Source organism: Sphingobium phenoxybenzoativorans, assembly GCF_018286635.1.
Classification (GTDB): Bacteria; Pseudomonadota; Alphaproteobacteria; order Sphingomonadales; family Sphingomonadaceae; genus Sphingobium; species Sphingobium phenoxybenzoativorans.
Genome location: NZ_CP073910.1, coordinates 55,485 through 111,828, shown reverse-complemented (window position 1 = coordinate 111,828; position 56,344 = coordinate 55,485). Strand labels below are relative to the sequence as shown.

Annotated in this window: 56 protein-coding genes, 1 tRNA gene and 1 riboswitch (2 of these 58 only partly in view); of the genes, 37 read left to right on the top strand and 20 right to left on the bottom strand. The window is 63.7% G+C overall.

Annotated features, from left to right (window positions below; translation table 11 throughout):
* The 3 genes in view from KFK14_RS00560 to KFK14_RS00550 are tightly spaced (each overlapping or abutting the next) and all read left to right on the top strand, a layout consistent with a single transcriptional unit that may run on beyond the window.
* Positions 1-135, top strand: partial view of a type III polyketide synthase gene (locus KFK14_RS00560; protein WP_425516647.1) — the 3' end only. Its footprint begins 942 nt before the window's first position; the window shows 135 of its 1,077 coding nt (coding positions 943-1,077); the start codon falls outside the window, past its left edge; its stop codon occupies positions 133-135.
* Entirely contained in the window at positions 135-830 is a 696-nt protein-coding gene (locus KFK14_RS00555; RefSeq protein WP_212610954.1) for a methyltransferase domain-containing protein, read from the top strand. The genes KFK14_RS00560 and KFK14_RS00555 overlap by 1 nt, the downstream gene beginning before the upstream one ends.
* Positions 809-1,897, top strand: coding sequence for an NAD(P)/FAD-dependent oxidoreductase (locus tag KFK14_RS00550; RefSeq protein WP_212609497.1), 1,089 nt, complete (start codon positions 809-811; stop codon positions 1,895-1,897). The genes KFK14_RS00555 and KFK14_RS00550 overlap by 22 nt, the downstream gene beginning before the upstream one ends.
* Before the next feature lie 3 nt (positions 1,898-1,900).
* Here KFK14_RS00550 and KFK14_RS00545 read toward each other — a convergent pair whose 3' ends face one another.
* Entirely contained in the window at positions 1,901-2,395 is a 495-nt protein-coding gene (locus KFK14_RS00545) for a flavin reductase family protein (protein ID WP_070155589.1), read from the bottom strand.
* Between the two features lie 215 nt (positions 2,396-2,610).
* On the opposite strand from KFK14_RS00545, the gene KFK14_RS00540 reads away from it, so the two are divergent.
* Positions 2,611-3,270 (top strand): L,D-transpeptidase family protein, encoded by a 660-nt coding sequence (locus KFK14_RS00540; RefSeq protein ID WP_212609496.1) that lies wholly within the window; start codon positions 2,611-2,613, stop codon positions 3,268-3,270.
* A gap of 159 nt (positions 3,271-3,429) precedes the next feature.
* Here the strand turns inward: KFK14_RS00540 and KFK14_RS00535 are convergent, their stop codons facing one another.
* Positions 3,430-8,079, bottom strand: a complete 4,650-nt coding sequence (locus tag KFK14_RS00535; RefSeq protein WP_212609495.1) for an NAD-glutamate dehydrogenase — start codon at positions 8,077-8,079, stop codon at positions 3,430-3,432.
* A 144-nt stretch (positions 8,080-8,223) separates the two neighbouring features.
* The gene (locus tag KFK14_RS00530) at positions 8,224-9,501 is read right to left on the bottom strand and encodes a PAS domain-containing protein (RefSeq protein WP_212609494.1); all 1,278 of its coding nucleotides are present in this window, start codon (positions 9,499-9,501) and stop codon (positions 8,224-8,226) included.
* A 226-nt stretch (positions 9,502-9,727) separates the two neighbouring features.
* Between KFK14_RS00530 and KFK14_RS00525 the strand changes: the two genes are divergently transcribed.
* Both KFK14_RS00525 and KFK14_RS00520 read left to right on the top strand, forming a co-directional pair.
* Positions 9,728-9,803, top strand: a tRNA-Thr gene (locus KFK14_RS00525).
* Between the two features lie 115 nt (positions 9,804-9,918).
* Positions 9,919-10,365, top strand: a complete 447-nt coding sequence (locus KFK14_RS00520; protein WP_246524787.1) for a hypothetical protein — start codon at positions 9,919-9,921, stop codon at positions 10,363-10,365.
* Positions 10,366-10,624: 259 nt separating this feature from the next.
* On the opposite strand, the gene KFK14_RS00515 is transcribed toward KFK14_RS00520, so the two are convergent.
* Positions 10,625-11,407 (bottom strand): citryl-CoA lyase, encoded by a 783-nt coding sequence (locus KFK14_RS00515; protein WP_212609493.1) that lies wholly within the window; start codon positions 11,405-11,407, stop codon positions 10,625-10,627.
* A gap of 85 nt (positions 11,408-11,492) precedes the next feature.
* On the opposite strand from KFK14_RS00515, the gene KFK14_RS00510 reads away from it, so the two are divergent.
* The 9 genes from KFK14_RS00510 to KFK14_RS00470 all read left to right on the top strand — a co-directional run bounded on the left by KFK14_RS00510 (position 11,493) and on the right by KFK14_RS00470 (position 21,622).
* A complete protein-coding gene (locus KFK14_RS00510; RefSeq protein ID WP_070155614.1) occupies positions 11,493-12,668 on the top strand; it encodes a CaiB/BaiF CoA transferase family protein in 1,176 nt (391 codons plus the stop codon).
* Positions 12,640-13,449 (top strand): IclR family transcriptional regulator domain-containing protein, encoded by an 810-nt coding sequence (locus tag KFK14_RS00505; protein WP_070155616.1) that lies wholly within the window; start codon positions 12,640-12,642, stop codon positions 13,447-13,449. The genes KFK14_RS00510 and KFK14_RS00505 overlap by 29 nt, the downstream gene beginning before the upstream one ends.
* Before the next feature lie 79 nt (positions 13,450-13,528).
* Complete coding sequence (locus KFK14_RS00500) at positions 13,529-15,691, top strand: TonB-dependent receptor (protein ID WP_212609492.1); 2,163 nt, start codon at positions 13,529-13,531, stop codon at positions 15,689-15,691.
* A gap of 9 nt (positions 15,692-15,700) precedes the next feature.
* Positions 15,701-16,303 carry an NAD(P)H:quinone oxidoreductase gene (gene wrbA / locus KFK14_RS00495; protein ID WP_212609491.1) on the top strand — a complete coding sequence of 201 codons (603 nt, stop codon included), beginning with the start codon at positions 15,701-15,703 and terminating at the stop codon, positions 16,301-16,303.
* Positions 16,304-16,342: 39 nt separating this feature from the next.
* Positions 16,343-16,897 (top strand): VOC family protein, encoded by a 555-nt coding sequence (locus KFK14_RS00490; RefSeq protein WP_070155622.1) that lies wholly within the window; start codon positions 16,343-16,345, stop codon positions 16,895-16,897.
* Between the two features lie 17 nt (positions 16,898-16,914).
* Positions 16,915-18,054: a cobalamin-independent methionine synthase II family protein gene (locus KFK14_RS00485; RefSeq protein ID WP_070155625.1), complete on the top strand. Its 1,140-nt coding sequence runs from the start codon at positions 16,915-16,917 to the stop codon at positions 18,052-18,054.
* A gap of 27 nt (positions 18,055-18,081) precedes the next feature.
* The gene (locus KFK14_RS00480) at positions 18,082-18,831 is read left to right on the top strand and encodes an alpha/beta fold hydrolase (protein WP_212609490.1); all 750 of its coding nucleotides are present in this window, start codon (positions 18,082-18,084) and stop codon (positions 18,829-18,831) included.
* Positions 18,832-18,955: 124 nt separating this feature from the next.
* On the top strand, positions 18,956-20,317 hold the full coding sequence (locus KFK14_RS00475) for a methyl-accepting chemotaxis protein (protein WP_070155629.1): 1,362 nt from the start codon (positions 18,956-18,958) through the stop codon (positions 20,315-20,317).
* Between the two features lie 117 nt (positions 20,318-20,434).
* Complete coding sequence (locus KFK14_RS00470) at positions 20,435-21,622, top strand: MBL fold metallo-hydrolase (RefSeq protein WP_212609489.1); 1,188 nt, start codon at positions 20,435-20,437, stop codon at positions 21,620-21,622.
* Positions 21,623-21,808: 186 nt separating this feature from the next.
* Here the strand turns inward: KFK14_RS00470 and KFK14_RS00465 are convergent, their stop codons facing one another.
* From KFK14_RS00465 to KFK14_RS00455, 3 genes are all read right to left on the bottom strand, one after another.
* A complete protein-coding gene (locus KFK14_RS00465; protein WP_070155633.1) occupies positions 21,809-22,303 on the bottom strand; it encodes a DUF3617 domain-containing protein in 495 nt (164 codons plus the stop codon).
* Positions 22,304-22,318: 15 nt separating this feature from the next.
* Positions 22,319-23,134: an arylamine N-acetyltransferase family protein gene (locus tag KFK14_RS00460; RefSeq protein WP_212609488.1), complete on the bottom strand. Its 816-nt coding sequence runs from the start codon at positions 23,132-23,134 to the stop codon at positions 22,319-22,321.
* A gap of 136 nt (positions 23,135-23,270) precedes the next feature.
* Positions 23,271-23,819, bottom strand: a complete 549-nt coding sequence (locus KFK14_RS00455; protein WP_212609487.1) for a DUF3617 domain-containing protein — start codon at positions 23,817-23,819, stop codon at positions 23,271-23,273.
* Positions 23,820-23,884: 65 nt separating this feature from the next.
* Between KFK14_RS00455 and uvrB the strand changes: the two genes are divergently transcribed.
* The 8 genes from uvrB (at position 23,885) to ftsH (ending at position 32,555) form a co-directional block, all read left to right on the top strand.
* Complete coding sequence (gene uvrB / locus KFK14_RS00450) at positions 23,885-26,068, top strand: excinuclease ABC subunit UvrB (protein ID WP_212609486.1); 2,184 nt, start codon at positions 23,885-23,887, stop codon at positions 26,066-26,068.
* A gap of 98 nt (positions 26,069-26,166) precedes the next feature.
* A complete protein-coding gene (locus KFK14_RS00445; protein ID WP_212609485.1) occupies positions 26,167-26,631 on the top strand; it encodes a hypothetical protein in 465 nt (154 codons plus the stop codon).
* On the top strand, positions 26,628-26,909 hold the full coding sequence (locus KFK14_RS00440; protein WP_212609484.1) for a type II toxin-antitoxin system RelE/ParE family toxin: 282 nt from the start codon (positions 26,628-26,630) through the stop codon (positions 26,907-26,909). The genes KFK14_RS00445 and KFK14_RS00440 overlap by 4 nt, the downstream gene beginning before the upstream one ends.
* Complete coding sequence (locus tag KFK14_RS00435) at positions 26,881-27,201, top strand: HigA family addiction module antitoxin (RefSeq protein ID WP_212609483.1); 321 nt, start codon at positions 26,881-26,883, stop codon at positions 27,199-27,201. The genes KFK14_RS00440 and KFK14_RS00435 overlap by 29 nt, the downstream gene beginning before the upstream one ends.
* A gap of 65 nt (positions 27,202-27,266) precedes the next feature.
* The gene (locus tag KFK14_RS00430) at positions 27,267-28,406 is read left to right on the top strand and encodes a nucleoside hydrolase (RefSeq protein WP_212609482.1); all 1,140 of its coding nucleotides are present in this window, start codon (positions 27,267-27,269) and stop codon (positions 28,404-28,406) included.
* Between the two features lie 191 nt (positions 28,407-28,597).
* Complete coding sequence (locus KFK14_RS00425; RefSeq protein WP_425516674.1) at positions 28,598-29,311, top strand: 2OG-Fe(II) oxygenase; 714 nt, start codon at positions 28,598-28,600, stop codon at positions 29,309-29,311.
* A gap of 187 nt (positions 29,312-29,498) precedes the next feature.
* Positions 29,499-30,332 (top strand): class I SAM-dependent methyltransferase, encoded by an 834-nt coding sequence (locus tag KFK14_RS00420; RefSeq protein WP_246524785.1) that lies wholly within the window; start codon positions 29,499-29,501, stop codon positions 30,330-30,332.
* A 276-nt stretch (positions 30,333-30,608) separates the two neighbouring features.
* Positions 30,609-32,555: an ATP-dependent zinc metalloprotease FtsH gene (gene ftsH / locus KFK14_RS00415; protein WP_070155648.1), complete on the top strand. Its 1,947-nt coding sequence runs from the start codon at positions 30,609-30,611 to the stop codon at positions 32,553-32,555.
* A gap of 351 nt (positions 32,556-32,906) precedes the next feature.
* Here the strand turns inward: ftsH and KFK14_RS00410 are convergent, their stop codons facing one another.
* Positions 32,907-33,323: a winged helix-turn-helix transcriptional regulator gene (locus tag KFK14_RS00410; protein ID WP_070155650.1), complete on the bottom strand. Its 417-nt coding sequence runs from the start codon at positions 33,321-33,323 to the stop codon at positions 32,907-32,909.
* Positions 33,324-33,429: 106 nt separating this feature from the next.
* Here KFK14_RS00410 and KFK14_RS00405 point away from each other — a divergent pair, with 106 nt between their 5' ends.
* From KFK14_RS00405 to KFK14_RS00380, 6 genes are all read left to right on the top strand, one after another.
* Positions 33,430-34,185 carry an SDR family oxidoreductase gene (locus KFK14_RS00405; protein WP_212609480.1) on the top strand — a complete coding sequence of 252 codons (756 nt, stop codon included), beginning with the start codon at positions 33,430-33,432 and terminating at the stop codon, positions 34,183-34,185.
* Positions 34,186-34,347: 162 nt separating this feature from the next.
* Positions 34,348-35,514 (top strand): pyridoxal phosphate-dependent aminotransferase, encoded by a 1,167-nt coding sequence (locus KFK14_RS00400; RefSeq protein ID WP_212609479.1) that lies wholly within the window; start codon positions 34,348-34,350, stop codon positions 35,512-35,514.
* A 186-nt stretch (positions 35,515-35,700) separates the two neighbouring features.
* Positions 35,701-36,468 (top strand): DUF7662 domain-containing protein, encoded by a 768-nt coding sequence (locus tag KFK14_RS00395; RefSeq protein ID WP_212609478.1) that lies wholly within the window; start codon positions 35,701-35,703, stop codon positions 36,466-36,468.
* Between the two features lie 106 nt (positions 36,469-36,574).
* Positions 36,575-37,315, top strand: a complete 741-nt coding sequence (locus KFK14_RS00390; protein ID WP_212609477.1) for a sterol desaturase family protein — start codon at positions 36,575-36,577, stop codon at positions 37,313-37,315.
* Positions 37,316-37,326: 11 nt separating this feature from the next.
* Entirely contained in the window at positions 37,327-37,764 is a 438-nt protein-coding gene (locus tag KFK14_RS00385; RefSeq protein WP_425516673.1) for a DUF2141 domain-containing protein, read from the top strand.
* A 96-nt stretch (positions 37,765-37,860) separates the two neighbouring features.
* Entirely contained in the window at positions 37,861-38,703 is an 843-nt protein-coding gene (locus tag KFK14_RS00380; protein ID WP_212609475.1) for a MipA/OmpV family protein, read from the top strand.
* 31 nt (positions 38,704-38,734) lie between these two features.
* On the opposite strand, the gene KFK14_RS00375 is transcribed toward KFK14_RS00380, so the two are convergent.
* Both KFK14_RS00375 and KFK14_RS00370 read right to left on the bottom strand, forming a co-directional pair.
* Entirely contained in the window at positions 38,735-38,887 is a 153-nt protein-coding gene (locus KFK14_RS00375) for a hypothetical protein (protein ID WP_212609474.1), read from the bottom strand.
* Between the two features lie 149 nt (positions 38,888-39,036).
* Complete coding sequence (locus KFK14_RS00370; protein ID WP_212609473.1) at positions 39,037-39,327, bottom strand: hypothetical protein; 291 nt, start codon at positions 39,325-39,327, stop codon at positions 39,037-39,039.
* 50 nt (positions 39,328-39,377) lie between these two features.
* A riboswitch (TPP riboswitch) is annotated at positions 39,378-39,488 on the top strand.
* A gap of 34 nt (positions 39,489-39,522) precedes the next feature.
* Between KFK14_RS00370 and thiC the strand changes: the two genes are divergently transcribed.
* The 4 genes from thiC (at position 39,523) to KFK14_RS00350 (ending at position 43,862) form a co-directional block, all read left to right on the top strand.
* Positions 39,523-41,382, top strand: a complete 1,860-nt coding sequence (gene thiC / locus KFK14_RS00365; protein WP_212609472.1) for a phosphomethylpyrimidine synthase ThiC — start codon at positions 39,523-39,525, stop codon at positions 41,380-41,382.
* A gap of 50 nt (positions 41,383-41,432) precedes the next feature.
* A complete protein-coding gene (locus KFK14_RS00360; protein WP_212609471.1) occupies positions 41,433-42,404 on the top strand; it encodes a hypothetical protein in 972 nt (323 codons plus the stop codon).
* Between the two features lie 44 nt (positions 42,405-42,448).
* Positions 42,449-42,838, top strand: a complete 390-nt coding sequence (locus KFK14_RS00355; protein ID WP_212609470.1) for a nuclear transport factor 2 family protein — start codon at positions 42,449-42,451, stop codon at positions 42,836-42,838.
* A 184-nt stretch (positions 42,839-43,022) separates the two neighbouring features.
* Positions 43,023-43,862 carry a hypothetical protein gene (locus tag KFK14_RS00350; RefSeq protein WP_212609469.1) on the top strand — a complete coding sequence of 280 codons (840 nt, stop codon included), beginning with the start codon at positions 43,023-43,025 and terminating at the stop codon, positions 43,860-43,862.
* A gap of 1 nt (position 43,863) precedes the next feature.
* On the opposite strand, the gene KFK14_RS00345 is transcribed toward KFK14_RS00350, so the two are convergent.
* Positions 43,864-44,382, bottom strand: a complete 519-nt coding sequence (locus KFK14_RS00345; protein ID WP_212609468.1) for a hypothetical protein — start codon at positions 44,380-44,382, stop codon at positions 43,864-43,866.
* Positions 44,383-44,497: 115 nt separating this feature from the next.
* Between KFK14_RS00345 and KFK14_RS00340 the strand changes: the two genes are divergently transcribed.
* Positions 44,498-45,064, top strand: a complete 567-nt coding sequence (locus KFK14_RS00340; protein ID WP_246524783.1) for a 2'-5' RNA ligase family protein — start codon at positions 44,498-44,500, stop codon at positions 45,062-45,064.
* Positions 45,065-45,095: 31 nt separating this feature from the next.
* Here KFK14_RS00340 and KFK14_RS00335 read toward each other — a convergent pair whose 3' ends face one another.
* Together KFK14_RS00335 and KFK14_RS00330 are read right to left on the bottom strand one after the other, a co-directional pair.
* The gene (locus tag KFK14_RS00335; protein WP_212609467.1) at positions 45,096-45,422 is read right to left on the bottom strand and encodes a hypothetical protein; all 327 of its coding nucleotides are present in this window, start codon (positions 45,420-45,422) and stop codon (positions 45,096-45,098) included.
* Positions 45,423-45,609: 187 nt separating this feature from the next.
* The gene (locus KFK14_RS00330; protein ID WP_070155673.1) at positions 45,610-46,356 is read right to left on the bottom strand and encodes a sulfite exporter TauE/SafE family protein; all 747 of its coding nucleotides are present in this window, start codon (positions 46,354-46,356) and stop codon (positions 45,610-45,612) included.
* Positions 46,357-46,427: 71 nt separating this feature from the next.
* Here KFK14_RS00330 and KFK14_RS00325 point away from each other — a divergent pair, with 71 nt between their 5' ends.
* Entirely contained in the window at positions 46,428-47,174 is a 747-nt protein-coding gene (locus tag KFK14_RS00325; protein ID WP_212609466.1) for a DUF72 domain-containing protein, read from the top strand.
* Positions 47,175-47,229: 55 nt separating this feature from the next.
* On the opposite strand, the gene KFK14_RS00320 is transcribed toward KFK14_RS00325, so the two are convergent.
* Both KFK14_RS00320 and KFK14_RS00315 read right to left on the bottom strand, forming a co-directional pair.
* The gene (locus KFK14_RS00320; protein WP_212609465.1) at positions 47,230-47,862 is read right to left on the bottom strand and encodes a glutathione S-transferase family protein; all 633 of its coding nucleotides are present in this window, start codon (positions 47,860-47,862) and stop codon (positions 47,230-47,232) included.
* Positions 47,863-48,334: 472 nt separating this feature from the next.
* Positions 48,335-48,565, bottom strand: coding sequence for a PspC domain-containing protein (locus tag KFK14_RS00315; RefSeq protein WP_246524781.1), 231 nt, complete (start codon positions 48,563-48,565; stop codon positions 48,335-48,337).
* A gap of 183 nt (positions 48,566-48,748) precedes the next feature.
* Between KFK14_RS00315 and KFK14_RS00310 the strand changes: the two genes are divergently transcribed.
* Both KFK14_RS00310 and KFK14_RS00305 read left to right on the top strand, forming a co-directional pair.
* Complete coding sequence (locus KFK14_RS00310) at positions 48,749-49,144, top strand: gamma-glutamylcyclotransferase family protein (protein ID WP_212609464.1); 396 nt, start codon at positions 48,749-48,751, stop codon at positions 49,142-49,144.
* Between the two features lie 60 nt (positions 49,145-49,204).
* Positions 49,205-50,101: a dienelactone hydrolase family protein gene (locus KFK14_RS00305; RefSeq protein ID WP_212609463.1), complete on the top strand. Its 897-nt coding sequence runs from the start codon at positions 49,205-49,207 to the stop codon at positions 50,099-50,101.
* Positions 50,102-50,121: 20 nt separating this feature from the next.
* Here KFK14_RS00305 and KFK14_RS00300 read toward each other — a convergent pair whose 3' ends face one another.
* From KFK14_RS00300 to hflK, 5 genes are all read right to left on the bottom strand, one after another.
* Complete coding sequence (locus KFK14_RS00300) at positions 50,122-50,898, bottom strand: sulfite exporter TauE/SafE family protein (protein WP_212610949.1); 777 nt, start codon at positions 50,896-50,898, stop codon at positions 50,122-50,124.
* A gap of 307 nt (positions 50,899-51,205) precedes the next feature.
* Positions 51,206-52,834: a helicase HerA-like domain-containing protein gene (locus KFK14_RS00295; protein WP_212609462.1), complete on the bottom strand. Its 1,629-nt coding sequence runs from the start codon at positions 52,832-52,834 to the stop codon at positions 51,206-51,208.
* A 198-nt stretch (positions 52,835-53,032) separates the two neighbouring features.
* On the bottom strand, positions 53,033-54,541 hold the full coding sequence (locus KFK14_RS00290; RefSeq protein ID WP_070155682.1) for a Do family serine endopeptidase: 1,509 nt from the start codon (positions 54,539-54,541) through the stop codon (positions 53,033-53,035).
* Between the two features lie 139 nt (positions 54,542-54,680).
* Positions 54,681-55,526: a protease modulator HflC gene (gene hflC, locus KFK14_RS00285; protein WP_212609461.1), complete on the bottom strand. Its 846-nt coding sequence runs from the start codon at positions 55,524-55,526 to the stop codon at positions 54,681-54,683.
* Positions 55,526-56,344, bottom strand: partial view of an FtsH protease activity modulator HflK gene (hflK, locus tag KFK14_RS00280; protein WP_246524779.1) — the 3' portion only. It continues 315 nt past the right edge of the window; the window shows 819 of its 1,134 coding nt (coding positions 316-1,134); the start codon falls outside the window, past its right edge; it ends in the stop codon at positions 55,526-55,528. The genes hflC and hflK overlap by 1 nt, the downstream gene beginning before the upstream one ends.

Sequence of the window (56,344 nt, the reverse complement as noted above, 5' to 3'; positions counted from 1 at the left end):
TTCGGTAACATGTCCTCCGCGACCCTGATGTTCGTGCTGGACCGCATGATGGCCGCGCCCCCGCGCCGGGGCATGGCGCTTGCCTTCGGCCCCGGCGTCGCGGCCGAGGGCTTCGCTTTTTCGGCGGCGTCATGATGCGCGACCTGTCCATCCGCGCGCAGGAGGAGGAGCAGATGGACGCCGCCGACCTGCCGCCCGCCGACTATGCGCAGGTGCTGGCGGGCCTCGCGCGGGTGAATGTCGCCACCCTGGCGATGCGGCCAACCCTGAACTTCCTCGCCCGCGCCGGGGCAGTGCGCGCGCCGTTCCGCCTGCTGGACGTGGGCTATGGCGACGGCGGCATGCTGCGCGCGATATGGCGCTGGGCGCAGAAACATGGCGTCGCCTGCACCCTCACCGGCATCGATCTCAATCCCAAGAGCGAGGCGGTGGCGAAGGCGCGGCACCCGGCCGGAGCGGCGATCGCATATCGTACTGGCGACTATCGGGCGCTCTCGGACGAACCGTGGGATTTCATCGTGTCGAGCCTCGTCGCCCATCATATGGATGATGGCGAACGGCGGGATTTCCTGCTCTTTCAGGAGCGTTATGCCCGGCGCGGCTGGTTCGTGAACGACCTGCACCGCCACGCCTTTGCCTATCATGGCTTTCCGCTGCTTGCCCGGATGCTCTGCGTGCACCGGATCGTCCGGCAGGATGGCCAGCTTTCCATCGCGCGCAGCTTCCGTCCGCCTGAGTGGCGGGCGATGTTGGACGACACCGGTCTCGCTGATGTCGCGCAGGTCCGCCGCCTATTCCCGTTCCGGCTGTGCGTCGAACGCCGCCGCTGATCGCCGGCGGCGGCCCGGCCGGGGCGGCGGCGGCCATCGCCCTGGCGCGCGCGGGCGTTCGGGCGACCCTCTTGGAAAAGGGCGACGGGACGGGGGACGCCATTTGCGGCGGGTTTCTCAGTTGGGCGACATTGGATCGCCTCGGTCATCTGGGCATCGACGCGCCCGCGCTGGGCGGACATGCCGTCAGCCGTCTTGCGCTGTTCCTGGGCGGTCGCGAACATGTCCTGACCCTGCCCGGACCGGCGCTTGGCCTCTCCCGGCGGCGGCTGGATTCGGCATTGCTCGCCAGAGCGGCGGCGCAGGGTGCGGAAGTACGGCGCGTCGCCATCCGCTCGGCGGAGGGCAGGGCGCTCACGTTGGTCAGCGGAGAGCGATTATCCTGCGAAACCCTGTTCCTCGCGACCGGCAAGCATGACCTGCGCGGCCTTGCCCGGCCCAAGGATGCAGCGTCACCCGACCCCGAACTCGGATTGCGCTGCCGCCTGCCACCCGCATCGCAAAGCGCCCGTCTGATCGCGGACCGGATCGAGCTGCACCTGTTCGATCGGGGCTATCTGGGCCTCGTGCTGCAGGAGGATGGGTCGGCCAATGCCTGCCTCGCCGTCCGCAAAAGCCGTCTCGCGGAGGCCGGGGGCGATCCCGCGACGCTGATGACCCAGCTTGCCGATGCCGCGCCCGCGCTGGCGGATCGCCTTGCCGGTTTCGATGCCGCAACCCGCTTCGACGCGATCGGCCATGTGCCCTATGGCTGGCGCGCCCGGTCGAGCGGACCCGGCATATTCCGGCTTGGCGATCAGGCCGCCGTCATTCCTTCCCTTGCGGGTGAGGGGATCGGCATCGCGCTGGCCAGCGCGGATCTGGCCGTCCGCCATTGGCTTTCGCAGGGACCGGAGGGGGCGGCGGCATATCAGCGCCAGTTTGCGCGCGCGGCCCGCCGTCCGCTGGCGATGGCCGGGCTGCTGAAGGCGCTGGCCGCGCGTCCCGCCCTCGCCGCACTGCCCGCGGCATTGATCGCGTCAGTGCCCGGAACCGCAGCGCTGATGGCGCGGCTCACCCGGATCTGACCCTTATTGCTTCTCCAGCGCGGGCATGAACTGGCCATAGCCGCCGCGCAGGAACAGCAGCGGGTGGACGTCCCGTTCCGTCGACATGGCGTTCACTTCGCCCAGCACGATGAAATGGTCGCCCGCCTCATGCACCTGATGCAGCGAACAATCGATCCAGGCGACAACATCGTCGATGATCGGCTGGCCATCATCGGACAGGCGGTGGCTGATATCCTCAAACTTGTCCTCGGCCTTGGACGCAAAGCGGCGGCACACCCATTCCTGATCGTCCGCCAGCACATTGACGCAGAATTTGCCGGTCTTTTCGATCTTCGGCCAACTGCTCGACCCCTTGTCCGGGAAAAAGGCCACCAGCGGCGGGTTGAGCGATACCGATGTGAAGGACCCGACCGCCATGCCGATCCGCTTGCCATCTTCCTGTACGGCGGTGACGACGCATACGCCGGTTGGATAATGGCCCAGAATGTGCCGGAACTCTTGCGGGGAAATCGACATGCAGGTCCTCTGATGCGGCTGTTATTATGTATGCGGCTGCATCAAATATGTTCGATACGCAAGTGAGAAGGGCGCAACGCTGCCTTTACAAAATGGCGCAGATCGCCGTTCCGCCAATGTCCCGGTCCGGTACAGCGTTGATACTATAGTGGTTTTGGAAAGCTTTTTGCGCGATGGCGGCCGGGGGACTTGGTGCGTCGCAGGATTTTCGGGACATGAATATTGCCACGGGTCTCAAGCTTGGATTGCCGTTGCTGATGGCTGCGGGCCTCTGGGGCGTGAACGCGCTTTCCGCTGACGCGCCCGTGGCGACTCCGGCGAAGGCCGTGCAATCCCCGCGCGCCGCGCCCGTTCAGAAAATTGCCGCGCCGGTCGAACCGGGCGGGGTCGCCGCCACGGCCGCGGACAATAATCCCCTTGTCGTGAAACGCATCCTGCCGATCACCGGTCCGTTCCGTCACGGCGATTATGTCTGGGATGACAAGGGCGTGCCCGCAGGTCCCATCGTCATCACGGTTGACCTCGCGGCGCAGACGCTGTCCGTGTTTCGCGGCGGCTATGAGATTGGCGCGGCGGTCATCCTCTATGGCGCGGACAATATGATGACGCCGCTCGGCACCTTCCCGATCACGCAGAAGGACGCCGATCACTGGTCCAACCTCTATGATGCGCCCATGCCCTATATGCTGCGCCTCACCGATGATGGCGTCGCCATCCACGGCAGCGACGTGGAGCTTGGCTCGGCGACGCATGGCTGCATCGGCGTGCCGACCAAATTCGCCGCGCTCCTGTTTGCGCAAGCGAAGCTTGGCGACCGGGTGATCGTCACCAACGGCAAGATGATGGACACGGGCGGCCTGAAACCGGCGGCCTGAAACCAGCGGCTTAATACGCCTGCAGTCCGGCCAGCTTAGGCAGACGCGCTCCTGCGACCCGAAGGGCGGCGAAGTCAACGCAGGAGCCTAGTTCAGACCTAGCAACCAGTCTCCTGCTTTCGCCGGAGCACGCCGCGTTTGAAACAGGCCAGGACGAACCTACCGCGCCAGCAACCCGCGCGCCTGCCCGGCCAGTTCCGCCAGCATCGCGACATTCGGGGCCGCCGCCTGCTTCGCCCGCTTGATGAGCGCACGGAACTGCGTGATCCGGGGCGTCTGCCGCTCCAGCCAGCTATCGATATAGGCGCTGACGTCCGTGCCGCGCGTTCCGGCCAGAAAGTCCAGCCGCACCTGCTGCATGTCCCGCGCCACGCCGGAAATCAGCAGGCGCTCCCACGGATCGCTCGGTTCCATGCGCGCGGCGGCCGACTGCACCCAGTCGATGCCCACCGCCTCGCCCAGCCGGGTGAAGGCGCGGGTGATGTCGATCTCGTCAACCTTCAGCTTCAGCGCCAGATTGGCGAGGCCGATCGCCCCGTCCATCTTGAACAGCGTCACTGACCGTTCGACCAGTTCCGCAGGCGCGCCAAGCGCTGTCAGATCATCGATGATGAAGCGGCTGCGGCGCAGCGCTTCGTCGGTCAGCAGCGAATCGACCTGCGACGCCAGCTTCCCGACGCCCGGCGCCAGCGCGGCGACACCCGCCTGCGGCAATGTGCCGGTGGGCAGGCTGCGCAGCATGTCGGCGATCTGCGCGCGCATGCCGGTCGCGATATGGCCGAACAGTGCCAGCCGCGCGCCTTCGGACATCGCCGTCGCATCGATATCGTCCCACAGCTTCCGCACGCCATAGAGCCTTTCGGCGATGACGAACGCGCTGGTCAGGTCGGACAGCGAACAACCTTCTTCCTCCGCCAGTTCGAACGGGTGGATCAGGCCGAGCCGGTTGATGATGCGGTTCGCCAGTTTCGTCGCGATGATCTCGCTCCGCAACTGGTGGTGGGCGATGGCGTCGGCTTCGCTGGCCTGCATGGCTGGCGGGAAGGCCTGGGCCAGTTCACCGCCCATGCTTTCGTCGGCGCCGATCTCGCTCTTTTCGATCGCATCCTGCAGCGCCAGCTTGGCGGTGGACAGCAGCACCGCGAGTTCCGGCCGCGTCAGCCCCTTGCCGTCCTGTCCGCGCCGCAACAGTTGCTCGTTGGTGCCCAGCCCCTCGACCACACGATCCAGACGGCCATGCTCCTCGAACGTCTCCATCAGGCGGACATAGCTGGCGAGGTCAGTCGCGCCGCCGGACTCGGCGATGGACAGGCCCAGCGCCTGCAACCGGTTATCCTCCAGCACCAGTTCCGCCACCGCATCGGTCATGCTGACCAGCAATGCGTTGCGATCCTCGAAGCTCAGCCGGCCCTCGGTCATCTCCTTGTTCAGCGCGATCTTGATGTTCACTTCATTGTCGGAACAATCGACGCCCGCGCTATTGTCGATGAAGTCGGTGTTGATCCGGCCGCCGTCCAGCGCGAAGGCGATGCGTCCCGCCTGCGTCACGCCCAGGTTCGCGCCCTCGCCGATCACCTTGACCTTCAGATCCTCGGCATTGACGCGCAGCCGGTCATTGGCGGGATCGCCGACTTCGCCATGGCTTTGCGCCGCCGCCTTTACATAGGTGCCGATACCGCCGAACCACAGCAGGTCATTGGGCGATTTCAATATGGCGGAGATGACCGCGGCAGGCTCCATCTCCGTCTCGCTCGTGCCCAGGATCGCCTGGATTTCCGGCGTCAGGGTGATGCTTTTCAAACTGCGCGGGAATACGCCGCCGCCCTTGGAGATCAGCGCCTTGTCATAGTCGTCCCAGCTTGAGCGGGGCAGGGCGAACATGCGGCTGCGCTCCTTCCACGCCGCCGCCGTGTCGGGATCGGGGTCGAAGAAGATGTGGCGATGGTCGAACGCCGCGACCAGCTTGATCGCCTTGCTCAGCAGCATGCCATTGCCGAACACGTCGCCCGACATGTCGCCGCACCCGACGACGCGCACTGGCTCCTTTTGCACGTCGACGCCCATTTCGGCGAAGTGCCGCTGCACGGAAATCCACGCGCCCTTGGCGGTGATGCCCATCGCCTTATGGTCATATCCGTTCGATCCGCCGGATGCGAAGGCGTCGCCCAGCCAGAATTTCCGGTCTAGCGCGATGGCGTTGGCGACGTCGGAGAAGGTCGCCGTGCCCTTGTCGGCGGCAACGACGAAATAGGGGTCGTCGCCGTCGCGGATCACGACATGGGCGGGATGCTTGACCTTGCCCGACACCAGATTGTCTGTGACCGACAGCAGCGCGCGGATGAAGATGCGGTAGCTTTCCGTGCCCTCCGCCATCCAACCGTCCCGGTCGGTCTGGGGATTGGGCAGTTGCTTGGGATAGAAGCCGCCCTTCGCGCCGGTCGGCACGATGACGGCGTTCTTGACCCGCTGCGCCTTCATCAGTCCCAAGACTTCGGTGCGGAAATCGTCGCGCCGGTCGGACCAGCGCAGGCCGCCGCGCGCCACCGGCCCGGCGCGCAGGTGGATGCCCTCGACGCGCGGGGAATAGACCCAGATTTCGCGCCAGGGCAGCGGCGCGGGCAGGCCGGGGACCTTTGCGCTGTCCAGCTTGAACGCCAGCGCTTCCTGTCCGGCGGGCACGAAGAAATTGGTGCGCAGCGTCGCGGTGATGACGGCGCGGAACAGGCGCAGGATGCGATCCTCGTCGATCGCGGTGACCTTCTCCAGCCCCTCATTGATCGTCTCGCTGGCCTCGACGGCAAGCTTCTCGCCGTCCGTCACGCCGGAATCGTGCAGCGCGGAGAATAAAGACACCAGCGCATGCGTAATCCCGCGTTCCCGCCGCAGCGTGTCGGCGACGGTGTTCATGCCGTAGGTCAGGCCGGTCTGGCGCAGATAGCGGAACAGCGCGCGGAACAGGATCACCGCCTGCGGGTCCAGCCCGGCAGTGACGATCAGTTCGTTGAACCGGTCGTTCTCCGCCGCCCCTTCCAGCACCTGCGCAACGGCCTCCCGCACGATGTCGGCGCGCGCGATCACCGCCGCCGCGTCGCCGCCGCCCTGCAGGTCCAGGACGAAGCGCTGGATATAGCCCTGCGCGCCGCCCTCGACCGGCGTGGTGATTTCGTCGATCGCGCGGAAGCCGAAATTCTCGAACGTAGGCACGGCCTCGGACAGCGCGACCGGTTCGGAGCTGTAGAGCTTCAGGCGCAGGCGGGCCGCGCCATCTTCCGCATTGCGATACAGCCTAACGCTGCGATCATTCCCGCCCGCCAGGCGATACAGTTCGGAGATATCCAGCGCCGCTTCTTCCGGGCCTGCGCCGTTGCGGTAATTGGCGGGCAGGGCGTTGGCGTAGCGCTGGGCGAGGGCGGCTGCGCGCCCCGGTTCCTCGATGGTGGCCAGCGCGGCCTCGACGGCGGGGACCCATCCGCGCACCATTTCCTTCAACTGGCGGTCGAGCGCCTCGTCATCCGGCACGACGCCGCCGTCGCGCAGGTCCAGCGTGATGCGCAGGAGGGCCAGGCCGCCTTCCTCCAGCGCGATCGACCAGCTCAGCACCGTGGCGTTCGCGGCCTGCGCCAGCATGTGCTGCACACTGACGCGGCGGGCGGTCGTTACTTCATCGCGCGGCAGCCAGACGAAGGCATAGAGGTGCCGGGCCAGCGCATCCGTCGCCAGCGCCAGTTTCGGGCGCGGCCGGTCGGCCAGCGACATGAAGGTCAGCGTCAGCCGCTCCAGCGCCTCGCGGTCGAAACCGATCAGCACATCGTGGGGCAGGGCGGTCAACGCATGGACCAGCGCCTTGCCCGCATGACCGGCTGGGTCGAATCCGGTCTTTTCCATCAGCGCCAGCAGGGCGGAGCGCAGCACGGGAATCTTGTCCGGCGCGGCGGACAGCGCCTGGCTCGTCCACATACCGGCATGGATCGACAGGGCCGTGATCTCCTTGCCCTCACGCACCGGCAGGATGATCAGATCGACCAGCACGCTGCGATGGATGCGGGACAGCCGGTTGGACTTGATGATCAGCGGCACCCGGCCGCCCTTTTCGAACCAGTCGAACGCGGCCTCGATCGTCGCCTTGGCCAGCAATTCCTCGCCGGGCAGGGTGCAGATGCCCGCCTTGCCCTCCGCCTTGCCGTCGCGGCGGCGGATTTCATGGCCGGTCTGGGTCAGATTCTTGGTCAGGAACCAGCGCAGCAGTGCGGCGCTTTCCTGATCCTGCAGCGCGTCGGCGTCGGTGCGCATCGCTTCCTGCAGCTTGGGCCAGTCGGCCACGGCGGCGCGGACATGCGCCAGCGTCTTGGTCAGGTCCTGCTCCAGCGCACGGCGGGTTTTCGCGTCCGCCCGCTCGGCCTCGATATAGATCATCGACTCGCGGCGCGCGCCCGGCGCGTCGGCCTCCAATATGGCGGTCAATGCGCCGTCCGCGTCGCGCTCGACCGACAGGACCGGGTGGATCAGGCGGTATATGGTGATGTTGGCGGCGGCCAGCGTATTGGCGATCGAATCCACCAGAAACGGCATGTCGTCATTGATCAGCGCAATCCGCATGAAGCGTTCGCGCGCGCCTTCGCCCAGGGTTTCCAGCGCGATCGTCGGGGCGCCGGGTTTCCGCACGGCGGCGGTGTCGGAAAGGAAGGCGGCGGCGCGTTCCGTCGCGCCTTCGTCGAAACCTTCGATTTCTTCGGGGAGCGCACCCTGCGCCAGTGCGACGCGCAGCGCGTCCCTCACGGTTGCCACACCGGGTTCCGCCAGCATCGTCATTGCCTCACCTCGTTTTCGTTCGGCCTGTCGCGGCTCTCTATAGCCCCGCTCACTGGCGAGGCTCAACCTCTTTCTGGAAAGAAAGTTTCATTCTGCTGCAATAAAATAATAGCGCGTGACGATGGCGGACATCGGCGCGGGACATCAGGCGGTGGCGGCGATCACCTGTTGCGTCAGCTTCGCGCCGTCCGGCAACGCCGCGACGATGCTGACGGAGCCATCGGCCTCCCGCCGCGCCACGACGACGGCCAGCCCGTCCGCATCGACGGGCAGCGCCGCGGGCGCGATGGCGGGCGCGACACGCAGCTTCGCGCGCGCCTCGATCGCCGGATCGGCCTTTGCCGCCGGTTCGGGGCGGCGCGATGCGCGCACGTCGCGCACCAGACCCTTGATGCCGCCAATATAGGCTTCCAGATGGTCGGCCAGGCTTCCGGCCGGCATCATCATGCCCTGCGCATAATCCAGAATCGTTGCATATTCAGTGACGCGCGTCTTGTCGTAATCCACACCAAAAATCAGCTTGATCACCGCCGTCATCGGGCTGCGCGCCTGCACAGCAATACCGGCATCCTCCAGCATCTCGGCATAATCTTCCGGCGCGTCGCGGGTGGCGAGCGCGAAATCATGGGCCAGGCCGATGGCGCGATACAGGGCGGACCGGGTGCGCGCGTCGCTGTTGCCGGCCTCCTGCGCGAAATCGCGGGCCAGCGCCAGACGGTCGGCCAGGCCGGCATCATCGTCCAGGCTGTCCATCCGCTCATCACCGAATTCGGCCATGCGCGACGATTCGCCGGACGGGCCATCCGCCCATATGGGCCGGGTGCCGATCGACTGCGGCGCGCTGCGCAATGCCTGGTCGACTTCCTCGACCAGCGCGTCGGTCAGGTCGCGGCTGGCCATCTCTTTCCAGTTGATGACGCCGTAGATGAAATCGATCGTATCCCCATCGGAGGAGAAAGGCATCAATATGCCGCGATAGACGATTTCCGCCCCGCGCTGGTTGATGAACTCCGCCTCGAATCCGATCGGCGCGGCATTGGCCAGGATCTGCAGATAATGGTCGGTGAGTCGCGACAGCAGCGAGCGGGAGGGCACTTCGCTGATATGGTCGATATGCCTCTCAATCTCGCACTCGCGCCGCAGCGCGCCGCCCAGATAGGCAACGGCCGGGTCGTCCACGCCCACGGTGAAGTCCAGCAATACGCTGTGCGGCCCGAAATCCTCGATATCCGACGGATTCAGGTCCTCGATCGACGGCAATGCCCGGTCGCCAAGCAGCGAAGCCCAATAATTATAGGCGCGCACATGCATGCGGCGCTCGTCGCTGCCGATCTCCGGCGGCGCTTCGATCGCCGGATCCTCGACGGCGTAATCGACCTCATCATGGTCGTTGGCGATGTCGCGTCCCCGCAGAGTATCCATGTCCCGCCTTGTCCCAACTGGCTGCTTTGATGGCTTTCGGGCCGATGAATGGCATGGCGATGGTAAACATGTCGTAAATATGTGGCCGGGGCGGGCGGGCGGCGGGCATCGGCCGGGGCGCCGTTCAGGGTCATGGCCAGGGTCCCGTCCAAGGTCCTGTCTTGTCAGCGCCCAGATGTGCTGGTAAGCGCGCCGCTTCAGGCCCGGCCCACCCGGCCGGCCCGGCGCCGCTTTAGCTCAGTTGGTAGAGCATCGCATTCGTAATGCGGGGGTCACAGGTTCGAGTCCTGTAAGCGGCACCATTTTTCCGAAAGCCAGATACCTAGGCGGATGATCGTCCATCGTGGCGGTTGTTCGGTTTGACTTGCAGGAAAATGTTCCTCAAATGTTCTCACCGAACAGAGGGGGCTACGCCGCATGGCAGTCCGAAGCGCTGGCGCAACATCGCCTCATCGGAACATGGGAGGTTCCGGACGAAAAGCAAAAGATCGCAGCTCTGAAGATGCTCAGACGGGTGAAAGTCACCAACATCAAAGTCAGGGTGGTGAAGCCATGATTGTCACACAGATTGCACGGATTATTGCCGACTTCATATTGTTTCTCGACCTAACTGACGACGAAATTCTCGATCCTGATGCGGCTGTGGAGATGATGGAATTTTTGGGGAGCCGTCTCGATGCGCTGGACAGAGGCTTTCTTCGGGAACTGGTCGATGCTTTTACGGAAATCGCGCCGGAATATAGTGGTGAGTCACAGAAGCTGGTGCGCAATATCGCGTATGACTTCTTTCTCGAAGAAACGCTCGCGGAAGGCGACCCGGTCAGGCTGGCCGAGTTGGACGCGCTGCGCGATGCGCGGGATTGAACGCCGGGAGCGCAGCCGGCCTGAGCCAAGCGGTGCGCCCGGAGTGGCGGCGACGCCCAATCAACGGCGATAGATGGAGGTCTCCCATGCTGTGGACGCCCGTCTTTGCCCGCCACGGCGTCACATCAGCATGGAAACGCGCGATCTCTGAGGGTGCGGCACCCCTCCTGCGCCCCTGCGCGCCATGGCTCCCGCTTCGCATCCTATGCCGCAAACGCAGCCAGGCGTCTGCCGCCGCGCGCAGCAGCCGGACCTTCCTCTAGCTCTCGCTAAATTCTATCCGGTCGGCGGCCGCACCGGCCATCATGAAGCCGATGGGGCGCTCCGCCTCCTCCTGCAGATGGCCGATCAGGCTGGCCGTCCGGGCGAGCAGGGAAATGCCCTTGAGAGCCGCCAGCGGAAAGCCGACGTCCAGCATCACTGCTGGGATCGCGCCATTGACGTTGATCGGCAGCGAACGGCCCAGAATGTCCGGCAGAACGTCCCGGACGGCGTAGAGCATGGCGATATGCGGTCCCTCGACGCCATGTTCCCGCGCCAGCGCCAGCAAGCGGTTCGCGCGCGGGTCGCCCGCGGAATGTTCGGGATGGCCCATGCCCGGTATCGCCTGCCGGTTGGCCCGGAGCGCCGCTACGCCCGCCCGCGCCGCCTCTGCGCTGGAAAGGCCGTCCCGCTCCATCGCTGCGATCTGGCTGGCCAGGAATTTCCCGGCGGTCTCCGCGCTGCCCAGGACGACCGATCCGCACCCCAACAGACCGGCGGCCACCGCCCCCTGAAAAGCCTCCGGCGCGGCGGCGATCGTCATGCGCGCCACGGCGACGCTGGGCACCAGGCCATGTTCGGCGATGGCGCACAGCACGGCGTTGGCGAAGAATTTCTGCGTCTCCGTCGGCGCCTGGCCGGTTACCAGCATCCAGAAATAATGGGTGAAGTCGAGCTGCCCGATCACCTCGCTCGCCAGGTCCATCCCGCGCACGGTGATGCTGGCCGCGTCGGACTTTGTGATGGAGGTATAAGCATTATCCTGTTTGCCGATGCGCATGGCGCGGTCCTTTTTCGATAATCGAAGTTGATTTCATTATGCGAATTTTCTAGAAAGCGAGTCAAGTTACTCCGGGAGAAAGAAAGTGGCGCGACCTCTGGCCAATATGAAGGTGCTTGAAATGGGTACTTTCATTACCGGACCGGCCGCCGGCATGCTGCTGGCGGATCTGGGGGCGGACGTCATAAAGGTTGAGCAGCCGGTCACCGGCGATCCCTTTCGCGCTTATAAGGGCGGTCTCTACAGCCCGCATTATCAGACCTATAATCGCAACAAGCGCAGCATCACGCTCGACACGCGCAATGCCGCCGACCTTGCCGTCCTTGACGCGCTGGTGGCGGATGCCGACGTCTTTATACAGAATTTCCGCCCCGGCGTGGCGGCAAAGCTGGGCGTTGACGCGGATAGGCTCCGGGCGCTCAACCCCCGGCTGGTCTATGCGTCGATCTCCGGCTTCGGCCCCGAAGGCCCCGACCGCGACCGTCCGGCGTTCGACACCGTGGCACAGGCGGCCAGTGGTTTCCTGCGGCTGCTCGTCAATCCGGCCAATCCGCGCGTGGTGGGACCGGCGATCGCGGACGCCATGACCGGCTTCTACACGGCATTGGGCATCGTCGCGGCGCTCAGCGAACGGCATGAAACGGGGCGCGGCCGGCTGGTTGAAACGTCGATGTTCGAATCGATGTGCCATTTCAACCTGGACGATTTCACGCATCTTTTCTCCGCCGGTCAGATCATGGGGCCTTGGAGCCGGCCGCATGTTTCGCAATCCTATGTGTTCGAATGCAGCGACGGAAAATGGCTGGCCCTTCACATGTCGTCGCCCGTGAAATTCTGGGAAAATCTGACGGATGCGGTGGGCAGGCCGGACATGCTTTCCCTCCCTGAATTCAAGGGCAGGGATGAACGCATCGCCAATTATGAAAATGTGGTCGCCCTGCTCGCGCCGCTGTTCAAGCAAAAGACGCGCGACCAATGGTGTGAGGAGCTGACGCGGCGCGAAGTGCCCCATTCGTCCATGCGCACGTCGGAGGAGGCGGCCCATTCTCCCCAGGCGGAGGCGCTGGGCCTGGTGGTGGAAGACGCAAATGGACCCCAAGGTCCATTTCGGACTATACGCTTCCCGGTCAGCTTTGACGGTGAACGGACGACGGATATTGTCGCGCCGCCATTGCTCGGCGCAGACAATGATGAAATCGTAGCACCGCTGCGAAAGAACAGCCGGGACCTCCATGACGAACAAGGCCGACAAAGACCCTGAATATCTTTCCACGCTGGAGCGCGGACTAAGGGTCCTAAGAGCCTTCGACGAACATAATCCGGAAATGCGGCTGAGCGAGGTCGCCGCCAAGGCCGATCTCAGCCCCGCGGTCGCCCGGCGTTGCCTCAATACATTGGTATCGCTTGGATATGTCGGCCAATATGGCCGCAATTTCCTGTTGAAGCCGGAGGTGCTGGCCTTCGGTTCCGCCTTCATGTCGTCGATGAATATTGAGCAGGTGGTGTCGCCTTCGCTTCAGAAACTGCGCGATGATATGGGCGACAGCGCGTCCATGGCGGTGATTGCGGGGAACGACATCCTCTATCTCGCCCATGTGTCCACGCGCAGGCAGATTCGCCTGGGCGCATCCGTCGGCACCCGTTTTCCCCTCCACGCCACGTCGATGGGCAAGGCGATCCTGGCGTTCCGGCCCGACGCCGATATTGAGGATTTTCTCGCCAGGGCCGACCTGAAGGCGTTCACGCCGAACACGATCACCCGGCCGGAGGCGCTGCGCGAACGGCTGATGCAGGTGCGGTCGCAGGGCTATGATTCGACCTGCGAGGAACTGGACATGGGCATCGTCTCGCTCGCCGTTCCGATCTTCGACGCCAGCCATGTCTCGATCGCCGCCATCAACTGTTCGACCACGACGGGCCGGACCAATCAGCAGGAGATGATCGCCACGCGGCTCAATGGTTTGCGGGCCGCCGCGAACGAGATTCAGCAGGCCCTGCGGCGATGGCCCGCGCTGCTCCACGCGGTGGGAGATTATCTCTAGTTTTTCGATTATCGAATTTGACTTCGCATTTCGAAAGTAATATAGACCCTCTCAATCAGATAATGATTGGGAGAGGGGCATGCTTGCTGTGGCACGTAAGGGCTTGGCGTTTCTTCTGGCGTGTAGCGCGCTGACGCCTGCCTGGGCGCAAGAGAACGCGAAGGAAGGTGTGGACGATATCGTCGTGACGGCGTTGCGGCGGGACGCGAACCTTCAGGATACGCCCGCGGCCGTGACGGCGTTTACGTCGCAGGCCATTGAGAATGCCGGGATCGACCGGGCGGCCGACTTCGTCAATCTGACGGCCAATGTGAACCTTGTGGAGACCCAGAATGCCGGAAACGCATTCGTGATCATCCGGGGCATCACCCAGGCGCGCAACAGCGAACCCTCGGTCGCGGTCGTCATTGACGGCGTGCAGCAGGTCAACCCCGCCGCCTTCAACCAGGAACTGTTCGACATCGACCAGATCGAGGTGTTGAAGGGGCCGCAGGGCGGGCTTTACGGCCGCAACGCGATCGGCGGCGCCATCATCATCAACACCAAGCAGCCGAGCGACCAGTTTGAGGGCAAGGTGAAGCTTGGCGTGGACAATGGCTTTGGCTGGCAGGCGCGGGCCGGGATCAGCGGGCCGTTGTCGGAAAATGTGAAATTCCGCATCTCCGGCTCCTATGTCGACACCAACGGCTATCTCAGGAACAGCTTTCTCCGCGAGAAGGCCGATCCCTACAAGGACGCCGCCATTCGCGGCAATCTGCTGATCGATGCGGGCGGCGGCCTGGCCGTCGATCTGCGCGCTTCCTATGCGCGGCTTGAGGCGCAGGCGCTCTATTTCAACATCGTTTCGGACGTGAACGACACCAGCCTGCCCATTCGGGTCAATAATGCGGGGCAGAATGATCGTGACCTGATGAATATCGCCGCCAAGATCAGCTACGATACCGACAATTTCTCCGTCACGTCGATCACATCCTATGACACGGTGAAGGAGGTTCTGACCGGCGACGCATTCAACTTCCTGCCGATCCAGGAATCGCTGTTCTTCCAGCTTCTGGGCTTCGACCTCAACCAGAGCCAGTATCTTAACGTCAAGGCGTTCAGCCAGGAGCTGCGCTTCCAGTCGCCGTCCAGCAGCAAGCTGTTCTGGATGTTCGGCGGCTATCTCATCGACACCAACCGGTTCATCTCGACCGGTAATATGGTGGACACGGGCAATGGCGTCTTTCCCGTCTACCGCACGCCGAGCACCAATCCGCTGAATCCGCAGGCGACCTTCCTGTCGGACAAGCAGGACAATTTCGCCTGGGCGCTGTTCGCCAATATGGGGTACGACATCCTGGAGCCGCTGCGCATCGACGCTTCGCTGCGGTACGATCATGACAAGCGGCGCAACACCACGCTGACGCCGACGGCTTTCCTGCCCAACGTCCCAGGCGCGCCGCAGGGCGCAACCGGCGACGTCCGCCGCGAGACGTTCAGCGACTGGCAGCCGAAGGTGACGCTCACCTACAAACCCGCCGATGATGTGACGCTCTATGGCGGCTATAGCCGGGGCTTCCGGTCCGGCGGGTTCAACCAGACCGGCGTTGGCGCGGTGGCGGCGGCCAACGGCATTGTCGGCGTCGGCGACGTGTTCAGGGAGGAGACGGCCGATACGTTCGAGGTCGGCTTCAAGACGCGCTTTGCCGACCGCAAGATCACGTTCAACGGCGCGGTCTATTCCACGGTATCGAAGAACAGCTATTTCTTCGTGTTTCTGGCGGCCAACTCGACGCAGAATCTGGGCAATATTCCCAAGACGCGGCTCAAGGGCTTTGAGCTGGAGCTGAATGCGCGCCCGATGCCCGCCGTCGAGCTCAATGCAGCCGTCGGCTATACGTGGAGCGACATAAAGCAATTCCCCGATCCCACCGTGATCGGCAATGAAGCGCCGCTGATCTCGCGCTACACCTATAATCTGGGCGCGCAGTTCACGCCCGATCTGGGCGGCGATCTGGAGGGGCTGTTCCGCATCGACTATCGCCGCACCGGCAAGACCTGGTGGGAACCCTATAACACCACCGTCCGCAAGCCGGTCGATCTGGTCGATGTGCGCGCCGGCATAAAGACGGATGCCTGGAGCATCACGGGCTACGCCACCAACCTGTTCGACAAGAAATATAATGCGGAATTTTCGCCGGGCGGCTTCGTCTTCAAGGCGCGGCCGCGGGTCTATGGGCTGGAAGCGACCTACACATTCTAAGGAGCGGCAATGGCGAGAATATTGGTTCTCTATTATTCCAGCTACGGTCATGTCGAAACAATGGCGGAGGCGATTGCCGAGGGGGCGGGCGGCGTCGCGGGATGCGAATGCGTGGTGAAGCGGGTGCCCGAACTTGTGCCCGGCGACGTCGCGGCCGCATCGGGGATGAAGACCGATCAGTCGGCCCCCGTCGCGACCGTCGATGAATTGCCTTCCTATGACGCGATCATCTTCGGCACGCCCACGCGCTTTGGCAATATGGCGGCGCAGATGCGCAATTTCCTCGATCAGACCGGCGGCCTCTGGTTCACGCGCGCGCTCGTGGGAAAGATAGGCAGCGTGTTCGCCGCCACGGCAAGCCAGCATGGCGGGCAGGAAACGACGATCACCTCCTTCCACACCACCTTGCTGCATCATGGCATGGTCATCGTCGGGCTGCCCTACAGCTTTGAGGGCAATACGGAGATGGGTGAGATCAGCGGCGGCACGCCCTATGGCGCGACGACGCTTGCGGGCGCTGACGGCAGCAGGATGCCCAGCGCGAATGAGCTTGCAGGAGCGCGTTTCCAGGGACAGCATGTCGCGGAAATCGCCAGGAAGATGTTTGGCTGATCCGGCCCGCGGATCGACGACACCCGAAGGATTCGAACGATGACCTCACCTTTGGCCAACCGATTGCATCACACCGCCTATGTCGTGAAAGACCTGGAGGCGACACGGCATTTCTACGAGGACATATTGGGTTTCCCGCTGGTCGCGACATGGTGTGAGCAGGAGGCGCTGTTCGGCTCCGTCCGCACCTATTGCCATTGCTTCTTCGGCTTGCGGGACGGCAGCGCGCTTGCATTCTTCCAGTTCGCCGATCCCAAGGATCAGGCGGAGTTCGGGCCGGACCTGCCCTCCAGCCCGTTCCGGCACATCGCCCTCAATGTCGATGCGGAGGCGCAGGCGGAGCTGGAGCAGCGGATCGCCGCCGCCGGCTTCGCGCCGCCGCGGACCTATGTGCTGGAGCATGGCTATTGCCGTTCGGTTTACGTCGTCGATCCCGACGAGATGATCCTGGAATTTACGCTCGATGCGGGACATGCGGACAAAATCAACGCCCTGCGCGCCAGCGACGCGCATGATGAGCTGAAGCGTTGGCTGGCGGGCGACCACCGGCCCAATAATGACGTCCGGCCCGACCATCTCGCCGCCGCGCACTAAGGGGCGCCTGACTGTCCATGAGCTATGATCGTTTTCTGACCACGCATGTCGGCTCCCTGCCGCGCGAGGACGACCTGGTGGAGCGGATGTTCGCGCAGGAGGACGGCCAGTCCGTCGATGCCGCCGCTCTGGCGGCGCGGATCGAGCAGGCCGTGCATTTCGTCGTGACCAAGCAGGCGGAGGCCGGGATCGACGTCATCAATGATGGCGAACAATCCAAGCCCAGCTACGCCACCTATATCAAGGACCGGCTGAACGGCTTCGGCGGCACCGGCAACTCCTATGTGTTCCAGGATCTGGAGGAGTTTCCGGCGGCCAAGGCGCGGATCGTCGCCGACCCCGGCCGCAAGCATCGCAAGACCCCGGCGTGCAATGCGCCGATCAGCGTCAAGGACATGACCGCCGTTGAAAAGGATGCGGCGACGCTCACCACGGCCCTTGCGCCGCATAAGGGGAAACAGGCGTTCATGAGCGCGGCGTCGCCGGGCGTCACCGCGCTGTTCTTCCGCAACGAATATTATGACAGCGACGAGGCATATCTGTTCGCCCTCGCCGACGGGATGCGCCATGAATATGAGGCTATCGCCGCAGCGGGCATCATCCTGCAGATCGATTGCCCCGATCTCGCCATGGGCCGCCATACCCAGTTCCGCGAGCTGAGCCTGTCGCAGTTCCGCGACCGCATCATGCTGAATGTAGAGGCGATCAACCGCGCGACCGCCAATATCCCGGAAAACCAACTGCGCATGCATATGTGCTGGGGCAATTATCCCGGTCCCCATCATTGCGACGTGCCGTTCCGCGACGTCATCGACCTCGTCTGGCGGGCGCGCCCGCACGCGATCCAGTTTGAGGCCGCGAACCCGCGCCACGCCCATGAATTTGCGATGTTCGAGGATGTGAAGCTCCCTGAGGGCAAGATGCTCATTCCCGGCGTCATCGAATGCCAGTCCAGCTATCTGGAACATCCCGAACTGGTGGCGCAGCGGATCGGCCGTTACGCGCATCTTGTCGGGCGGGACAATGTGATGGCCGGCATCGACTGCGGCTTTTCCATCCATGTCGGGTCGGGCGGCGTGCCCCACGAAATCGTCTGGGCGAAGCTTGCGACCCTGGCCGAAGGCGCGGCGATAGCGTCCCGCCGCTTCTGGCCCTGATCAATCCTTGGCCGGAGGGCGCTGGGTTTGACGACTTTCATCCTGGTGCATGGCGCATGGCATGGCGGCTGGTGCTTTGACCGGGTTACGGCGCTGCTGAGGGACGCCGGGCATGACGTGCTGGCGCCCGACCTGCCGGGCATGGGCGGATCGGAGGAGGAACTGGCGCGCGTCACCCTGCAGGGATGGGCGGATTTCGTGGCTGACCTGTGCCGCGCCGCGTCCTCGCAGCCTGTCGTGCTTGCCGGGCACAGCCGCGGCGGGATCGTGATCAGCCAGGCGGCGGAGGCCGCGCCGGAGGCGGTCGGCGCGCTGGTCTATATCTGCGCGATGATGCTGCCGGACGGCATGTCCCGCGCCTCTTTCCGGGCGTCCGAACCGGCCAACGCCGCCTATGACGGCTTCGTGTCGCCCACGGCCGGCGGTCATGGCAGCCTCATCACCGGCGAGGACCCGGAAAAGCTGTTCGCGCAGCGCTCGCCCCCGGACGCCGCCGCCGCCGCGATGTCCCGGCTGGTCGCTGAACCGGAGGGACCCCGCCTGACTGCGCTGTCGCTTTCGCCCGGCCGCTGGGGTTCGATCCCGCGCACCTATGTCGAATGCACCGATGATCGCGTCATTCCCCTGGCCAGCCAGCGCCGCATGCAGGCGCTTTGCCCCGGCACCCGCCGCCTGACGCTGGCGGCGGATCATTCCCCTTTCCTGTCGCGGCCGCACGAGCTTGCCGCCTGCCTGATCGCCTCGACCCCGGAGACGCGCAGCGCCGCACCGGCCTAGGCCATGTCCGCGGCCGCAGCGGCGCCTCATTCCACCGCATCACTAATCCTTCATTAACCCCCGCAATTTAGGGTGTTTTGGAAAACATTCATCGGGGTCCGGCGTGAGCATTGCACAGACGGTAATGAAGGCGGCGAAGCTGTCGGGCGATCTTGGCCTGCGCACGCTCGATCTTCAGGCCGACATTTCAGAATTGGCGGAGCGCGTCGCCGAACAGGCGGGCACGATCGAGACGATCGGCGGCGAGGCGATCCGGCTTGCGCATGAGGGCGACAGCGTGGCGGGCGCGGCGCATGAAGCGCGGCAGCAGGCCACCGCCGCCCGCTCCGTGATCGAGGATTCCAGCCGCCAGCTTTCGGAGGCGACGGTCAATGTCGTCGACCTGATCGAACAGGTCAGCCGCATCCACGCCAGTCTCGGCAGCTTCAACGATGCGCTGAACACCGTCGCCCATGTCACCGGCGTCATCAGCGGCATCGCCAGCCAGACCAACCTGCTTGCGCTCAACGCCACGATAGAGGCGGCCCGCGCGGGCGACGCCGGCCGCGGCTTCGCCGTGGTCGCCAGCGAGGTCAAGAAACTGGCGCAGGAAACCGCCGCCGCGACCCAGACGATCGAGGAATCCATCCGCGTCCTGACCGGCGAAGCGGGCGGCATGCTCAAACGTGTCGGCCATGGCGTCGAAACGGCGAAGTCCGCGCATCAGGGGACCAAGGATATAGAGGCGCTGGTCGGCCGCCTTGGCGCGCTGATGCAGGGGCTGACGGAAAACAGCGATTCCGTCGCGGACAGCATCGGCTCCATGGTGGCGTCGGTGGGACAGATCAGGTCCGGCCTTGGCGATCTGGCGGACACGTCAGCCGACAATGCGACGGGGCTTTTGCGCCTGTCCGACCGCGTGACCAGCGTCAGCGACGACACCAATATCCTGCTGCAATATCTGGCCGAGAGCGGCGTCGATATCCCGGATTCGCCCTATATCCGCTTCGGGCTGACTGCGGCGGAGCAGGTGTCCCGCCATCTGGAAAGCGCGCTGGACGCCGGGCTGATCAGCGAAGCGCAGATGTTCCAGGACAGCTATGCGCCGGTTCCGGGCAGCGACCCGGAAATCTTCACCCATCCGATCCAGCCCTATATTACGGAGGCCGCCCGTCCGTTCCAGGAGGAGGCGCGCGCGCTCCCCGGCTTTTTCGGCATGACCTTTACCGACCGTAATTCCTTCGGCGCGGTCGCGATGCCGGAACGCTCGCAGCCGCAGCGCAAGGGCGACCCCATCTGGAATGCGGAATATGCGCGCGTCGGCCTGATCTTCGATTTCCCCGATACGCGCGAACAGTGTCAGATCACGCAGCCCTTCTCGCTCAAGGCGTACCGGCGCAAGGTCGCCGGCGGCGGCGTCGTCCTTTTGAAACAGGTGATCGCCTCCATCCATGTGCGCGGCCGTCACTGGGGCGTGCTGCAACTCGCCTACGCCAATCAGGGCTGACCCCACCGGCCCCGATCCCTTCGGCCCTGACTCCTCCGGCCCCGCCCTATCCGGGCATCGGCGGGCTTGCCGCTCAGCCATTTGACACTATTTCCACCGCTGCATTGCGGAGTGGATATGGCGCGCCTTCTGATCGGAACACTCAAGGGATCGGGGACAGCATTGCTGTTCCTGATCATCGCCTTCTGCCTGGTCCTCACTATCGCGCCGCCCTTTCTCGACGTCCGCTATTATGCGGGACCGGTCAGCGGCCATTATGACGGGGATCGCTTCGCCAACCCGGACGGCGCGATCCAGCCGCCCGGCGGGGGAGACCGTCTGCGCAGCGGTTCGCCCATGCGCTGGCTGCTCGGCCCCGGCGCGCGTCCCGAATGGCCGCAAAGCGTCGCCATCGGCACGGATCGCCCGCCTGCCCGCGTCACTGCGCCGGGCGCGATGCGCGCCGTCTGGGTCGGCCACGCGACCATGCTTGTCCAGACGCAGGGCCTGAACATCCTGACTGATCCCATATGGTCGGACTATGCCACGCCCTTTCCGCCGGTCGGGCCGAAACGGGTGATGAAGCCCGGCATCGATTTCGCCGCCCTGCCCCGGATCGACCTGATCCTGATCAGCCACAATCATTATGATCATCTCGACCTTCCAACGCTGAAACGGCTCTGGGCGCGGGACCGGCCGCTGATCGTCACCGGGCTTGGCAATGACAGCCTGCTGCGCGCCAACGGCATTGCGGCGCAGGCGCGCGACTGGGGCGGCATTGTGCCCGTGCGTCCGGGCGTCTCGGTGCATGTGACGCGCAGCCATCACTGGTCGACGCGCTGGGGCACGGACCGCTCCCGCGCGCTCTGGTCCAGCTTTGTCGTGACCCTGCCCGGCGGCAATATCTTCTTCGCCGGGGACACGGGCGCGGGCGACATGGAATGGCCGGCGGAGGCCGCCCGGCTCGGTCCCGTCCGCCTCGCCATCCTCCCCATCGGATCGTTCCGTTTCCAGCCCGGCGAGATGGCGATAGACGCGCATATCGGCCCCCGCGAAGCGGTGCAGGCGTTTGAGGGGCTGGGGGCCACGACGGCGATCCCCATCCATTGGGGGACGTTCCGCCTGTCCTATGAGGGGTGGGACACGCCGCCCCGGATGCTCGACCTGTTCCGCCGCTGCGCCGGGATTCCCAGACGCGCCTTCGCACCGGTTCGCGCGGGGCAAGCGGTGGACGTGCCGCCCTATGCCGCGCCGGTCAGGGGACGGCCGGAGGCCAGCCCGGCGCAATGCCGCGACGGATCGCCCGAACTCAATGCATTGAAATGAAGCCAAAGTCCGGCGTGCCGGGCATGTCCTGACTAGATGAATCTACTCTGGTGCGGAAACACAGCGTGCTCCTGCGCAGGCAGGAGCCCAGTCCCAATGTCCGAACTGGACTCCTGCCTTCGCAGGAGCACATGTAAGCAAGCGGGATGAAGCCGCGCTATGCGGCCCGGACCTTCGCTCTCCTGATCACCCCGGCGCGCATTCCCCCGTGCGCTTGCCCGCCAGCGTATAGCTGGTGCTCAGCGCCGTGTTGCCGCCCACCGTCTTTGCCATGTTCACGGTGAAGGCGATGCTGTCGGCCTTGTAATTGCCCTCGATCTGCAATTCGGACGTTCCGGCTCCGGCCTTGCAGGCCATCGACCCGACGAAGCGGCCGCCATTCATGTAGGTTTCCTTATATTTGCAGTCGGTGCCGTCATCCCCCGCCAGCGCGGTCGGATCGGCCTTGCCATCGGCCGCCACGGGCAGGCAGACGGATGTCTCGCTCTTGGTGCCGATCTTGGCGGTGTCCTCCGGCGTCGCGGTGGTCGAACTCTTATAGTCGGTGAAGGTGCGGGTCATGGCCCACTGCCCGCCTTTCAATGTGATCGGGGCATCCTCGGCCGCCTCCGGGGGCGCCTCCGCGCTGCACGCCGCCAGAAGTGCAGCCGTCATCAATAACGAAACCGTCGTTCCACGCATTGCCCTCTCCTTCTTTTATGTGCGGGACAGACGATCTACCTCCTCGACGCTGAGTTCAAGCCCGAAGATGCTTGCCAAAATGGTGCGATAATCAGCGGCGTCTTGGATCGGGCGGCTCTCCGTGACGCCCGCCCGGTGTAGGGATAGCTGCCTGTCGGTCAGGGCGGCGAATCCGTCGGGCAGGATCAGGCTGACGATCTGCATCGTCAGGAAGCGCGTGCCGGGCCGGGTGGAGGTCCAGTGGTTGGACAGCTCCAGGTCGATCCCCTCGACCGGCGCGGTGGTGAAGCTATATTGCGGCTGCCAGTCGCGCGTATCCTGGCTGCGGCCGTCCGTCGCGCCCGGATCGCCCGCCCGCTCCAGCATCCAGCCCCCGTCCTGCCGCACCAGCCGGTGCGCGGTGCCGTCCGCCATCTGGCTGGCCGCGCCATCCTCCAGCGGCATGGGCGGGGAGAAGCTGCCGCCGAACCCGGCGTCCGCGATCCATTCCCGCCCGCCGATCGTCACCAGGTTGAATGTGTGGGTCAGCGGCGGCATGCCGTCGGCCATCAGCCACACCCGCGCCAGCAGCGGCCGGGCGGCGAACCCTGACGCCCGCAAGGCGCGCAGGAACAACTGGTTCTGCTCGAAACAATATCCGCCGCGCCGCCGCGTCACCAGCTTGTCGAACACAATGGCGGGGTCGATGCTGATCCCCCGGCCCAGCGGAATGTCCAGATTCTCGAACGGGATCGCCAGCCGGTGCGCGCGTTGCATCGCCGCCAGCCCCGCCGCATCCGGCGCGGGCGCAGCGTCCATGCCGATCCGGGCGAGATAGGCGGGAAGGTCCATGATCAGAGAATATCCTTCTATGGGGAGGGCTAGTGCTCCTGCGAAAGCAGGAGCCTAGTTCCAAGCTCTGAGCTGGGCTCCTGCTTTCGCAGGAGCACTCCTCTTTATCGGCTAACCAGAATAGCCCCGGCTACGCCTATTCCCCACCCGCCGGACAGTCGCCAATGCGCTTCCCGCTGCTTTTCATCTTCATCTTCATGCCCATGCCGTTCGCCATGCCGGAGGAGTCCACGTCGATGGCGATCGCATAATGGTCGGGCATATAGGTGCCCTGCATCGCCATCTTCATTTCCGCGCCCGGCTGCTGCGGGATCTGGCAGGTGGTTGCCGCCGTGATCGTCCCGCCCGCCATCTCCATGTTGGAATAGGTGCATTTGGCGTCCTTCTGCGCCGCCAGGAAATCGGCGCTCGGCTTTTCCGCCTGTTCGGGCGTGATGCAATGCTTGAAGCTGGTCTTGTGGCCGATCATCGCCTTGGCCGCGTCCGGCGCGCCTTCGGGCAGGCCGGTCATCTGCACGTCGACAATCTCCTGCGTCGCCTCCCACTGCCCCGCTTCCAGCTTCACGCTGCTCATCTTCTCCGCCACGTCCTCGGCGGTGATGTTACCGCCCTTTTCCGGCGATTTGCCGCAGGCCGACAGGGCAAGGACCGCCGCGGCGGCGGATATCAGATATGCGGCTTTCATTGATGTCTCTCCCGGCTTTGCGCTGGCGTTGCGAATGCGTCTGCGCGCCTCCATATCAGTGCGGCATGGCGATTCAAATCCGAACCACATTGGCCGAACCCGAAACGGGCGAGGATTTCGTCCCCCACCGTCCGGCGCGCCCGGAAAAGGGGGAGGGCGGCCGTCCGTTCAGGATCGTGTCTGATTACGAACCCGCCGGCGACCAGCCCGCCGCGATAGAGGAACTGGTGCAGACCGCGCTCGGCGGAGAGCGGGACCAGGTGCTGCTGGGCGTCACCGGCTCTGGCAAGACCTTCACAATGGCGAAGGTGATCGAGGCGTTGCAGCGCCCCGCGCTCATCCTCGCCCCCAACAAGATCCTCGCCGCCCAGCTCTATGGCGAGTTCAAGAGTTTCTTTCCCGAAAACGCGGTCGAATATTTCGTCAGCTATTATGATTATTACCAGCCCGAAGCCTATGTGCCCCGGTCGGACACCTATATCGAGAAGGAAAGCTCGGTAAATGAGAGCATCGACCGGATGCGCCATTCGGCCACCCGCGCGCTCCTCGAACGCGACGATGTGATCATCGTCGCCTCCGTCTCCTGCCTCTATGGCATCGGCTCGGTCGAAACCTATTCGGCCATGACCTTCGCGATGAAGAAGGGCGGGGTGGAGGACCAGCGGGAGATCATCCGCAAGCTCGTCGCGCTCCAGTATAAGCGCAACGACGCCGGCTTCGCGCGCGGCAATTTCCGGGTGAAGGGCGACAATCTGGAGGTGTTCCCCAGCCATTATGAGGACACCGCCTGGCGCATCAGCTTCTTCGGCGACGAGATTGAGGAGATTGCCGAGTTCGACCCGCTGACCGGCAAGAAGGTCGCGACCCTCGACTATGTGAAGGTCTTTCCCAACAGCCACCACGTCACCCCCGGCCCGACGCTCAAGCAGGCGATGGAGGCGATCCGCCACGAACTGGCGGAGCGGCTGAAGGAATTGCAGGCCGAGGGCAAGCTGCTGGAGGCGCAGCGGTTGGAACAGCGCACCAATTTCGATCTGGAGATGATCGCGGCGACCGGCTCCTGCGCGGGCATCGAGAATTATTCCCGCTTCCTCACCGGCCGCCTGCCGGGCGAGCCGCCGCCGACCCTGTTCGAATATCTGCCCGAAAATGCGTTGCTCTTCGTCGACGAAAGCCACCAGACCGTGCCGCAGATCGGCGCGATGGCGCGCGGCGACCACCGGCGCAAGATCACGCTCGCCGAATATGGCTTCCGCCTGCCGAGCTGCATCGATAACCGCCCGCTGCGCTTCAACGAATGGGACGTGATGCGGCCGCAGACGGTCAGCGTCTCCGCCACGCCCGGCAAATGGGAAATGGACCAGACCGGCGGCGTGTTCAGCGAGCAGGTGATCCGCCCCACCGGCCTCATCGACCCGCCGGTCGAGATCAAGCCGGTCGAGGATCAGGTCGACGACCTCATCAACGAGGCGCGCAAGACGGCCGCGGCGGGCTACCGCACCCTCGTCACCACCCTCACCAAGCGCATGGCCGAGGACCTCACCGAATTCATGCATGAGGCGGGTTTGAAGGTCCGCTACATGCACAGCGACGTCGAGACGCTGGAGCGTATCGAACTGATCCGCGACCTGCGGCTGGGCGTCTATGACGTGCTGGTCGGCATCAACCTGTTGCGCGAGGGGCTGGACATCCCCGAATGCGGCCTTGTCGGCATCCTCGACGCGGACAAGGAGGGTTTCCTGCGTTCGGAAACCTCGCTGATCCAGACGATCGGCCGCGCCGCCCGCAATGTCGACGGCCGCGTCATCCTCTATGCCGACCGTGTCACCGGCAGCATGGAGCGCGCGCTCAACGAGACCGGCCGCCGCCGTGAAAAGCAGGAGGCGTACAACGCCGAACACGGCATCACGCCGACGACGATCAAGCGCAACATCGGCGACATCATCGCGGACGTCTCCAACAAGGACAGCGTGCTCGTCGAAACCGGTGACGAAAACCGCCCGCACATGGTCGGCCACAACCTGCGCGCCTATATCGAGGATCTCGAAAAGAAGATGCGCGCCGCCGCCGCCGACCTGGAATTCGAGGAAGCCGGCCGCCTCCGCGACGAAATCCGCAAGCTGGAGGCCGAGGAACTGGGCTTACCACAGGACCAGCAGGTCGCCGCGCCGAGAGGCCGGGCGCATGAGGGGAAGCCAGGCACGCGGAAATTACGGTATGGGAAGGTGCAGAAGAAGTTCGGGCGGTAGGAATGAGTCGGCACAGAACAACATTTGGAGTGCTTTAGGCCATAATTAGCTGTTGCGTTAGCTATCTCTTTAGCATATGGCCACAGTAGGAGATTGGCGTGAAAGCTAAAGTGGGGCAAATTGAGGTTGAGGGTACGCCAGATGAGGTAGTGGCCTTTATCAGGCGCTTAAATTCTTCCGTTGAAGCGTTAGTGACCGGAAGAGACTTGCTCAGTGTTCCTATTCTGCGAAATGCTGTACCGGTTGGGACCTTTGTTTCGGAGGAAGTAGCGTTTCAAATATTGAAACGTAGGGCGTTATCATCTGAGCAAAGGCTATTGCTAAAGCTACTGCGAGAGAATGGCTCAAACTGGACTACAGCAAAGAACATTCAGGCGGCCTTGAAATATTCGAGGAGCCAACTTGGCGGGATGTTAGGAGCGTTCGGGAAGCGCGTGAATTCCTCCCCCGGCTATGTTGATGGGCAGTCATTTTTTGAGCAAGAATGGGATTATGAGAATGATTGCCACAAATATCGGCTACCGGGCCAAGTTCTAGCGGCTGTTAAACGAGCGGGGATATGATCCGCTCCTTCGCCGATCCCGAAGCCCAGCTAATCTGGAACGGCGACCGCAGCCGCAAGCTACCGCCCGACATCCAGCAGCGCGCCTTTCGCCGCCTCAGGATGTTGGATGCCGCCAACAGTCTGGATGATCTTCGCAATCCGCCCAGCAACCGCCTTCATGCCCTTACGGATGATCGCTCCAGCCAACACTCTATTTCCATTAATATGCAATGGCGTATATGTTTCGTCTGGAAGGACGATGGAGCGCATGACGTCGAAATCACGGACTACCACTAATCCCGACTGGCTCGACAATGAGCATGCCGGTCAGATGCTGGTATCGGAATTTATGGAGCCGCTGGACCTCTCGGTGGAGCAGATGGCGCGGCTGATTGCCGTTACGCCGGACCGGCTCAGTCCGGTGATTGACGGCGCGCGTCCGATGGATGCCGAACTCGATCTTCGCCTCGGCCGCTATTTTGGCATGTCGGAGGGGTTTTTCCTGCGGTTGCAGGCCGACTATGAATTGCTCGAAGCCAAACGCGCCCTCAATGGCGAACTCGACCGCATCGTTCCGCGCGCCGCCTGATTTCCCGCAAGGCCGTCCCCACATCCCCGATTGACGCCGCCCCGCCCATGCGGGATCACCTTCCCATGATCCACCGCCCGCTCGCCCGCTTCCTTGCCCTCATCACCCTCGCATTCGTCGTCGCATTTCCCGCCTCCGCGCCCGCCAAACCCGCCGCGCCGCCGCAAAAGCGCTTGGTCATCGTTGATGATGACATGATCGGCTTCAACGGCGTGCCCCTGCTCCTGCTGCAGGCGCCCGATGTGCAGGTGCTGGGCATCACCACCACCAGCGGGTCGGTGTGGCGCGATACGGCGTCGGCCTATGCGCTGCGCACGCTGGAGATATTGGGGCGCACTGATGTCCCCGTCCTCGCCGGTGCGGTGCTGCCGCTGCTCAACAGCGCGGAGGCGACAAAGCGGTGGGAGGGCCTTTATGGCCGCCTCGTCTTCAAGGGGCCTTGGACCGACTATTGGCCGGACGGCACGATTCAGGATCATCCCGGCGCGAACGATCCCGCTTATGTGCCGGACCTGCCGATGGGCAACCCCAAAACCAGGCCGGGCAAGGAGATCGCCGCCGCCTTCCTCGTCCGCATGGTGCGCGAGCATCCGGGGCAGATCACCCTGTTCGCCACGGGTCCCATGACCAACATCGCGATCGCGCAGAGCCTTGACCCGACCTTCGCCGCCAATGTGAAGGAGATCGTCTATATGGGCGGCAGCCTGCTTCCGCATCAGGTGCTGGAGGGGCCGTCCGCCGAACAGTTCGCCCGCGAATTCGTCAATTCTCCCAGGCGGGAGTTCAACATCCGCTGGGACCCGGAGGCCGCCAAAATCGTCGCCCACGCGCCATGGCCGAAAATGACGATGATCCCGGTCGATCCCTCCACCGGCACGCAATGGACGCGGGAATTTCTCGACAGCCTCGCGGCCGCCGACACCCCGCTCACCGGCATGATGCGGACCGCGCTCCCGCCCGGCTTTCCGATGTGGGATGAGGTCGCCGCGATGGTCTGGCTCGCGCCGGACATCGTGACGAAGGCGGAAACGCTCTACATCGATTTTGAGACCAGCCAGACCGCCTCCTATGGCGACACCCTGTCCTGGACGGAGGCGTATCGCCCGCATCTGGGCGAACGGGCGCAGCGGGTGATCCTCTCGGTCGACCGCGGGAAGACGGAGGCGGCGATGCGCGCGCTCTACATGCGCTCTGGCGGGAAATAAGGAAGCGATTCCGGCGGGTAACGCTTTGATCGCAGCTTCCGGGAAGCCGCCGGACACCCTCGCCTTTAGCATCGCCTTCATTGCCAAAGGGCGTTGCCGAAGGAGAAGAAGCGCATGCCATATCGACCCCGCCGCCGCGATGCGGGTTTGCCGCCGCTATTGCTTGTCATCCTGTGGATCAGCGTGATGCCATTGCCCCTCATCCCGCACGGAACCCCCCTCGCATGATCGACCTCGCCGATCTCGACCGCTACGGCGCCGCCATCCTTCCCGCGCTGCTCAGCCCGCAACAATGCGCCGATGTCATCGCCCTGTGGGACGGGGCGGGGCCGGCGGCTTTCCGCAAGGATGTGAACATGGCCCGGCACGGCTATGGGCGTGGCCATTACCGGTATTTCGCCTATCCTTTGCCCGATCCGGTCTCGGCCCTGCGCGAACGCCTTTACGCCGCGCTCGCGCCTACCGCGAACCGCTGGGCGGAGGCATTGGGGCAGCCGGACATCTACCCCGCCAGCCATGCCGATTTCCTCGCCCGCGGCCATCTGACCGGGCAGGACAAGGCGACGCCGCTGCTGCTCCGCTACGAAACCGGCGACTGGAACGCGCTGCATCAGGATGTCTACGGCCCGCACATCTTCCCGCTCCAGGCGGCGATCCTGCTCTCCCGTCCCGGTCAGGATTTCACCGGCGGCGAGTTCGTCCTCAGCGAACAGCGCCCCCGCATGCAGTCCCGCCCCGAAGTCGTGCCGCTGACTCAGGGCGACGCCGTCATCTTCCCCGTCCGCGAACGCCCGGTTCAGGGGACGCGCGGCATCCACCGCGTCCAGATGCGCCACGGCGTCAGCCGCCTGCGCAGCGGCGTCCGCTTCACCCTCGGCATCATCTTCCACGACGCCGCGTCCTGATTAGCCAGATGCACAGCGTGCTCCTGCGCAGGCAGGAGCCCAATCCCGCCCTCTGAACTGGGCTCCTGCCTTCGCAGGGGCACGCGGTTTTGACAGGCCAGCTCCACACCCCCATCCTCCTGACCCCATTTCGACCGGCGTCTGCCCGCATCGACCAGCGTCGGCGGCCTGGCTTGAGGCGGACCCGATGCGCGCGCATGCTCCGCGCCGCAACAAGACGCTGCAACAAGCCAAGGGGAATGCCGCCATGCGCCGTTCGATTCTCGCCGCCCTGTTGGGCGCAACGCTCAGCCTGTCCGCCGCCACTATGCCCGCCTATGCCAAGGCGGCAGCGCCCGACTTCGCCGCCGCCGTCGCTGACAAGGGCCGCCCGGCCGACGCCATCGCCCTCGACGAAAGCCGAAAACCGGCCGAAGTGCTCGCGTTCCTCGGCCTCAAATCCGGGGACAAGGCGGCCGACATCATGACTGGCTCCGGCTATTGGGCGGAAATCATGGCCAACGCCGTGGGCAAGAAGGGGAAGGTCACCGCCTTCGAACCCTCGCAATTTTATTCCAGCCCGGACGAAATGAAGGTCTGGGACGCGCTCGGCAAGCGCCGGCCGGACATCAGCTTCGTCCGCTACCCGTTCGAGGCGTTCAGCGCGAAGCCGGACAGCTTCGACTTCACGATCATCAATCTCTCCTACCACGACCTCTATTGGGAATCGGAGAAATATAAGATCCCCCGCACCGATCCGGCGGCTTTCGTAAAAACCCTCTACGCCGCGACCAAGCCGGGCGGCATCGTCGGCATCATCGATCATGTCGGCCTGCCCGGCGACACGCGAAAGACGGTGGACACGGTGCACCGCATCGACCCCGCGCAGGTGAAGGCGGACTTCACCGCCGCCGGTTTCGTGCTGGAGGCGGAAAGCCCGATCCTCTCCAACCCGGCCGACGATCACAGCAAGCTGGTGTTCGACCCCGCGATTCGCGGCAAGACCGACCGGTTCGTCTATCGTTTCAGGAAGCCGAAGTGAGGTAGGCGACTCACCCTCCACCTCCGTTCACCCTGAGCGAAGTCGAAGGGTTTCGCTGAGCGTAGCGAAGCGCCCTCACTTCGTTCGGGCGAGGGCTTCGACAAGCTCAGCCCGAACGGGATTATTGCTCCAACCCCACGCCTCATCGTGGTAAACGCCGCATTCACCATTATTCAACGACTGTCAGGCAGGATCAGACTTCCGAAAACCCCCAATCCTGTTGTTATTTGGATCGGGAGCCTTATCTTGGGCGCTGAAAGCGAGCGAAAGCGATAGATGAACGACGACAAGGAACCGCAGGGCAATCCCTGGATCAAGAGCGCGATGATTTGGGCAGGCGTCATCATCGCCCTGCTGCTGTTCGTGTCGATGTTCGACAACCGCTCGACCACGGCTGGCGGCGCAGCGATCGCTTATTCCGATTTCCGGCAGAAGATTCAGGATGGTCAGGTCAAGGAAGTGGCCGTCGCGCCCGACCGCATCACCGGCACCCTGTCGAATGATCAGAAGTTTCAGACTGTCCCGGTCACCGACCCGAACCTGACGACGCTGCTTGACGATTATGGCGTCAAATATAGCGGCCAGGCGGAGGAGCAGCCGAGCTTCTGGATGATCCTCATCTATCAGTCGCTGCCGTTCCTGCTGATCCTGGGCATCGCTTTCTTCGTCCTGCGCCAGATGCAGAAGGGCGGCAGTTCCGGCGCGATGGGCTTCGGCAAGTCGAAGGCGAAGCTGCTGACCGAAAAGCATGGCCGCGTCACCTTCGATGACGTCGCCGGCATCGACGAAGCGCGCGAGGAATTGCAGGAAATCGTCGAGTTCCTGAAGGACCCGACCAAATTCGCGCGCCTTGGCGGCAAGATTCCCAAGGGCGCGCTGCTGGTCGGCTCCCCCGGCACCGGCAAGACCCTGCTCGCCCGCGCCATCGCGGGTGAGGCGGGCGTGCCCTTCTTCACCATCTCCGGTTCGGACTTCGTCGAAATGTTCGTCGGCGTCGGCGCGAGCCGTGTCCGCGACATGTTCGAGCAGGCGAAGAAGAACGCGCCCTGCATCGTATTCATCGACGAAATCGACGCGGTCGGCCGCCATCGCGGCGCTGGCCTCGGCAACGGCAATGACGAGCGTGAGCAGACGCTGAACCAGCTCCTCGTCGAAATGGACGGTTTTGAGGCCAATGAGGGCATCATCATCGTCGCCGCGACCAACCGTCCGGACGTGCTTGACCCCGCGCTGCTGCGTCCGGGCCGCTTCGACCGTCAGGTCGTCGTCCCTCGCCCGGATATCGAGGGCCGCGAGAAGATCCTGGCCGTCCACATGAAGAAGGTGCCGCTGGCGCCCGACGTCGACGCCCGCACCATTGCGCGCGGCACGCCCGGCTTCTCCGGCGCGGACCTCGCCAACCTGGTCAATGAGGCTGCGCTGATGGCCGCCCGCCGCGGCAAGCGCCTGGTCGCGATGGACGAGTTCGAAGCCGCCAAGGACAAGGTAATGATGGGCGCGGAACGCCGCTCCATGGTCATGACCGACGACGAAAAGAAAATGACTGCCTATCATGAGGCGGGTCACGCCATCGTCGCGATCCACGAGCCTGCGTCGGACCCGATCCACAAGGCGACGATCATCCCGCGCGGCCGCGCGCTGGGCATGGTCATGCGCCTGCCGGAACGCGACAATTATAGCTACCACCGTGACAAGATGTACGCGAACCTCGCCGTGTCGATGGGCGGCCGCGTCGCGGAGGAAGTGATCTTCGGCTATGACAAGGTGTCGTCCGGCGCATCCAGCGACATCCAGTACGCGACCCGCCTCGCACGCGACATGGTCACGCAATGGGGCATGTCCGACAAGCTTGGGCCGCTCCAATATGAGGAGCAGCAGGGCGAGACTTTCCTCGGCTATTCGCAGAGCCAGCGCGTGCACATGTCGAACGAGACGGCGCAGGCGATCGATCACGAAATCCGCACGATCGTCGAGACCGGCTACAACCGCGCCAAGGAACTGCTCAAAAAGCATGAGGATGAGCTGCACCTGCTCGCCAACGCGATGCTGGAATATGAAACGCTGAGCGGCGAGGAAATCCGCAAGCTGCTGGAAGATGGCGAGATCACGCGCGACGACGGCACGAAGATCAAGCCCAGCAACGTGCCCGCCGCCGGCTCCTCCATCCCCAAGACCCGCCGCCGCAAGGGACCCTTCGGCGAACCGGCGGGGCAGGGGGCGTAACCCGCAGTCTCCCGGTTATGGAATGCGAAGGGGCCTCTGGAAACGGAGGCCCTTTTTCGTTCGAACCTAGCACCCAACTCCGTTCGCCGTGCGCGCTTAAAACGCGGCGTGCTCCTGCGAAAGCAGGAGCCCAGGCCCACGCTCCGAACTGGGCTCCTGCTTTCGCAGGAGCACGCCGACCCATAAATGGGCAGTCCTAGCCTACCTCCCGCTCCGCCCCGTTCACCCTCTCCGTTCGTGTCGAGCGAAGTCGAGACACGGTCGCACAGCGTTTTGCCTCAAGGTTGCGCAGAGGCTTCTCGACTACGCTCGAAGCGAACGGGATGGCGGAATGCGGGCTTCGTCGGACCGTCATCCCTCCCGCTCCGCAAACGCTTTCCGCGCCGCTTCGATCTGCGCATGATAGGTTTCCGCCCATATCCACACGCCGCAGAACGCCGCGCCCAGCGTCCGGCCCAGCTCCGTCAGGCTATATTCCACCCGTGGCGGCACCACCGGATAGACGGTCCGCGCGACGAGGCCATCCCGCTCCATCTGCCGCACCGTCTTGGTCAGCATTTTCTGGCTGATGTCGCCGACATGCCGGCCAAGCTGGGTGAAGCGCAGCGTGCCATGATCCTCCAGCGCCTCCAGGATCAGCATCGTCCATTTGTCCGCGACCCGGCCGATAATCTCATCGACCAGCGCGCCGACGACCGGGTCGGTTTCCATGGGCGGCGGATGCGCGCGCCGCGCCTCGATCATGGGGTCCGGCTGGGCCTTCTTCATCCTACAGTATCCATGTGGTAAGTATCGAACTTTCGGGTGCCTACTTTCCAAAGGAGAGTGTCATATTTATCTGGGAATCACAACAGCGATCAGAAAGGTTCGAACGATGCAGATTTCCGGAAACACCATCCTCATCACCGGCGGCGGCTCCGGCATTGGCCAGGCGCTGGCGGAAAAATTCCATGCCGCGGGCAATCAGGTGATCATCGCGGGCCGCAACGCCGCCAATCTGGACGCAGTGACCGCGGCCAATCCCGGCATGGCCTCCATGACCTTCGACGTGGGCGACGCCGCCTCGATCGAAGCATTCGCCGCTGGACTGGTCGCCGCCCATCCTGCGGTCAATGTCATCATCAACAATGCGGGCATCATGCAGATCGAGGACATATTGCAGGCGCCCGCCAACCTCGCCACCACGGAGGCGACGGTCGCGACCAACCTGCTCGGCCCGATCCGCCTGACCAGCGCCCTGCTGCCGCATCTCCTGAAACAGCCTGCCGCCACCGTCATGATGGTCACGTCCGGCCTGGCTTTCGTGCCGATGGTCGCGACGCCGACCTACAGCGCCACCAAATCGGCGATCCACGCCTATGCGATGGCCCTGCGCGAACAGTTGAAGGGAACATCGACCGAAGTGGTGGAGATCATCCCGCCCTATGTCCAGACGTCCCTGACCGGCGATCATCAGGCCAATGATCCGGCTGCCATGCCGCTCACCGACTTCATCGATGAGGTGATGGCGATCCTTGCGTCCGACGCAAAGGTCCGGGAAGTGATCGTCGAACGCTGCAAGCCGCTCCGCTTCGCCGCCCAGCAAGGGAATTTCGATCAGATATTCGCCACGCTCAACGCCCCCCGCTGATGCGGGGCGGCGCGCGGCGCGAATAATCTTGCCGGAATAGTGGTTAATCGCCGCCCGTACGTTATACATAGGTCACCGAATATTTTTGGGGCGTTTCCGTCTGCGATGTTCCTTTCGCAACCGCCCCGGCAGGCTTGAACCGGCATATTGAGGGGAAGCGACATGACCACCGCGCAGATTGATCGTGAAAGCAGGCAGGAACTCGAAAGCCGCGGCTATTCCCGGCGGCAGATAGGGCGCATCGCCGCGCTTCTGGGCGCGGGCGCGGTCATGAGCCAGGTGGCCCGCCCCGCCTTCGCCCAGCAGTCGGCAAAGGCGATGGTCGGTGCGGTGCGCATCGGCTCCAACGAATGCTGGACCGGCCCTTTCCCTGCCGGTGTGGAGGCGGCCGCGAAGATCGCCGCCGTCGGCAACTGGTATGAGCCGGACGACGAACATGCCAAGCTGACCGCCGCCGTCGCGCAGGTGGAGGGCGTTCCGGCTGAATGCGTCATGGCCTGGCCGGGGTCGAGCGATCCGCTCAACCGCTCCGTCATCACTTTCTGCTCGCCGGAGCGCGGCCTGGTGACCGCCAACCCGACCTATGAACAAAGCTGGGCCACCGCCGCATGGCTGGGGGTAAAGCCCGATCGCGTGCCGCTGACCAAGGATTACCGCCACGATGTGAAGGCGATGCTGGCCGCCAATCCGAAGGCGGGCCTCTATTATATCTGCTCGCCCAACAACCCGACCGGCACGCTGACGCCGATCGAGGACATCGAATGGCTGATCGCCAACAAGCCCGCGGACTCTGTCGTCCTCGTCGACGAAGCCTATATCCACTTCGCCGGCACGCCCAGCGCCGCGAAGCTGGCGGGCACCCGCAACGACGTGATCGTCATGCGGACCTTCTCGAAACTGTTCGGCATGGCGGGCATGCGCCTTGGCCTCACCATCGCGCACCCCGATCTCTACAAGAAGATGATGCGCTATGACGGGCAGCAGGTCAGCTTCATGCTGCCAATGACGGCGGTCGCCTGCGGCACCGCCAGCCTGGTCCTCGCCGACCAGATCGCCGCCCGCCGCGACCAGATGAACGCCGTGCGCGAGGAAACCTTCGCCCACCTGAAAAAGCGGAAAATCCCCTACATCCCCTCGCACGCGAACATGTTCATGGTCGATTGGGGCAAGGGCAAGAACCCGAAGGACATGCAGGCCAAGTTCGGCGCGGAAGGCATCCAGATCGGCCGCTCCTGGGACGCCTACCCCACGATGAGCCGCGTGACGGTGGGGTCTGCGGAAGATATGCAGAAGTTCCGGGTGGCGCTGGACAAGATATTGATGGCTTGAGGGTGGAAACACTCAACATGCTTCTTGATACGGGCCTTCCAGTTCCCGGCGGAAAGTTCGTTTAGTCTGAACATCATCGACATCTATTCGTGGGCTGCGGAGACCAACGGAAATTGCCTTTCAAACAGCGAGGAAGCCTATAGGCATCCTCGTTGACAGTCGCGATGATTTGAAAGGCGTGATAGCGTGAGCCGAAAATATGCGAAACTCACCGCGTATCTCGGAGAGCAGGCCAGCGATCAGGTCATGCTCTCTTTCGCCGAGATAGAAAAAATACTTGGCTTCGTATTGCCTGATAGCGCGCGTAATCACGGCCCTTGGTGTACAAATTCACGTTCCACCGGCCGCCATAACGAAGCATGGCTTAACATCGGTTGGGAGACGGCCGATCGTAATATGAGAGCGCAAACTATCGCCTTTCATCGAACCAGCACGGCTGCCTTCATCCAACGCCAGACCCGCCAAAGGAATTTAGGCCATGCGCATCATGCGGCCTTCGATCCTTTAACGCTCACCGAAACCGATCTGGCTGCAGATTGTGCTGTCAAACTGCAATTACGCTGGTGGCGTCTTGGGGCAGTGAAATTGGATGACGATCGGAAGTTGGTCTTTCCCACTGCGCCTGCTCAAGCGGGATTGTATAGGCTTATCGTACGTGCCGGTAACCGGACGAACGTCTATATTGGTGAAGCTGTCAGGTTGAAACGTCGTTTCAGCAACTATCGGCAACCGGGCAGTACGCAGCAGACCAGTCTACGAATCAACGCATTGCTCATTGAAACGCTTGACCAGGGAGGCTCGATTGCGGTCGATATCGCATATCAAGATATCGGGCTGAGTATAGGCGGAGTATTGATAGCCGCCAACCTCGATGACAAGGCGGTGCGCCGGATGATGGAGCAGGCCGCCATTGTTGCGCATGGGGGTATCGATGTCGAAATGCTGAACCGTTAGCTTCTTCGGGCAACGCCCATTCGGCGGACAGTAGTACGGGCCCAATCAACGCGCTCATGGGCGGTATACCCTCGCCACCCCTCCCTCCTCGCACTATACCCCTCCCATGACCCCGCTCGCCGCCGCCCTTTTCTCTGCGATCGCCATGACGCTCATCGTCGGCATCCGCTATCTCATTACCAGCGGCGGGTTTGCGCTGGCGACGCGCATCCGGCATCCGGGCCTCTATGCCGGCCTGCAGCCGCAAATGTGGCGGGAGGTCGGCTGGTCGCTGCTTTCCGCCGCCATTTACGGCATCCCTGCGGGCATCGTCGCCTGGGGGTGGCGGGCGCATGGCTGGACGCGCATCTATACGGACATCCACGCTTTCCCGCTCTGGTATGCGCCGCTGTCGGTGCTGCTCTACCTGCTGGCGCACGACACATGGTTTTACTGGACGCATCGCTGGATGCATGTCCCCGCGCTGTTCCGCCGCATCCACGCCGTCCATCACGCCAGCCGCCCGCCGACCGCCTGGGCGGCGATGAGCTTTCACCCGTGGGAGGCGATCACCGGCGCGGTGGTCATCCCAGCGCTGGTCTTTCTCATTCCCATCCATGTGGGCGCGCTGGGCGCGGTGCTGACGATCATGACCGTCATGGGGGTCAGCAACCATATGGGGTGGGAGATGTTTCCGCGCGCGCTGGTGCATGGCCCGGCGGGGCGCTGGCTGATCACCGCCAGCCATCATCAGCGGCACCATGACCTTTACGCCTGCAATTATGGCCTGTATTTCCGCTTCTGGGACCGGCTCTGCGGAACGGACAGGGGCATAGGGACCTTTGCCGGGCAGGCCAAAAGGGCGTGAACATCATGAGGATTCTTGCGCGGATCGCTGGTCTGGGCGCTGTCGCCCTGTTGATCGGCGCGGCTCCGGCGGACCTGCCGCAGCCGCTGACCGTCGGCGTGGAGGGGCTGCGCTCGCCCCGCGGCCTGCTGCAGATCTGCCTCACCCGGCTGCCCGATCATTTTCCCGACTGCACCGGCGACCCGGACAAGCGGCATTTCAGCATTCCCGCCGCGCAGGCCGCCAATATGGCGCTCGGCGATCTTCCCCCCGGCGGTTATGCGATCGCGATCATCCATGACCAGAACAGCAATAAGAAGCTCGACACCTTCATGGGCATTCCGAAGGAAGGCGTCGGCTTTTCCGAAAATCCCCCGATCCGCTTTGGCGCGCCCAGCTTCCGCGCGGCGCGCTTTGCGGTCGGCGGCGCGGCGGCGCGGCAGGACATCCGCATGAAATATTTTCTGTAACCGGCGGGCAACGGCGCCGGTGCAACCCGCAGGCCCAAGGGAACCTGTAACCGTCGTGAAACATTCTCTCGTTCGACCCTATCGAACAGGAACATCATGATCGCCCTTCGCTTCCACCTGCTTGCCGCCGCATTGTGCGCCGCCATTACCGCCATTCCCGCACAGGCCCAGGAAGCAGAGGACCGGTCATCCCTCACCATCGGCGTCGGCGCGGCCTATGTGCCCAGCTATGACGGGTCGGACGATTATATCGCCGTCCCGGTCGCGGCGGCGCGGGGCAAGGTAAATGATTTCGCCTTCTGGACGCGCGGCACCAGCCTCTATGTCGACGCGATCCCCAACACCGATCCCAATGGCTGGGACATAGAGCTTGGCCCGGCCGTCAACGTCAACCTGACCCGCACCCGGCGGATCAGGGACCCGCAGGTCCGCGCGCTCGGAAAGCTCGACACGGCGATAGAGGTTGGCGGCTTTGTCGGTCTGGGCAAGACGGGCGTGATCACCAGCGACTATGACAATCTTTCCGTCCGGGTGAGTTGGACGAAGGATGCCGGCGGCGCGCACAAAAGCTACGTCATCACCCCAGCCATCGAATATATGACGCCGCTTTCCACCACGACCTTCGTGGGCGTGGGCGCGTCGGCCGAATATGTCGGCAAGGGATATGGCCGCTATTATTATGATGTGGACGCGGCGGGCAGCCTGGCGAGCGGGCTGCCGGTCTATACCGGCGCGGGCGACGATTCAGGGTTCAAGAAGGTCAGCATGAACCTGATCGCGGGGCATTCGCTGTCCGGCGATCTGCGCAAGGGTTGGACGATATTCGCGCTTGGCGGCTATCAGAAGATGCTGGGCGATTATAAGCGCGCGCCCATCGTTGATATTGCGGGCAGCAGCAATCAGTGGATCGCCGCGATCGGCATTGGCTATACGTTCTGAACTGCTCCGGCCTGACGGATATGCGTGCGTATCAGTCCTGTTCGCTGCGACCCGCCGTTAGCCAGCTTCTGGCCATGTAGGAGAGCGCAAACCACAGCGCCAGAGGCGCAAGCAAAACGGTCTGTGCGCCCGTCAGGCGGCCGTTCGGGCGCTTTTCGCCACGGCGTGGCAACGTATTGTCCATGAAAACCATCCTCCCACTCTGACCGGATTTTCAATGAATCCGTGAGCGCAGAGAATGCGCCTTGCAGTGCGGTCCCACAATTGCCCTAATAATTGGTTGAGGTCCCGATTCAGGACAATTCTCGGCCGCTAAATCCTGAGTAATCCGCGCTATCGGGGTAAATGAGGCGCTTCTCCGTTCAGCCGCCTTTTGTGATACCGCCCGCGCAGCAGCGCCGCCGCGACCAGGAATGGGGTCGCCAGCGCTACCGCCCCCAGCGCCAGGAAGCGCGGCGACCATCCCAGCAGGCTGTGCACCCCCGACAGCGGCAATGCCGCCAGGATCATCGCGACGCCCAGCAGCAGCAGGCCGACCCGCCGTGGCCGCACCGCCACCATGCGCAGCTCATGCTTATAGGCTTTCCGCCCTTCCTTCGTTGTCAGATCGGGGTGATGGCTCATGCGGTCTCCAAACTTCGCTGGACCTTAAAACGATCCGCCCCTATTCTTGCAACCATTCCCCGGGGGACCCTGCATACAGGGTTGAGATATGGCGATGGGCGCCATGACCCGCTGAACCTGATCCGGTTGACACCGGCGGAGGGAGGGAGCGGATCGCCACCCGCATTCTCTCTCCGCGATTTTGGAGAGTTTTTCATGGCCGATATCCCCGCCCGCACTGAAATGCGCGTCACCACCGGCCCGATCCGGGGTTCGCGGAAGATCCATGTCGGCCCCCGCAATGTCGCCATGCGCGAGATTCATCTTGAGCCGGGCAGCGGCGAGCCGCCCGTCCGCGTCTATGACACCTCCGGTCCCTATACCGACCCCAATGCCCGCATCGACATCATGGCCGGCCTGCCGCAGCTTCGCCGCGACTGGATTCTCGGCCGGGGCGATGTCGAGGAATATGACGCCCGCGCCATCAAGCCGGAGGATAACGGCCTGAAAGGCCCCGACCGCAGCGGCGGCGTCAGCCAGTTTCCCAATGTCGTCAAGCGCCCCCTGCGCGCCAAGCCCGGCATGAACGTCAGCCAGATGCACTATGCCCGCCAGGGCATCATCACGGCGGAGATGGAATATGTCGCGGAGCGCGAGAATCTCGGCCGCGCGCGGCTGAAGGATTATGTCCGCGACGGCAATGACTGGGGCGCCGCCATCCCCGATTATGTGACGCCGGAATTCGTCCGGGATGAGGTCGCGCGCGGCCGCGCCATCATCCCGAACAATATCAACCACCCGGAAAGCGAGCCGATGGCGATCGGCCGCAATTTCCTGGTGAAGATCAACGCCAATATCGGAAATTCCGCCGTCGCGTCGGACGTCGCGTCCGAAGTCGACAAGATGGTCTGGTCGATCCGCTGGGGCGCGGACACGGTCATGGACCTGTCCACCGGCCGCAATATCCACGACACCCGCGAATGGATCATGCGCAACTCGCCCGTCCCCATCGGCACCGTCCCCATCTATCAGGCGCTGGAGAAGGTCGGCGGCATCGCCGAGGAGCTGACCTACGAAATCTTCCGCGACACGCTGATCGAGCAGGCGGAACAGGGCGTCGATTATTTCACCATCCATGCCGGCGTGCGCCTGCCCTACATTCCGATGACGGCGAAGCGCGTCACCGGCATCGTCTCGCGCGGCGGGTCGATCATGGCGAAATGGTGCCTTTCGCACCATAAGGAAAGCTTCCTCTACGAGAATTTCGAGGACATTTGCGACATCATGAAGGCGTATGACATCGCCTTCTCGCTGGGCGACGGTCTGCGCCCCGGCTCCATCGCCGACGCCAATGACGAGGCGCAGTTCAGCGAGCTCTACACGCTGGGCGAACTCACCAAGAAGGCGTGGGAGCATGACATCCAGGTGATGATCGAAGGCCCCGGCCATGTGCCGATGCACAAGATCAAGGAGAATATGGACAAGCAGTTGGAGGCGTGCGGAGAGGCCCCCTTCTACACGCTTGGGCCGCTGACGACCGATATCGCGCCGGGATACGACCATATCACCAGCGGCATCGGCGCGGCGATGATCGGCTGGTATGGCACGGCGATGCTTTGCTACGTCACGCCCAAGGAGCATCTGGGCCTGCCCGACCGCGACGATGTGAAGGTCGGCGTGGTCACCTACAAGCTCGCCGCCCACGCCGCCGATCTGGCGAAGGGGCATCCGGCGGCCAAGGTCCGCGACGACGCCCTAAGCCGCGCCCGCTTCGAATTCCGCTGGCGCGACCAGTTCAACCTGTCGCTCGACCCCGACACGGCCGAACAATATCACGACCAGACCCTCCCCGCGGAAGGCGCCAAGACCGCCCATTTCTGCTCCATGTGCGGCCCCAAATTCTGCTCGATGAAGATAACGCAGGAAGTGCGCGACTTCGCGGCCAAGCAGAACCAGCCTGCTGATGCATTCATCGCGGCGGAGGATGCGGAGAAGGGAATGAAGGAAATGAGCGAATTGTACGAGGCGACCGGCCGGGAGCTGTATATGGGCGCTGGTGGGAGAGAGCATGATTGATTTAGCTATTACGTAGCGTCGCTCAAGTATCCGCCTCGGAGTGAAACTTGATGACAGAAACAATAGCTTGCCCAGTTTGCCTATCTGCCGATGGGTATGGATGCACGGTTGAGCCGTTCGGATCTAGAGATGCTCGTCTCTTCGATTGCGATGTCTGCGGAGCATTCGCAGTTTCCCGCACAGCGCTTGATGACTACCTAGAACTACGTATGCCTGGCATGACCCGAATAAAACGAGCTGCGATTTCGCACAAAATTCGGGTTAACAATGATCGGCTACCAGAGCCATGGATGCTTACGACTTACGAGTTGGAGTCCTTGATTAGCGATGGACTGCCATTGCCTACACCTAATCAACAAGCCTTGAATGCTATGCGGTACATTGGAGACCGGGTCACTGACGAAGGTGTTCCTGTAGGAGAACTGCCGCCAGAATTTTCGGCTTTGATCGGTTCTCCGTCTAGGGAATTCGCATGTAATCTAGTCGTTGAATTAAGGAATTCTGGCTTAATAACCGGACTGTTCCTTACCAATGTAAATGGACCGGCTCACGTCCAAGAATTGTCTCTTACCTTGGCAGGTTGGGGTCAATACGAAGAAGAGAGAAGGGGCAGAAAATCGGGTAGTTATGGATTTATTGCTTTGAAGTTTGGTGACGAAACCCTTGATCCTCTAGTTCGGGATCATGTGAAGCCGGCAATTGCATCAATCGGTTACGATGCGGTAGATCTCCGAGATGTTTCCAAGGCTGGCATAATTGATAATCTTCTTCGAATTCAAATTCGTGATGCAGCATTTGTGTTAGTTGATCTGACTCATGAAAATGCAGGAGCATATTGGGAAGCGGGATATGCTGAAGGATTAGGTAAGCCTGTTTTATATATATGTGAAAAAACGAAATTTTATGAAAAGCAGACACATTTTGATACTAATCACTGCACAACTGTTCTCTGGCATTCTGATCATGTCGAAGAATTTGTTGAAGATTTAAAAGCGACATTAAAAAGATCGCTGAATATTTGAATAAAAATTCGTTTGTCTTTGCAGCAGTCGGTTAGCAATAAAGCATGTCCCCCGCCACCGAACTCGCCATCCGCGCCCGCCGCGCCGCATTCAACCGCGCGATAGCGGAGGGGGACGCCACCGTCATTGGCCCGCTCCTCGCGCGTGATTGCGTCATGGTCACGGGCACGGACAGCGCCGTCATTGCCGGGCGCAATGCGCAGGTGAAGGTGTGGGGCCGCGAGTTCGCCTCTCCGCATCGCCTTGTCTACGACCGCAAGCCGGACGTGATCACCGTCTCGCCGGTCGAACCCATCGCGCTGGAGCAGGGAGAATGGCAGGGCGTGGACAAAAACACCGGCGCATTCGCCGCTTCCGGCGTCTACACCGCGAAGTGGCGCGAAACCGGCGGTCAGTGGGTCATCGAAGCGGAGATATTCGTCACGCTGGGTTGAGGCGCATCCACGCAATATTCGGTATCGCCCAGCTTTCTTCCGCCGCTATTTCAATCCATTCCCGCCACCTGCGCTAACGGTCGCTCAATCTGGTCGATTCCGGATATATCTAGCGAGGCATATCTTGTTCGGTGATGGGAAATCGCTGACATTTGGCGTGCCATAGCCGGGGGGCAGCGGAAGAATGACATTTCGAAATGCTGTGCTGGGCGTTGCCCTGATCCCGCTCGCCTGCTCCGCAGCGCCGCAAGAGAATTTCTCTGCAGAGATGCTCCGCCGGATACAGACCGCCATGCCGGACGCCCGCCTGTCTCTAAAGCAGGATGAGCCTTTGGTCATTGTGCAAAGGAAAAGTGGGGAGCGAGAGGAAGGTGAAATCAACCTGCACCGCATCCACAATTATTGCGCGCATGCGGCGGCTTCCGACTGTGAAGCCGCCAAAGCGGAGTTCGTCACCAAAATCTCCCAGAAACTCCCGGAAATGACTCCCGCAAGCCTCCGCCTGGTGGTGCGCGACCAACAGTATCTCGAATATCTGAATAATAATGGAAAGGGCGGTCCAAGCGCATGGGGCGTCTTTGAGCCGATAGGCGAGGACCTCTACGCTGTTCTGGCGTCAGATTCCGACAACGCCATCCGTATTGTCGGGAACAAGGATCTTGGCGAACTGGGATTGACGCGCCAGCAGGCGTGGACGTTCGCGCGGAAACAAACGGAGGAACGGTTGCCGAAGATTCCTACCGCGCAACAACTCGCGGAAGCGCCCGTCGCGTTCGAGGCGGAGGAATATCTCGCAAGCCTGCTGATCGATCGGGATAGCTGGTCGCGGCTTTCCGAGGCCGTTGGTCCCGACCTCTTTGTAACTGCCGTGTCGGACCAGTTCGTTTTTGTGGCAATGCGCCCGGACGGGACCAGCTTCGACGAGTTCAAAAAGGTGGTTGCGAATGACTGCGCTGCACAACAGCGCTGCGTTTCACCCAATATTTACCGCTTTCGAGGTGGCAAATGGATGATCGCGCGATAGCTTATCCGCCGCCCACCGCCCCCTCGATCGCCCGCAGCAACGCGTCCCGGTCCATGCTCGACCGCCCCTCTATCCCCAGCTCCTTCGCCCGCGCCATCAGCATCGCCTTGGTCGGGCCTTCGCGCTTTATCCGCGCCACCTTCTCGCGCACATCTTTGGGCTGGGCGCTGTGCTGCCGGCCCTTCGCGCCGTCCTTGCGCTTCTTCGCGGTGGAGCGCGCATATTCATCCTCGGTCAGCAGCGCGCGTATTTCGCGGGGCAGGTAGCGTTCGCCGCTTTCCCCGCTTTGCGCGCCGGACCTGGTGCCCCAATCCTCCTGCGTCCACTGGTGCAGGTCGGTTTCGTCCCGCGCGAAGCCGCTTTCCTCATATCCGCCGCCGCGCCGCTTATATTCCGCGACCGCCAGTTGCGCCTTGCGGGCGGACCATTGGCCGGGCTTTCCGCCCCTGGCCCCGGCGGTGATTTCCGCCTTCACCGCGTCCCACAGGCCGGGGTTTGTCCGCTCCGCACTTTGCGCCACGCGCGCCTCCTTCGGGTTGCTGAAGCGCCAACGGCCATCGCCCGCCGCCGTTCCGCTCTGGACTCTCCAACAATAGAACATATCATGAACATATGCCCCGATTCGGAGAGACGCCATGAACCAGCACGGCATGATGCGCGGCAGCCATAGCCACCGCTTTTTCTTTGCCTTCAAGCCTGATCCAGTCACCGCGCGGCGGACGGATATATTTGCGGAGGGCATTGCCAGAGGCGTACGGCGCATCCGGCCGGAGCATCTGCACATGACGCTCGCCATCACCCATGATTATCCCGACTATCCCCATGCGCTGGTCGAGCGCTTGCTGGCGGCGGGCGACAGCATCCGCGCTGATCCACTGACGGTGACGTTTGACAGGCTGGTGGAGGGCTACAGGTCGGTATCGCTGCGGCCCAGCCATCGCGATCCCGCTCTCATGGTCCTGCAGCGCGATATCGTCGCCACCGCGGCCGCGCATGGCGCGCTGCTGCGGGAGGATTACAGCTTCGATCCGCATCAGACGCTTTGCTACCGCGACGGGCCGGTCCACCAGCGCCGTTGCCCGCCCATCGCATGGGCAGTGACGGAATTGGCGCTCGTCCACAGCATCTATGGCCGGACGCACCATGCCACGCTGCGTTCATGGGCGCTGATGGGCGCGCCGCAGGGCGCCTTCGCCTTTTGACCGGCGCGACCGCCTGTCAGCCCCTCTGCCGTCAGGCGACGCCCATCATCGGCCGGATCGCGGGCAGCAGCAGCGCCAGGCAGCAGAGCGCCGCCGCCCAGGGATGGCTGATCGCCGGGAGCGCCACGCCGCGCGGCGCGATGCCGCCTGCGATCCGCGCCATCGCGGCGGACAGGCTGTTCGCCGCGTGCCGCATGCCGGCGCGGACGATCATCGCCTCCTGCGGATTGAAGCGCATCAGGCCGAGCAGCAGCGTCAACGCCAGGTCGCGTCTCTGCCCGGACAGCAGCGTCCAACCCGCCGCCTCCTGTTGGATCGGGCGTCCGGCCGGGGGCGCATTATCTTCACAATTCCGCATTGCGTTCGCCCTCCCTGTTCCGGCGTTCGTTACGCAGGCGCTATGGATGGTTAACCGGCCTGCGCGCAGGCGCTTTTCCACCAACGACATGAGGAATTGTACGAACGTATATTTACGCCGTTATAGAGGCTGCGGCGACCCTCGCACACCCTCGCATTCCTCATCGCATTCGCGCGCCGCGGGGGCCTCAGAATGCGTCCACGATCAGCTTCAGGCCAAGCCCGATCATCAGCAGATAGACGATGGTGTAGAAGCGCGGCGCGTCCAGCCTGCGGATCAGCCAGACGCCTGCGGCGGTCGACACAATGGCCAGCGGCACCAGCATCGCCGATATGCCCAGATTCTCCGTCGTGAACTCCCCCAGCGCGATATAGGCGGGCACTTTCGCCCAGTTGATGATCGCGAACAGGACGGATGTGGTGCCGACAAACTCCTCATGCGGCAATTTCTTGGGGGCCACATAAATCTGGAACGGCGGTCCTCCGGCATGGGCGACCTGGCTGGTGAATCCGGCCGCGACGCCCGCCAGCACGCCCGCCCAGTCCGGTGCATGCGCGGCGGCGACGATCCGGCCGCCCCGCTCCACCCACAGCCGCCAGACTCCGAACATCATGGAAATCAGGCCCAGCATCGCCATCATGCCGGCCACTGGCAATATCTCCGCAAAGGCCCAGCCAAGCGCGATGCCGGCCAGTGCGCCGGGCAGCATGATCGCGACGATCCGCCGGTTCCATGTCTTGCGGAACGCCCATACGCTGACGACATCCTGCACGATCAGGATCGGCAACAGCACGGCGGCCGCCTGCACCGGCGGCATGACCATGGCCAGGACCGGCGTCGCCAGCGCCCCGATCCCGGAAAATCCGCCCTTCGCCAGCCCGATGATGATGACGGCCAGGCAGGCGGCGGCGAGGACGAGAGGGTCGGAGAGCATGGCGCTGCCCTAACGGTGTTGGGATAAGGAAGCCAGTGGCGTTGGAACCGGCTTTACGGCAGGAGGATAGCATGACGGATGGACGGACAGGGGTGGGAATTGGCGGCTGGACGTTCGAGCCGTGGCGCGGGACATTCTATCCCCAGGGCCTCAAGCAGAAGGACGAGCTGGCCTATGCCGCCAGCCGCCTGACCGCGATCGAGATCAACGGCACCTATTACAGCAGCTTCAAGCCGGAGAGCTTCCGCAAATGGGCCGACGCCGCGCCGGACGGCTTCGTCTTTACGGTCAAGGCGTCCCGCTTCTGCACCAACCGCCGCGTTCTGGCGGACGGCGGGGAGTCCGTGCAGCGCTTCGTCAATCAGGGGCTGTCGGAACTGGGGGACAAGCTCGGCCCGATCCTGTGGCAGTTCATGGCGACCAAGAAATTCGATGCGGACGATTTCGGCGCGTTCCTCGCCCTGCTGCCAAAGGCCGTGGACGGCGTTCCGCTCCGCCACGCGCTGGAGGTGCGGCATGAAAGCTTTCGCGACCCCGCCTTCATCGCGCTGGCGAAAGCCGCCAACGCCGCCATCGTCTATGCCGACCATGACGAATATCCCTTGATCGAGGCGGATGCGGCGGACTTCGCCTATGCGCGGCTGATGCGGTCTATGGAGGATGAACCGGCGGGCTATGCCCCGGCCGCCCTGGATGACTGGGCGGCAAAGGCGCAGGCGTGGCGGAAGCGCGGAGACGCTTTTGTCTTCTTCATTTCGGGGGCGAAGGCCAGAAATCCGGCAGCCGCAATCGCGTTGATCGAGCGCGTGGCGAAGTGACCGGGGGGCGTCGCCTCCACGGCATGCCGCTATCGATTATCCTAGGCGCGGTTGCTTATCTCGCCGCGTTGGCCTCCGCGAAATGGACCATCTGACTGGCATGGGCCTTCTCGAACGCGGGCCGTCCGGTGATCCGCGCCACATAGGATTCTGTCGCCTTTCGCTCTCCGAAAGACCGTATTTTCGTTACGCGGAGAACATCCGCCATCAGCAGGTCCGCAACGGTGAAGCGGTCTGCGGCCAGCCATTCCCGTTCCTTGAGAATGTTTTCAATGTGGTCGAGACGGCTTGCAAGCCAGTCAGTCAGATGGTTGTCCTTGGCGCCGGTCACCTCCAGGAACCACCAGGGCACGGAAACCATCTCGACTGAATTGAGCGCTGCGATTGTCCATTGCAGCGTGTCGGCTTCCCCCGCCGGATCGCGTGGCATGAGTTTCTCGCTTTTCCGGGCCAGATGCAGGAGCGCTGCGCCGCTTTCGAACAGTTTCAGTTTTCCGTCGTCCAGGAACGGCACCTGACCGAATGGCTGGCGCGCCAGATGGTTGGTCTCCCGGCCATCAAACGGGATCACCTTGACCGCGTAGCTGAAACCGGCCTCCTCGCACGCCCATCGCAGCCGGAGGTCGCGCACAAAACCGCGAGGACCTTCCGGCACCCAGTCATAGGTCCAAATGGTGAGGTCTCTCATACTGAAACCCTTTTCGCTGCTGTCCAGAGCACAGGTTTATGTGACCGGAATGCCGGATGACGCAACTCGGAAGGGAATATGTCGGTAGGTCGCAGGCCCGCACCCCCGACTCACATGGTTAATATTTTATTGCGTCAGCGATTGCGTTTGTTGCAAGTGCGAAGACGCCCTTTGCGATTGAGGGCTGGTCCACATGGGGCTAGTGGCGCGCTCCCGTAACAAAAGTTACACAAAAGGGAGCAATGCAATGCGTTACGCAGTCAATGGCGCCACCGTTCTTATGGCGCTCAGCGTTCAGGTTATCACCTTCTACGGTGTCCTGTACGCCTGAACGAACTACCCCGCCTTTTCCGCCATCGGAAAAAGCATAAAACGAAAAAAAGCCGCCCAAGGCATGGCCCGGGGCGGCATTTTTGTGCGCAGAGCCGGTTCTTGGAGCCAGTCTTTTAAGGCGCATGCGCGGACAGGGCGGTCAGCCCTCCGCCAGCCATCCCGCCAGCAGATAGGCGACCACGCCCACCGGACCCAGGGCGAACAGGGTCAGCAGTACGACGGCGATCCGTACGATCAGCACATCGACGCCGGTCTTGGCGGAAAGGCCGGAGCAAACGCCCATGATCCTGGCGTTGCGGCGGTCGAGGGTGAAGCTGGTCTGCATGGTCTGATCCTTCAAAATTGCCGCATCCGGCGAGATGCTGGACACTACGCAGGAGCCGTGCCAATTCGGGTTTTGCCCGGAAAATGGCGACTTTGGGCTGTGCGCGCGCGGGAATGGCGCTGTGGTTCGCTGCGGATTGGGAAATTCCCACATCTGTTGGGGATTTTTTCGGTGATCCGTGGCGGCGCTGAAGGTTCGCAAAAGAGTGGACGCCGCCTATGCTAAGGCATGGCCACCGTACCGACCCGCCTTTTCGTTTATGGAACGCTGAGAAAAGGCGGCTCCGCGCCCCTGGCGGAGAGGCTGGCGCAGGAGGCGCGGTGGCTGGGCCGGGCGGCGGCGCGGGGCGCGCTGTACCGGATCGACGGCTATCCGGGGTTTGTGCCCGATGCGAATGGCGGCCCCGTGACTGGCGACCTTTTCGAGATTGACCCGGACGGAGCGCTGCTGGCGGCGCTGGACGATTATGAGGAATGCGCCCCGCCCTGGCCCGAACCGCATGAATATCGGCGGATGGTGATAGAGGTGGAGACGGAACATGGCCGGTCGGCGGCCTGGACCTATGTCTATGCCTGGCCGGTCGAAGGGCGGGAGAGGATCGCCGGGGGCGATTTTCTTGGCTGATCCGATTGCCCCCGCGCCCTGTTGCGTTAGGGTGGGCAAAGGGGCGCCAGGAGAGACAGCATGACCGCAGACCAACTGCCTGAAGATCGATTGGCCGAAGACCAGAACTGGGTTCAAATGCTGGGCGTCGACCGCCGCAGCCTGTTGATCGGCGGCGCGTTCGCCGCCGGGTTCGCGGCCGCCTGCCAGCCCGTGGCCGCGACGACCGTGCAGACGCCGCCGGACGGGCTGTCGATCGAGAATGCCCATTTCACGGGCAGCGACGGGTTCGCCGTGCCCGCCTATGTGGCGCGGCCCGATCATGGCAAGCCCGCGCCGATCATCGTCGTGGTGCATGAGATATTCGGCGTCCATGAATGGATGAAGGATATGTGCCGCCGTTTCGCCAGGGCGGGCTATTATGCGATCGCGCCGGACCTGTTCGCGCGTCAGGGCGACGCGACCAAGGTCAGCGAGGTCAAAACGCTGATGGAGACGATTGTCTCAAAGGCCCCCGATGCGCAGGTGATGGCCGATATCGATGCGGCGTTCGCCTGGGCGGGGACGCATGGCGGCGATGGCGGCAAGCGCGGGATCACCGGCTTCTGCTGGGGCGGGCGGATCGTGTGGCTCTATGCCGCGCACAGCCAGGCGCTGGATGCGGGCGTCGCTTTCTATGGGCGGCTCACCGGCGATCCCAAGCCGCTTCAGCCCAAAAGCCCGGTCGAGCTGGCCGATACGCTCCACGCCCCCGTGCTCGGCCAATATGGCGGGCAGGACAAGGGCATTCCGGTCGGGGATGTCGATGCGATGCGGGAGAAGCTGAAGGCGGCGGGCAAGCCGGGCGCGATCACTGTCTATCCGGATGCCGGACACGGCTTCATGGCGGATTATCGCCCCAGTTACGATCCGGCGGCGGCCGCCGCGGCGTGGAAGGCGACGGCGGACTGGTTCGGCAAATATGTGAAGAAGGGCTGATAAAGGCCAAGCGCGGCCCGTCACTTCAGCATATTGAGGCCGACAAGGATCAGGACGACCGCGAGGATCGGGCGGAGATGATGCTCGCGGACGCGCGACGCCATCATGCTGCCGATGATGATGCCGGGAATGGAACCGATCAGCAGGGAGCCAAGCAGCGAGACGTCCACCGTGCCGAGTAGCAGATGCCCGATCCCGCTGACCAGCGTCAGCGGCACGGCATGGGCGATGTCGGTGCCGACGATGCGGTTGAGCGGGACGCGCGGGTAGAGGATCAGCAGCGCCGTCGCGCCGATCGCGCCCGCGCCGACCGACGTCAGCGACACGGCTCCGCCGACGATAACGCCCAGCACGACCGTCATGATCGCCGTCTGGCGCTCGCTGCGTTCCTTGAGATGCGCGCGGGACCATAGCACGATCCGGTTGCGGAACAGCAAGGCGATGCCGGTCAGCACCAGCATGACGCCCAATGCGATGGTGAAGGGATGGGCGACGGCCTGCGATGGCTTGCCGAGGTGGGACAGGAGCAGGAGCATGACCAGTGCGGTGGGCATGCTGCCCAGCGCGAGCAGGCGCAGGATCCGCCAGTCGACCGCGCCCTGCCAGCCATGCACGAAGCTGCCCACAGTCTTGGTCACGGAGGCGTAGAGCAGGTCGGTGCCCACCGCGACGGCCGGGTGGAAGCCGAACATCAGCACCAGCAGCGGCGTCATCAACGAGCCGCCGCCGACGCCCGTCAGGCCGACCAATATGCCGACCGCAAGCCCGGCCAGCGAATACATCGGATTGATCGCGATCATGATATGCGCGGCCCGCAGCCAGCCTGGACGGATCCCGTCAAATCAGGCGCCCCGCATGGGGAAGGACCATAATCGGGGCGGGCGAAAAGGGCATGGCGAATCCGGCGGGAACGGGTCTGGAAAACAGCTTATGCGTAATGCCGGGGCCGCTGCCTAGAAAGCAACATTTCCTATCTCGTTTCGGTACAGAAGTTGCGCAAAGCGCGGTGGACCGAGCCGGATGGCGGCATGCCCAGCGCAGGCGAATGCGATGAGGAATGCGAGGGTGTCAGGGGTTTTTACGCGGCAAAGGCGAATGGGCTAACTATTTGAAAAGGCTTCCTAAAATTCCACGAACCAGTTGCCCGGCTATGCCGCCCGATTTGCTTCTGCTGCCGCCGCCGAACACCGCCTTGCCAAGCTCGTTCGCGACCTGACGGCCGACCGACGATCCGGCGGCGCGGGTGGCGGACTGGATCGCCTTGTCAAAGGCGCTGGGCTTGGCGGTTTCGCGGGCGGCGGCGGCGTCCTGCCGCGCCTTCTCCTTCAGCGCGGCCTCCTGCTGCTTCGCCTCCAGCTTGGCCTGCACGGCGGCGGCCTTGTCGGCTTCCGCTTGCGCCTTGCTGGCCTCTGCGGCGGCAGCGGCGGCATTGCCGCGCGCGGCGAGGATTTCCTGCGCGGACTCGCGGTTCACCGCATCATCATATTTGCCCGCGACCGGCGAAATGGATTGGATGATCGCCCGCTCCTTGGCGTCGACCGGGCCGACGCGTGAGCGGGGCGGGGCGATCAGGGTGCGCTGGACGATGCTGGGCGATCCATCCTCCTGCAACAGCGAGACCAGCGCCTCGCCGACCTTCAGTTCCGTGATCGCCGTCGCGACATTGAGGTCCGGGTTGATGCGGAACGTGTCGGCGGCGGCCTGAATCGCTTTCTGGTCGCGCGGGGTGAAGGCGCGCAGCGCATGCTGGACGCGGTTGCCGAGCTGGCCGGCGACATCCTCGGGGATGTCGATGGGGTTCTGGGTGATGAAATAGACGCCGACGCCCTTCGACCGGATCAGGCGGACGACCTGCTCGATCTTGTCGAGCAGCGCCTTGGGCGCGTCGTCGAACAGAAGATGCGCCTCGTCGAAGAAGAATACGAGCACCGGCTTTTCCGGGTCGCCGACCTCCGGCAAAGTCTCGAACAGTTCGGAAACCAGCCAGAGCAGGAAGGTCGCGTAGAGCTTCGGGCTCTGCATCAGCTTGTCGGCGGCAAGGACGTTGATATAGCCGCGCCCCTTCTCATCCACCTTCATGAAATCATGGATGTCGAGCGCGGGTTCGCCGAAGAAATGGCCGCCGCCCTGGCTGTCGAGCTGCAGCAACTGGCGCTGGATGGCGCCGACACTGGCCTTGGTCACATTGCCATATTTCGCCGAGAGCATGTCGGCATTTTCAGAGCAATGGGCGAGCATCGACTGCAGGTCGCCCAGGTCGAGCAGCAACAGCCCTTCCTCATCGGCATAGCGGAAGGCGATGTTGAGCACGCCTTCCTGCGTTTCGTTGAGGCCCATCAGCCGGGCGAGGAGAAGCGGCCCCATTTCGCTGACGGTGGTGCGGATCGGGTGGCCCTGTTCGCCATACAGGTCCCAGAAGATCGCCGGATTGTCGGCATAGCTGTAATTTTCGACGCCGATTTCCTTGGCGCGGGCGACCAGCTTGTCGGCATTTTTTGCGGTCGGCGATCCGGCCATGGAGACGCCGGACAGGTCGCCCTTCACGTCAGCGAGGAAAACGGGGACGCCCTGCGCGGAGAAGCTTTCGGCGATGCCCTGCAGCGTCACGGTCTTGCCGGTTCCGGTCGCGCCCGCGATCAGGCCGTGGCGGTTGGCGCGGCGCAGGTTCAGATATTGCGGCTGGCCGCCATCCTTGGTCTGGCCAAGTCCGATGAAAATGCCCGTGTCGCTCATACTGGTCCCCACCGATATAATTTCGCCAAGGCCAAACCTGGCAATGACTCGAAAAAAACCGTTCGTCCTGAGCGAAGTCGAAGCCTTCCGCTGAGCGGAGGCGAAGCGCCTCGCTACGTTCGGCTGGGTCCTTCGACTTCGCTCAGGACGAACGGTGTTTTAGGCATCCCTCTCCCGCGAGGGGAGAGGGAAAATAGTTTACTTGTCGCGCAGGCGGACGGCGATGAAGCCGGCCTGGCCGCCACGGCGCTGCACCTGAAGCAGCACGGCGTTGCGGCCGGAGGATTTGACCTGCGCAATGGCGGCGTTGAACTCCGCCTCGGTCGTGACCGGGCGGTTGTTCGCCGACAGGATCACGTCGCCGCGCTGCAGGCCCTTCGCGCCCGCGTCGGTGGACTGATCGACGCTGCTGATCACCAGCCCGCGCGTGTCGGGCGCCGCGCCGATCTGGCGCGCGATGGAGGGCGTCAGCGGCTGGACCGCGATGCCCAGCGCCTGCTGCGCCGCGGCGGCGCTGCCCTGCGGGCTCTTGTCGGAGAAGTCATCGTCCGAATCGCCACTGCCGAAATTGGCGAGCTGTTCTTCGGGCGGGCGCTGGCCGACGACGGCGGTGACCGTGGTCCGCTGGCCGCCGCGGATCAGCTCGATCGGCACCTTCTGCCCGATCGGCAGGCCGCCGACGATGTAGGACAGGGTTTCGTCCGGCGTGACCTCGCGATTATTGACCTTCACGATCACGTCGCCCGCCTTGATCCCGGCATTGGCCGCGCCCTGCTTCGGCTCGACCGACTGGACGAATTCGCCGCGATTCTTCGCAAGGCCCAGCGAGTCGGCCATATCCTCCGACAGCGGGCTGATCTGCACGCCCAGATAGCCGCGCTTGACGCTCTCGCCCTTGCGCAGCGTGTCGATGACCGGGACCGCCTGTTCGGACGGAATGGCGAAGCCGATGCCGACATTGCCGCCCGACGGCGACAGGATCTGCGAGTTGATGCCGATCACATTGCCGCGCATGTCGAACATCGGACCGCCCGAGTTGCCCTGGTTGATCGAGGCGTCGGTCTGAATGAAGCGGTCGCTGCCGCCGCCGGTGTTGCGGTGGACGGCGGAGATGATGCCGGCGGTCACGGTGCCGCTGAGCGCATAGGGGTTGCCGATCGCGACCACCCAGTCGCCGACGCGCGACTTGGTGCTGTCGCCGAACTTGACGAAGGGCAGGGCCTTCTTCGCGTCGATCTTCAGCACGGCAAGGTCGCTGGCGGTGTCGCGCCCGATCAGCTTGGCCGAATATTCCTCGCGGTTGGTGAGGGTGACGGTGATCGAATCGACCGTCGCGCCCTCCGCGCCCGCCGAAACGACATGCGCGTTGGTGACGATGTAGCCGTCCGCCGAAATCAGGAAGCCCGAACCGAGCGACTGCGCCTGGCGGGTCTGGGGCTGAGCGCCCTGACCGCCGCCGAACAGATCGCCGAAGGGGGTGCCGGCGAAGGGGTTCTGCACCTGGACGCGCTGGCGCGTGGAGATGTTGACGACGGCCGGCTGCAGCTTCTCGACCATATCGGCGAGGCTGCCGGGCGCGCCCACGGGGGCGGCGGCCTGCATGCCTTCATTCTGCGCGGTCTGGGCGCCGAGCGGCTGGGTCGAGGTGACGGCGATGGCCGTGCCGCCCAGCAGCAAGGCCCCGGTAATGGCATATGCGTAACGCACTAATGAAAATCCTCTCTGTCAAAGGGGCGATGGAGGAAAAGGGAGCATTGAGTTGCTCCCGTCTCCCTTAACCCACATTGAATGGCGGCCGTTCCCATAATGTGAGGGAAAAGGCCGATTACCTACCCCCGCCTTCGCGTCACTTACCCCGGAACTCACGCAGGAAGTCGTTGTCCGGCGACAGGATCACCTGCGTCTGCCCGCCCGCCTGGGGCGAGAAGGTCCGGCGGTACGCCTGCATGGCGCGGTAGAAGTCGTAGAATTGCGGATCCTTGCCAAAGCTGTCGGCGTAGACCTTGGCGGCGCTGGCGTCGGCTTCGGCGCGGATGATCTGCGCCTGCTTTTCGCCCTGCGCGCGGATGGTGTTGGATTCCTGCTCGCGCGCGGTGCGCATCCGCTGGAACGCGGTGTCGAGCGGCGTGCCGTCCGGCAGGTCGGCGCGCTTGATCCGCACGTCGACGATCTCCGCGCCATATTGGCGGGCGACGCGGTTGAGGCCCTGCGCGATATTTTCCATCACCCGCCCGCGTTCCGGGCTGAGCAGCGCGGCGAAGGGCCGCTTGCCCAGTTCGTTGCGCAGCGCCGAGCCGAGAATGGGCTTGAGCGCATCGGACACGCGATCCTCGCTGCCCGCCGAGATATACATGCGCAGCGGATCGACGATGCGGTAACGGGCGAAGGCGTCGACCTGCAGCCGGAGCTGATCGGTCGAGAGCACCTGCTGCCGCTCCATCTCGACCGCGAGCACGCGCTTGTCGATCCAGACGATCTGCTCGGCGAAGGGCAGGCGGGCGATGATACCCGCGCCGGTGGCGCCGAACGCCTCGTTCGGGCGGTAGCGGTTGACGATGCGCACCGGCTCGCCAAAGCGGACGATCACCGCCTGGCGCGTCTCCGGTACGATCGACACGGTGCTGCCCAGCAGGATCAGCAGCGCGATGGCGATGAGGGCGAGGGCGATCGGGTTGCGAAGGATGAACGGCATTACTGGCCTCCCTCGCTGGCGGCGGCTGCGGCAGCGGGCGCGGCGGCGGCGCGGCGCTTCAGTTCAGGCAGCGGCAGATAGGGGGTGACATTGCCGGTCTCGACGATCGTCTTGTCCAGGCCCGGCAGGATCGCCTCCATCGTTTCATAATACATGCGGCGGCGCGTGACCTCCGGCGAGAGGCTATACTGGCTATATACCTTGTCGAAGGCGGCGGCTTCGCCCTGTGCGCGGGCGGTGAGCTGCTGCGCATAGGCGCGCGCTTCGTTGAGGTAGGTCTGCGCCGTCTGCTGCGCGGCGGACACTTCCTTGAAGCTGTCATTGACGGCAGAGGGCGGGTCCGCCTGCTTGATCGCGACGCCCTGGATGCGGACGCCGGACTTGTAGCTGTCCAGGATCTGCTGGGTGCGCTGCTCCACCTGCTGCTCGATGGCCGAGCGCCCCGCGCCGAGCGCATCGTCCAGCGAGACGGACGCGATTACCGAGCGCATCGCCGATTCGGCGACTTCGCGGATCGTCGTGTCGGGGTCTGCGAGCTGGAACTTGTAAAGCTCCGGGTTGCGGATGTTCCAGCGCACCGAATAGGCCAGGTCGATGATGTTCTGATCGCCGGTGAGCATCAGATTCTCGCGGTCGCTTTCGGCCGATCCGATGTCGACGGTGCGGATTTCCTCCACATCCACCGTCTCCACCGATTCCAGCGGGGCGGGGAGCGTCAGGCTGATGCCCGGCGAGAGGGTGCGGCTATATTTGCCGAGCAGCGTCACGATGCCGCGCTCCTGCGGGCCGACGCGGTGGATGGAGGTCAGCGCGATCCA

Excerpts from the sequence above, each read along its gene's own strand:
- KFK14_RS00380 (WP_212609475.1), top strand. The coding sequence starts at position 37,861 with ATGATCGCCCTTCGCTTCCACCTGCTTGCCGCCGCATTGTGCGCCGCC.
- KFK14_RS00400 (WP_212609479.1), top strand. The coding sequence starts at position 34,348 with ATGACCACCGCGCAGATTGATCGTGAAAGCAGGCAGGAACTCGAAAGC.
- KFK14_RS00505 (WP_070155616.1), top strand. The coding sequence starts at position 12,640 with ATGACGAACAAGGCCGACAAAGACCCTGAATATCTTTCCACGCTGGAG.
- KFK14_RS00355 (WP_212609470.1), top strand. The coding sequence starts at position 42,449 with ATGTCCCCCGCCACCGAACTCGCCATCCGCGCCCGCCGCGCCGCATTC.
- KFK14_RS00555 (WP_212610954.1), top strand. The coding sequence starts at position 135 with ATGCGCGACCTGTCCATCCGCGCGCAGGAGGAGGAGCAGATGGACGCC.
- KFK14_RS00335 (WP_212609467.1), bottom strand. The coding sequence starts at position 45,422 with ATGCGGAATTGTGAAGATAATGCGCCCCCGGCCGGACGCCCGATCCAA.
- KFK14_RS00350 (WP_212609469.1), top strand. The coding sequence starts at position 43,023 with ATGACATTTCGAAATGCTGTGCTGGGCGTTGCCCTGATCCCGCTCGCC.
- hflC (WP_212609461.1), bottom strand. The coding sequence starts at position 55,526 with ATGCCGTTCATCCTTCGCAACCCGATCGCCCTCGCCCTCATCGCCATC.
- KFK14_RS00535 (WP_212609495.1), bottom strand. The coding sequence starts at position 8,079 with ATGACGATGCTGGCGGAACCCGGTGTGGCAACCGTGAGGGACGCGCTG.
- KFK14_RS00435 (WP_212609483.1), top strand. The coding sequence starts at position 26,881 with ATGACGTCGAAATCACGGACTACCACTAATCCCGACTGGCTCGACAAT.
- KFK14_RS00475 (WP_070155629.1), top strand. The coding sequence starts at position 18,956 with ATGAAGGCGGCGAAGCTGTCGGGCGATCTTGGCCTGCGCACGCTCGAT.
- ftsH (WP_070155648.1), top strand. The coding sequence starts at position 30,609 with ATGAACGACGACAAGGAACCGCAGGGCAATCCCTGGATCAAGAGCGCG.
- wrbA (WP_212609491.1), top strand. The coding sequence starts at position 15,701 with ATGGCGAGAATATTGGTTCTCTATTATTCCAGCTACGGTCATGTCGAA.
- KFK14_RS00440 (WP_212609484.1), top strand. The coding sequence starts at position 26,628 with ATGATCCGCTCCTTCGCCGATCCCGAAGCCCAGCTAATCTGGAACGGC.
- KFK14_RS00310 (WP_212609464.1), top strand. The coding sequence starts at position 48,749 with ATGGCCACCGTACCGACCCGCCTTTTCGTTTATGGAACGCTGAGAAAA.
- KFK14_RS00465 (WP_070155633.1), bottom strand. The coding sequence starts at position 22,303 with ATGCGTGGAACGACGGTTTCGTTATTGATGACGGCTGCACTTCTGGCG.
- KFK14_RS00530 (WP_212609494.1), bottom strand. The coding sequence starts at position 9,501 with ATGGATACTCTGCGGGGACGCGACATCGCCAACGACCATGATGAGGTC.
- KFK14_RS00520 (WP_246524787.1), top strand. The coding sequence starts at position 9,919 with ATGGCAGTCCGAAGCGCTGGCGCAACATCGCCTCATCGGAACATGGGA.
- KFK14_RS00515 (WP_212609493.1), bottom strand. The coding sequence starts at position 11,407 with ATGCGCATCGGCAAACAGGATAATGCTTATACCTCCATCACAAAGTCC.
- KFK14_RS00370 (WP_212609473.1), bottom strand. The coding sequence starts at position 39,327 with ATGAGCCATCACCCCGATCTGACAACGAAGGAAGGGCGGAAAGCCTAT.
- KFK14_RS00490 (WP_070155622.1), top strand. The coding sequence starts at position 16,343 with ATGACCTCACCTTTGGCCAACCGATTGCATCACACCGCCTATGTCGTG.
- KFK14_RS00390 (WP_212609477.1), top strand. The coding sequence starts at position 36,575 with ATGACCCCGCTCGCCGCCGCCCTTTTCTCTGCGATCGCCATGACGCTC.
- KFK14_RS00405 (WP_212609480.1), top strand. The coding sequence starts at position 33,430 with ATGCAGATTTCCGGAAACACCATCCTCATCACCGGCGGCGGCTCCGGC.
- KFK14_RS00470 (WP_212609489.1), top strand. The coding sequence starts at position 20,435 with ATGGCGCGCCTTCTGATCGGAACACTCAAGGGATCGGGGACAGCATTG.
- thiC (WP_212609472.1), top strand. The coding sequence starts at position 39,523 with ATGGCCGATATCCCCGCCCGCACTGAAATGCGCGTCACCACCGGCCCG.
- KFK14_RS00485 (WP_070155625.1), top strand. The coding sequence starts at position 16,915 with ATGAGCTATGATCGTTTTCTGACCACGCATGTCGGCTCCCTGCCGCGC.
- KFK14_RS00540 (WP_212609496.1), top strand. The coding sequence starts at position 2,611 with ATGAATATTGCCACGGGTCTCAAGCTTGGATTGCCGTTGCTGATGGCT.
- KFK14_RS00460 (WP_212609488.1), bottom strand. The coding sequence starts at position 23,134 with ATGGACCTTCCCGCCTATCTCGCCCGGATCGGCATGGACGCTGCGCCC.
- KFK14_RS00430 (WP_212609482.1), top strand. The coding sequence starts at position 27,267 with ATGATCCACCGCCCGCTCGCCCGCTTCCTTGCCCTCATCACCCTCGCA.
- KFK14_RS00420 (WP_246524785.1), top strand. The coding sequence starts at position 29,499 with ATGCGCGCGCATGCTCCGCGCCGCAACAAGACGCTGCAACAAGCCAAG.
- KFK14_RS00455 (WP_212609487.1), bottom strand. The coding sequence starts at position 23,819 with ATGAAAGCCGCATATCTGATATCCGCCGCCGCGGCGGTCCTTGCCCTG.
- uvrB (WP_212609486.1), top strand. The coding sequence starts at position 23,885 with ATGGCGATTCAAATCCGAACCACATTGGCCGAACCCGAAACGGGCGAG.
- KFK14_RS00330 (WP_070155673.1), bottom strand. The coding sequence starts at position 46,356 with ATGCTCTCCGACCCTCTCGTCCTCGCCGCCGCCTGCCTGGCCGTCATC.
- KFK14_RS00340 (WP_246524783.1), top strand. The coding sequence starts at position 44,498 with ATGAACCAGCACGGCATGATGCGCGGCAGCCATAGCCACCGCTTTTTC.
- KFK14_RS00295 (WP_212609462.1), bottom strand. The coding sequence starts at position 52,834 with ATGAGCGACACGGGCATTTTCATCGGACTTGGCCAGACCAAGGATGGC.
- KFK14_RS00305 (WP_212609463.1), top strand. The coding sequence starts at position 49,205 with ATGACCGCAGACCAACTGCCTGAAGATCGATTGGCCGAAGACCAGAAC.
- KFK14_RS00410 (WP_070155650.1), bottom strand. The coding sequence starts at position 33,323 with ATGAAGAAGGCCCAGCCGGACCCCATGATCGAGGCGCGGCGCGCGCAT.
- KFK14_RS00500 (WP_212609492.1), top strand. The coding sequence starts at position 13,529 with ATGCTTGCTGTGGCACGTAAGGGCTTGGCGTTTCTTCTGGCGTGTAGC.
- KFK14_RS00325 (WP_212609466.1), top strand. The coding sequence starts at position 46,428 with ATGACGGATGGACGGACAGGGGTGGGAATTGGCGGCTGGACGTTCGAG.
- KFK14_RS00360 (WP_212609471.1), top strand. The coding sequence starts at position 41,433 with ATGACAGAAACAATAGCTTGCCCAGTTTGCCTATCTGCCGATGGGTAT.
- KFK14_RS00375 (WP_212609474.1), bottom strand. The coding sequence starts at position 38,887 with ATGGACAATACGTTGCCACGCCGTGGCGAAAAGCGCCCGAACGGCCGC.
- KFK14_RS00545 (WP_070155589.1), bottom strand. The coding sequence starts at position 2,395 with ATGTCGATTTCCCCGCAAGAGTTCCGGCACATTCTGGGCCATTATCCA.
- KFK14_RS00320 (WP_212609465.1), bottom strand. The coding sequence starts at position 47,862 with ATGAGAGACCTCACCATTTGGACCTATGACTGGGTGCCGGAAGGTCCT.